The organism is Actinomadura sp. NAK00032, from assembly GCF_013364275.1.
Classification (GTDB): Bacteria; Actinomycetota; Actinomycetes; order Streptosporangiales; family Streptosporangiaceae; genus Spirillospora.
The window spans coordinates 3,444,461-3,501,463 of sequence record NZ_CP054932.1 but is presented as its reverse complement, the minus strand read 5'-3'; the positions used below and the strand labels follow the sequence as shown (position 1 = coordinate 3,501,463).

General features: G+C 74.2%; 49 protein-coding genes (2 of these 49 only partly in view). 23 read left to right on the top strand and 26 right to left on the bottom strand.

Going from position 1 to position 57,003, the window contains the following annotated elements; genetic code table 11:
* The 6 genes from ehuD to HUT06_RS16370 all read left to right on the top strand — a co-directional run.
* A protein-coding gene (ehuD, locus tag HUT06_RS16395) for an ectoine/hydroxyectoine ABC transporter permease subunit EhuD (protein ID WP_176196530.1) crosses the window boundary here: on the top strand, positions 1–392 show its 3' portion. Its footprint begins 262 nt before the window's first position; 392 of the gene's 654 nt are visible here — the last part of the coding sequence; its start codon lies off the left edge, out of view; its stop codon occupies positions 390–392.
* Positions 393–504: 112 nt separating this feature from the next.
* Positions 505–1,287 (top strand): ectoine/hydroxyectoine ABC transporter ATP-binding protein EhuA, encoded by a 783-nt coding sequence (gene ehuA, locus HUT06_RS16390; protein WP_302931882.1) that lies wholly within the window; start codon positions 505–507, stop codon positions 1,285–1,287.
* Between the two features lie 268 nt (positions 1,288–1,555).
* A complete protein-coding gene (locus HUT06_RS16385; RefSeq protein ID WP_176196528.1) occupies positions 1,556–2,728 on the top strand; it encodes a thiolase family protein in 1,173 nt (390 codons plus the stop codon).
* 3 nt (positions 2,729–2,731) lie between these two features.
* On the top strand, positions 2,732–3,112 hold the full coding sequence (locus tag HUT06_RS16380) for a Zn-ribbon domain-containing OB-fold protein (protein WP_176196527.1): 381 nt from the start codon (positions 2,732–2,734) through the stop codon (positions 3,110–3,112).
* A gap of 25 nt (positions 3,113–3,137) precedes the next feature.
* Entirely contained in the window at positions 3,138–4,274 is a 1,137-nt protein-coding gene (locus tag HUT06_RS16375; RefSeq protein ID WP_176196526.1) for a nitronate monooxygenase family protein, read from the top strand.
* Between the two features lie 133 nt (positions 4,275–4,407).
* Positions 4,408–7,257, top strand: a complete 2,850-nt coding sequence (locus tag HUT06_RS16370) for a hypothetical protein (protein WP_176196525.1) — start codon at positions 4,408–4,410, stop codon at positions 7,255–7,257.
* Positions 7,258–7,281: 24 nt separating this feature from the next.
* On the opposite strand, the gene HUT06_RS43830 is transcribed toward HUT06_RS16370, so the two are convergent.
* On the bottom strand, positions 7,282–8,781 hold the full coding sequence (locus HUT06_RS43830; protein WP_254715212.1) for a serine/threonine-protein kinase: 1,500 nt from the start codon (positions 8,779–8,781) through the stop codon (positions 7,282–7,284).
* A 121-nt stretch (positions 8,782–8,902) separates the two neighbouring features.
* On the opposite strand from HUT06_RS43830, the gene HUT06_RS16360 reads away from it, so the two are divergent.
* Positions 8,903–9,910: a methyltransferase gene (locus HUT06_RS16360; RefSeq protein WP_176196524.1), complete on the top strand. Its 1,008-nt coding sequence runs from the start codon at positions 8,903–8,905 to the stop codon at positions 9,908–9,910.
* Between the two features lie 2 nt (positions 9,911–9,912).
* Here HUT06_RS16360 and HUT06_RS16355 read toward each other — a convergent pair whose 3' ends face one another.
* Complete coding sequence (locus HUT06_RS16355) at positions 9,913–10,260, bottom strand: ClpX C4-type zinc finger protein (protein WP_176196523.1); 348 nt, start codon at positions 10,258–10,260, stop codon at positions 9,913–9,915.
* A 95-nt stretch (positions 10,261–10,355) separates the two neighbouring features.
* Here HUT06_RS16355 and HUT06_RS16350 point away from each other — a divergent pair, with 95 nt between their 5' ends.
* A complete protein-coding gene (locus HUT06_RS16350; protein ID WP_254715211.1) occupies positions 10,356–11,090 on the top strand; it encodes a YqjF family protein in 735 nt (244 codons plus the stop codon).
* Here HUT06_RS16350 and HUT06_RS16345 read toward each other — a convergent pair whose 3' ends face one another.
* Positions 11,091–12,101, bottom strand: coding sequence for a DUF3533 domain-containing protein (locus HUT06_RS16345; RefSeq protein ID WP_176196522.1), 1,011 nt, complete (start codon positions 12,099–12,101; stop codon positions 11,091–11,093). It abuts the gene before it with no gap.
* A 99-nt stretch (positions 12,102–12,200) separates the two neighbouring features.
* Between HUT06_RS16345 and HUT06_RS16340 the strand changes: the two genes are divergently transcribed.
* Positions 12,201–12,815 (top strand): TetR/AcrR family transcriptional regulator, encoded by a 615-nt coding sequence (locus tag HUT06_RS16340; protein ID WP_176196521.1) that lies wholly within the window; start codon positions 12,201–12,203, stop codon positions 12,813–12,815.
* Complete coding sequence (locus HUT06_RS16335) at positions 12,803–13,702, top strand: SDR family oxidoreductase (protein WP_176196520.1); 900 nt, start codon at positions 12,803–12,805, stop codon at positions 13,700–13,702. Before HUT06_RS16340 ends, HUT06_RS16335 begins: the two co-directional genes overlap by 13 nt.
* Positions 13,703–13,726: 24 nt before the next feature.
* Here HUT06_RS16335 and HUT06_RS16330 read toward each other — a convergent pair whose 3' ends face one another.
* From HUT06_RS16330 to HUT06_RS16300, 7 genes are all read right to left on the bottom strand, one after another.
* A complete protein-coding gene (locus HUT06_RS16330) occupies positions 13,727–14,689 on the bottom strand; it encodes a CapA family protein (protein WP_176196519.1) in 963 nt (320 codons plus the stop codon).
* Positions 14,690–14,752: 63 nt separating this feature from the next.
* The gene (locus HUT06_RS16325; RefSeq protein WP_176196518.1) at positions 14,753–15,787 is read right to left on the bottom strand and encodes an SGNH/GDSL hydrolase family protein; all 1,035 of its coding nucleotides are present in this window, start codon (positions 15,785–15,787) and stop codon (positions 14,753–14,755) included.
* A gap of 73 nt (positions 15,788–15,860) precedes the next feature.
* Positions 15,861–16,364 carry a GNAT family N-acetyltransferase gene (locus HUT06_RS16320; RefSeq protein WP_176196517.1) on the bottom strand — a complete coding sequence of 168 codons (504 nt, stop codon included), beginning with the start codon at positions 16,362–16,364 and terminating at the stop codon, positions 15,861–15,863.
* A gap of 40 nt (positions 16,365–16,404) precedes the next feature.
* Positions 16,405–18,135: an ABC transporter ATP-binding protein gene (locus tag HUT06_RS16315; RefSeq protein ID WP_176196516.1), complete on the bottom strand. Its 1,731-nt coding sequence runs from the start codon at positions 18,133–18,135 to the stop codon at positions 16,405–16,407.
* Positions 18,132–19,889: an ABC transporter ATP-binding protein gene (locus HUT06_RS16310; RefSeq protein WP_176196515.1), complete on the bottom strand. Its 1,758-nt coding sequence runs from the start codon at positions 19,887–19,889 to the stop codon at positions 18,132–18,134. Before HUT06_RS16310 ends, HUT06_RS16315 begins: the two co-directional genes overlap by 4 nt.
* Entirely contained in the window at positions 19,886–20,287 is a 402-nt protein-coding gene (locus HUT06_RS16305) for a cupin domain-containing protein (protein WP_176196514.1), read from the bottom strand. The genes HUT06_RS16310 and HUT06_RS16305 overlap by 4 nt, the downstream gene beginning before the upstream one ends.
* Positions 20,284–21,729, bottom strand: a complete 1,446-nt coding sequence (locus HUT06_RS16300; RefSeq protein ID WP_176196513.1) for an MFS transporter — start codon at positions 21,727–21,729, stop codon at positions 20,284–20,286. The genes HUT06_RS16305 and HUT06_RS16300 overlap by 4 nt, the downstream gene beginning before the upstream one ends.
* 216 nt (positions 21,730–21,945) lie before the next feature.
* Between HUT06_RS16300 and HUT06_RS16295 the strand changes: the two genes are divergently transcribed.
* Complete coding sequence (locus HUT06_RS16295) at positions 21,946–23,082, top strand: sensor histidine kinase (RefSeq protein ID WP_176196512.1); 1,137 nt, start codon at positions 21,946–21,948, stop codon at positions 23,080–23,082.
* On the top strand, positions 23,079–23,738 hold the full coding sequence (locus HUT06_RS16290) for a response regulator transcription factor (protein ID WP_176196511.1): 660 nt from the start codon (positions 23,079–23,081) through the stop codon (positions 23,736–23,738). The genes HUT06_RS16295 and HUT06_RS16290 overlap by 4 nt, the downstream gene beginning before the upstream one ends.
* Before the next feature lie 52 nt (positions 23,739–23,790).
* Here the strand turns inward: HUT06_RS16290 and HUT06_RS16285 are convergent, their stop codons facing one another.
* On the bottom strand, positions 23,791–24,903 hold the full coding sequence (locus tag HUT06_RS16285; RefSeq protein WP_176196510.1) for an ADP-ribosylglycohydrolase family protein: 1,113 nt from the start codon (positions 24,901–24,903) through the stop codon (positions 23,791–23,793).
* Positions 24,904–25,354: 451 nt separating this feature from the next.
* On the opposite strand from HUT06_RS16285, the gene HUT06_RS16280 reads away from it, so the two are divergent.
* The 5 genes from HUT06_RS16280 (at position 25,355) to HUT06_RS44585 (ending at position 28,925) form a co-directional block, all read left to right on the top strand.
* Positions 25,355–25,462, top strand: a complete 108-nt coding sequence (locus HUT06_RS16280) for a keywimysin-related RiPP (RefSeq protein WP_138636238.1) — start codon at positions 25,355–25,357, stop codon at positions 25,460–25,462.
* Between the two features lie 19 nt (positions 25,463–25,481).
* The gene (locus tag HUT06_RS16275) at positions 25,482–27,332 is read left to right on the top strand and encodes a lasso peptide isopeptide bond-forming cyclase (protein WP_176196509.1); all 1,851 of its coding nucleotides are present in this window, start codon (positions 25,482–25,484) and stop codon (positions 27,330–27,332) included.
* Positions 27,332–27,589: a lasso peptide biosynthesis PqqD family chaperone gene (locus tag HUT06_RS16270; RefSeq protein WP_176196508.1), complete on the top strand. Its 258-nt coding sequence runs from the start codon at positions 27,332–27,334 to the stop codon at positions 27,587–27,589. The genes HUT06_RS16275 and HUT06_RS16270 overlap by 1 nt, the downstream gene beginning before the upstream one ends.
* Entirely contained in the window at positions 27,586–28,026 is a 441-nt protein-coding gene (locus HUT06_RS16265) for a lasso peptide biosynthesis B2 protein (RefSeq protein ID WP_176196507.1), read from the top strand. The genes HUT06_RS16270 and HUT06_RS16265 overlap by 4 nt, the downstream gene beginning before the upstream one ends.
* A gap of 65 nt (positions 28,027–28,091) precedes the next feature.
* Positions 28,092–28,925, top strand: coding sequence for a GNAT family N-acetyltransferase (locus HUT06_RS44585; RefSeq protein WP_176196506.1), 834 nt, complete (start codon positions 28,092–28,094; stop codon positions 28,923–28,925).
* 89 nt (positions 28,926–29,014) lie between these two features.
* On the opposite strand, the gene uvrB is transcribed toward HUT06_RS44585, so the two are convergent.
* Positions 29,015–31,132: an excinuclease ABC subunit UvrB gene (gene uvrB / locus HUT06_RS16255; protein WP_176196505.1), complete on the bottom strand. Its 2,118-nt coding sequence runs from the start codon at positions 31,130–31,132 to the stop codon at positions 29,015–29,017.
* Positions 31,133–31,236: 104 nt separating this feature from the next.
* Complete coding sequence (locus HUT06_RS16250; RefSeq protein ID WP_176196504.1) at positions 31,237–32,388, bottom strand: sensor histidine kinase; 1,152 nt, start codon at positions 32,386–32,388, stop codon at positions 31,237–31,239.
* Positions 32,389–32,521: 133 nt separating this feature from the next.
* Here HUT06_RS16250 and HUT06_RS16245 point away from each other — a divergent pair, with 133 nt between their 5' ends.
* The 3 genes from HUT06_RS16245 to HUT06_RS16235 are packed head-to-tail and all read left to right on the top strand — an operon-like array spanning position 32,522 to position 35,142.
* Positions 32,522–33,535 carry a hypothetical protein gene (locus HUT06_RS16245; protein ID WP_176196503.1) on the top strand — a complete coding sequence of 338 codons (1,014 nt, stop codon included), beginning with the start codon at positions 32,522–32,524 and terminating at the stop codon, positions 33,533–33,535.
* 10 nt (positions 33,536–33,545) lie between these two features.
* The gene (locus HUT06_RS16240; protein ID WP_176196502.1) at positions 33,546–34,226 is read left to right on the top strand and encodes a hypothetical protein; all 681 of its coding nucleotides are present in this window, start codon (positions 33,546–33,548) and stop codon (positions 34,224–34,226) included.
* A 31-nt stretch (positions 34,227–34,257) separates the two neighbouring features.
* Positions 34,258–35,142, top strand: coding sequence for an inositol monophosphatase (locus HUT06_RS16235; protein ID WP_176196501.1), 885 nt, complete (start codon positions 34,258–34,260; stop codon positions 35,140–35,142).
* A gap of 29 nt (positions 35,143–35,171) precedes the next feature.
* Here the strand turns inward: HUT06_RS16235 and HUT06_RS16230 are convergent, their stop codons facing one another.
* Positions 35,172–36,404, bottom strand: a complete 1,233-nt coding sequence (locus HUT06_RS16230; protein WP_176196500.1) for an SLC13 family permease — start codon at positions 36,402–36,404, stop codon at positions 35,172–35,174.
* A 68-nt stretch (positions 36,405–36,472) separates the two neighbouring features.
* Here HUT06_RS16230 and HUT06_RS45235 point away from each other — a divergent pair, with 68 nt between their 5' ends.
* On the top strand, positions 36,473–42,310 hold the full coding sequence (locus HUT06_RS45235) for a TIR domain-containing protein (RefSeq protein WP_176196499.1): 5,838 nt from the start codon (positions 36,473–36,475) through the stop codon (positions 42,308–42,310).
* A gap of 37 nt (positions 42,311–42,347) precedes the next feature.
* Here HUT06_RS45235 and HUT06_RS16220 read toward each other — a convergent pair whose 3' ends face one another.
* The 9 genes from HUT06_RS16220 to polA form a co-directional block, all read right to left on the bottom strand.
* Positions 42,348–42,656 carry a hypothetical protein gene (locus HUT06_RS16220; protein WP_176196498.1) on the bottom strand — a complete coding sequence of 103 codons (309 nt, stop codon included), beginning with the start codon at positions 42,654–42,656 and terminating at the stop codon, positions 42,348–42,350.
* 8 nt (positions 42,657–42,664) lie between these two features.
* On the bottom strand, positions 42,665–43,267 hold the full coding sequence (locus HUT06_RS16215) for a hypothetical protein (protein WP_176196497.1): 603 nt from the start codon (positions 43,265–43,267) through the stop codon (positions 42,665–42,667).
* A gap of 42 nt (positions 43,268–43,309) precedes the next feature.
* Positions 43,310–43,720: an SSI family serine proteinase inhibitor gene (locus tag HUT06_RS16210; protein ID WP_176196496.1), complete on the bottom strand. Its 411-nt coding sequence runs from the start codon at positions 43,718–43,720 to the stop codon at positions 43,310–43,312.
* 404 nt (positions 43,721–44,124) lie between these two features.
* Positions 44,125–44,724 (bottom strand): dephospho-CoA kinase, encoded by a 600-nt coding sequence (gene coaE, locus HUT06_RS16205; RefSeq protein ID WP_176196495.1) that lies wholly within the window; start codon positions 44,722–44,724, stop codon positions 44,125–44,127.
* A 16-nt stretch (positions 44,725–44,740) separates the two neighbouring features.
* Positions 44,741–45,232 carry a GNAT family N-acetyltransferase gene (locus HUT06_RS16200; protein ID WP_176196494.1) on the bottom strand — a complete coding sequence of 164 codons (492 nt, stop codon included), beginning with the start codon at positions 45,230–45,232 and terminating at the stop codon, positions 44,741–44,743.
* Positions 45,233–45,269: 37 nt separating this feature from the next.
* Positions 45,270–47,228: an endonuclease/exonuclease/phosphatase family protein gene (locus tag HUT06_RS16195; RefSeq protein ID WP_176196493.1), complete on the bottom strand. Its 1,959-nt coding sequence runs from the start codon at positions 47,226–47,228 to the stop codon at positions 45,270–45,272.
* 258 nt (positions 47,229–47,486) lie between these two features.
* Positions 47,487–48,980 (bottom strand): 30S ribosomal protein S1, encoded by a 1,494-nt coding sequence (gene rpsA / locus HUT06_RS16190; RefSeq protein WP_176196492.1) that lies wholly within the window; start codon positions 48,978–48,980, stop codon positions 47,487–47,489.
* Between the two features lie 234 nt (positions 48,981–49,214).
* Positions 49,215–50,300: a polysaccharide deacetylase family protein gene (locus HUT06_RS16185; RefSeq protein WP_254715210.1), complete on the bottom strand. Its 1,086-nt coding sequence runs from the start codon at positions 50,298–50,300 to the stop codon at positions 49,215–49,217.
* Positions 50,301–50,763: 463 nt separating this feature from the next.
* Positions 50,764–53,454, bottom strand: coding sequence for a DNA polymerase I (gene polA / locus HUT06_RS16180; protein WP_176196490.1), 2,691 nt, complete (start codon positions 53,452–53,454; stop codon positions 50,764–50,766).
* Between the two features lie 138 nt (positions 53,455–53,592).
* Between polA and HUT06_RS16175 the strand changes: the two genes are divergently transcribed.
* Together HUT06_RS16175 and HUT06_RS16170 are read left to right on the top strand one after the other, a co-directional pair.
* Positions 53,593–53,949, top strand: coding sequence for a PaaI family thioesterase (locus tag HUT06_RS16175; RefSeq protein ID WP_254715764.1), 357 nt, complete (start codon positions 53,593–53,595; stop codon positions 53,947–53,949).
* Positions 53,950–54,230: 281 nt separating this feature from the next.
* The gene (locus tag HUT06_RS16170) at positions 54,231–54,800 is read left to right on the top strand and encodes a DUF4352 domain-containing protein (RefSeq protein WP_176196489.1); all 570 of its coding nucleotides are present in this window, start codon (positions 54,231–54,233) and stop codon (positions 54,798–54,800) included.
* Between the two features lie 101 nt (positions 54,801–54,901).
* Here HUT06_RS16170 and HUT06_RS16165 read toward each other — a convergent pair whose 3' ends face one another.
* The 3 genes in view from HUT06_RS16165 to HUT06_RS16155 are tightly spaced (at most 47 nt apart) and all read right to left on the bottom strand, a layout consistent with a single transcriptional unit that may run on beyond the window.
* The gene (locus HUT06_RS16165; RefSeq protein WP_176196488.1) at positions 54,902–55,702 is read right to left on the bottom strand and encodes an ABC transporter ATP-binding protein; all 801 of its coding nucleotides are present in this window, start codon (positions 55,700–55,702) and stop codon (positions 54,902–54,904) included.
* Complete coding sequence (locus tag HUT06_RS16160; protein ID WP_176201402.1) at positions 55,692–56,432, bottom strand: ABC transporter ATP-binding protein; 741 nt, start codon at positions 56,430–56,432, stop codon at positions 55,692–55,694. Before HUT06_RS16160 ends, HUT06_RS16165 begins: the two co-directional genes overlap by 11 nt.
* Positions 56,433–56,479: 47 nt before the next feature.
* Positions 56,480–57,003, bottom strand: partial view of a branched-chain amino acid ABC transporter permease gene (locus HUT06_RS16155; RefSeq protein ID WP_176196487.1) — the end only. Its footprint extends 631 nt past the window's final position; 524 of the gene's 1,155 nt are visible here — the last part of the coding sequence; its start codon lies off the right edge, out of view — the gene reads right to left on this strand; its stop codon occupies positions 56,480–56,482.

Sequence of the window (57,003 nt, the reverse complement as noted above, 5' to 3'; positions counted from 1 at the left end):
TGACCGCGGGCATCATCACGCTCGGGGTGCACTACTCGACCTACACCGCCGAGGTGTACCGGGCCGGGATCGCGGACGTGCCGAAGGGGCAGTGGGAGGCGTGCACCGCGCTGAACCTGCCGAAGTCGCGGGTGTGGCTGGACGTGATCCTGCCGCAGGCGATCCGCCGCGTGATCCCGACGCTCGGCAACTACCTGATCGCGATGTTCAAGGACTCGCCGATGCTGCTGGCCATCAACGTCGCGGAGCTGCTGTTCTCCGCGTACAAGGTCGGTTCGCAGAGCCTGCAGTTCCTGGAGCCGATCACGATGGTCGGCCTGTTGTTCGTCGTCGTCAGCGTCATATCCTCGATACTCGTCCGCCGCTTGGAGAGGCGTTATGCCACCACCTAACACACCGGAAGTGCCGAAGGACGCGGCGGCAGACACCGCGTCGGACGTCGTCCTGGAGAAGGGCGCCTCCACCGGGAAGGACGCCGGGCCCGCGGGCGGGCACGCCGCGGACCTGCCGCACGGCGCCGCGCCCGGGATCCGCTTCGAGAAGGTGGTCAAGCGGTTCGGCCCCAACGTCGTCCTGCGCGAGCTGGACTTCACCGTCGCGCCGGGCGAGCGCGTGACGCTGATCGGGCCGAGCGGTTCGGGCAAGACCACGATCCTGCGGCTGCTGATGACGTTGGAGACGCTCGACGAGGGCGTCATCTGGATCGGCGACGAGACGCTGTGGCACATGGAGCGGGGCGGCAAGCGCGTCCCGGCGAGCCAGAAGCACCTGCACGAGATGCGCAAGCAGGTCGGCATGGTGTTCCAGCAGTTCAACCTGTTCCCCAACATGAACGTGCTGCGCAACCTCACCGAGGGGCCGGTGCGGGTGCTGGGGGTGCCGAAGGACGAGGCGGTCGAGCGCGCCAAGGGCCTGCTGGACATGGTCGGGCTCGCCGACAAGGAGAACGCGCACCCCACCCAGCTCTCGGGCGGCCAGCAGCAGCGCGTGGCGATCGCGCGGGCGCTCGCCATGCAGCCGAAGGTGCTGCTGCTGGACGAGGTCACCTCCGCCCTGGACCCCGAGCTCGTCGTCGGCGTCCAGGACCTGCTGCGCGACATCGCCCGGCAGAGCGACCTCACGATGCTGTGCGTCACGCATGAGATGGCCTTCGCCAAGGACATCTCCAACCGGGTCCTGATGTTCGACCAGGGCCAGATCGTCGAGGAGGGCCCGCCGGAGCAGATCTTCGGCGAGCCGTCCGAGCAGCGCACCCGGGACTTCCTCCAGGCCGTCCTGGCGTCCTGAGCGGATCTCCCGGCCCGCCGCCCGCGTCCCCGTCGCCCCGGGGACGCGGGCGGTACTCGTGTCTCCCGGCGGTTCCCGGCCGTCGAGGGCGTGAGCGTCCGGACGCTGACCCGGCGGTTCGGCGAGCAGGCGGGGCCGACGCCGCGGCAGTGGCTCGCCCGCGCCGGCCTACCGGGGCGCGTTCCGCGCCCGCTCCTGATCACCCCGCCCCCTTCCATACCGAACGTCGTTCTGTACGGTGGCACTTACGGACGAGGAGAGCGAGGCGATGGGCACTTCGAGGGGCACTTCGATCGCCGGGCTCGGGATGACCGAGCTCGGCAGGGTGTACGGGCGCAGCCCGCGGCGGCTGGCCGCGGACGCGGTGCGGCTCGCCGCCGCCGACGCGGGCCTGGCGCTCGGCGACCTGGACGGGCTGCTGGTCAGCCACGGCATGGGCGGCTCCCCCGGCATCGAGCTGGCCGGCACCCTCGGGCTGCGCGACCTGCGGCTGCTGTCGCAGGTCAACGCGTTCGGCGCGACGGCCGGGGCGATGGTGTCCTACGCCGCGTCGGCCGTGCTCAGCGGCACCGCGACCACCGTGGCGTGCGTGTTCGCGGACGCGCCGCTCAAGCCGAAGCAGTCGGCCGGCTCGGCCTACAACCGCGACGCCCGCGAGTGGTACGGGTTCGGCGGGATGACGGCGGCGCTCGGGCTGCGCAGCGTCAACTCCTACTACGCGCTCGCCGCGCAGCGCCACATGGCCCGCTACGGGACGACCAGCGAGCAGCTCGGCGCGATCGCCGTGGCGACGCGGGAGTGGGCGTCCCGCAACCCGCTCGCCCAGATGCGCGACCCGATCACGCTGGCGGACCACCAGAACTCGCGGTGGGTGTCGGAGCCGCTGCACCTGCTGGACTGCTGCCTGGTCTCCAACGGCGCCATCGCGGTCATCGTGACGAGCGACGACCGGGCCCGCGACCTGGCCCGGCCGCCCGTGCACCTGTGGGGGTGGGGGCAGGGGCACCCCGGGCACCGCAAGGAGCGCGGCAGCGAGTTCGGCCTGACGACCGGCGCGGCCTCCTCCGGGGCGACCGCGATGAAGATGGCCGGGATCACCCCGTCCGACGTGGACGTGTGCGAACTGTACGACTGCTACACCTACACGGTCCTCGTGTCCCTGGAGGACTACGGGTTCTGCGCCAAGGGCGAGGGCGGCGCGTTCGCCGCGTCCGGCGCGCTCGGGCCGGGCGGGTCGCTGCCGACCAACACCGGCGGCGGGCAGCTGTCGGCGTACTACATGTGGGGCATGACGCCGCTGTCGGAGGCCGTGATCCAGGCGCGCGGGGACGGCGGGGAGCGGCAGGCCCCGTCCAGCGACGTGATCCTCGTCAGCGGGAACGGCGGCATCCTCGACCACCACTCCACGCTGATCGTCAGCCCGCACCGGAAGGGGGCCTAGCCGATGGAGATCGGCGTTCTGCGGCGGGACGGGCGCACCGACCCGTTCTTCGACGGCACCGCGTCCGACCGGCTCGTGATCAAACGCTGCGAGGCGTGCGACCGGTGGTTCGCGCCGGACGCCGCCGGCTGCCCCGAGTGCGGCGAGGAGGACCTCGGCTGGGCGCAGGCGAGCGGCGCCGCGACCCTGGTGACCTGGACCGTCCTGCCCAAGGACCCGCCCGCCTTCCTGGCGCTGGTCGAGCTGGCCGAGGGCCCGTGGCTGCACGCCCGGCTGGACGGCGCGGCGCGGGCGGACCTGCGCGAGGGGCTGCCCCTCGGCGTCGCGTTCGAGCACCCGGACGAGGGCGAGTCCTACATCCTGTTCCGGCCCTGGACCGAATGACATTCGGTCCGTTAGCGTCGGGGCCATGAACACCGAGGTCTGCACGCGATTCGGCATCGAGTTCCCGCTGTTCGCCTTCAGCCACTGCCGCGACGTCGTCGCCGCCGTCACCAACGCCGGCGGCTTCGGCGTCCTCGGGGCCGTCGCCTACACCCCCGACCGGCTGGAGGAGGAGCTGCGCTGGATCGACGACCACGTGCACGGCCGCCCCTACGGCGTGGACGTGCTGGTCCCCGGCAAGATCGACAAGGCGGCGGAGGGCGGCGGCGGCCTCGACGCCCTGCTCGCCGCGGTCCCGGACGAGCACTGGACGTTCCTCACCGGCCTGTTCCAGAAGTACGACGTGCCGCTGCCCGACTTCGACAAGGCCAGGCGCTCCAACACGCGCGGCGGCGCGCAGGTCACCGCGAAGGGCGCCACCGAGCTGATCGACGTGTCGCTCGCGCACCCCATCGGGCTCATCGCCAGCGCCCTCGGCACCCCTCCCCCGCTCATGGTCGACAAGGCGCGGGAGGCGGGCGTCCCCGTCGCCGCGCTGGTCGGGACATCCGAGCACGCCCGCCGCCAGGTCGCCGCGGGCGCCGACCTGATCATCGCGCAGGGCGGCGAGGCCGGCGGGCACACCGGCGAGATCTCCACGATGGTGCTCGTCCCCGAGGTCGTCGACACGGTCGCGCCGGTGCCTGTCCTCGCGGCGGGCGGCATCGCCACGGGCCGGCAGATGGCCGCCGCCCTGGCCCTCGGCGCGTCCGGCGTCTGGTGCGGCTCGGTGTGGCTCACCACGGAGGAGGCGGAGACGTCCCCGGCCGTCAAGGAGAAGATGCTCGCCGCCACGTCCCGCGACACGATCCGGTCGCGGTCGCGCACCGGCAAGCCCGCCCGGCAGCTGCGCTCCGCCTGGACCGAGGAGTGGGAGGGCCCCGCGAGCCCCGGCCCGCTCGGCATGCCGCTGCAGATGATCATCGCCGAGGGCGCGATGCGGCAGATCACCAAGGTGGCCGAGTCCGGAAACCCCGGCGCCCGCGCGCTCGCCAACTACTTCGTCGGCCAGTGCGTCGGCCTGATGAACACCGTCAGGCCCGCCCGCCAGGTCGTCTACGACATGGTCCAGGACTTCGCGGACGCCGTGGAGCGCCTCAACCGCATCACGGGCGAGGACTGACGCATCACGGACGAGGACCGATCGACCGAAACCGGACGTGACGTCATGGGGTGATTCGGTCATCACGCCATGGCGTCACGCTGGTCACGGCCCTACGCTTCCCACCGACACAAGATCCCTGGGAAGGCGAGCCGTGGGCAACCCCCGACCCACCGAGTCCGGACGCGGCCTGTTCGCGCTGTTCGACTGGATGTCCGGGCGGCTGCCCTGGCGGCTGGACTCGCGCCCGTACCCGGTCATCGTCCTGGAGCCGGCCGGCGACCCGGACGCGCCCGGCCGGCACCTCGACGAGCTGAAGCGGTTCGCCGCCGAGACCGGCCTGCCCGCGATCTCCCCCGAACTCCCGGGCGGCGGCGCGGAGGCCGCGGCGATCGCGTTGGTCGACGCGGTCTCCCAGCCGCTGACCTGGACCCACACCCGGTCGCCGTTCGGCCGGCTGCGCTTCCCCCGCTCCGACCTCGTCCGGACGATCCAGGCCGCCGCCGCCGAACCCGGCCCGGACGGGTCCGCCGCCCCGCCCCCGTACCGGCGCTCCCCCGTCGCCGCCGTCGACCGCTGGAACGAGCACGCCCGGCTGTTCCGCTGGCAGAACGGGCCGCTGCGCGCCCCCGGCTGGTGGACGACCGTCGGCGGCTCCCTCGTCGCCATGATCGCCGTGCTGGCCGGCGGCATCGCCGAGCAGACGCCGAGCCTCATCCTGCTCACCGCGGCGGCCTGCCTCGCCGCCGTCCTGCTGGTCATCGCGGGGATCTCGACCCGGCGGATCTGGCTGCCCGTCCTGTCCGCGTTCGGGTTCGGCGGCCGGTACCGCTGGTTCGCCCGGACGTCGTTCTTCGCCGTCCTCGGCGACGGCGAGGACGGCGGCGACGACCTCGGCTTCGAGGGCCGCCTGCACCGGGTGTGCGAGCGGCTCACCAAGCCCGACGCGGCCCGGTTCCTGCTCCAGATCAAGACGTTCGCGCTGCTGGAGGACCTGCGCGACCAGCACCGGCGGTCCGCGCCCGACCTGCGCGGCTTCAAGCGCCCGTCCCCGCCCGTGGTGTTCCTGGCCGGGGCCCGGCGGCACAACGGCGGGCTCGCCGTGCTGTCGGCGATCAGCGACATCCGGGCGCGGCGCAGCGAGTTCCACCCGCTGATCGTCATCGCCTCCGTCGACGCCGCCACCCGCGACGAACTCGGCGGCCCCGCCCCCGGCGGCGACCCCCGCGAGCGGTACGAGCGGTGGCGCTCCTCGCTCGGCACCGCGCAGGGCCCGAGCGAGTCGGTGCCGCTGCCCTACCTGCTGCGGATCCCGGTCACCGGCGACCCCGCCGCCGAGCGCCCCGACGAGTTCACCGTGCGGCGCCGCCCCCGCTGGACGTGGCTGTGGTCGTGGCGCAGCCTCGCCGCCGCCGTGCTGGCGCTCGCGCTCGTCCTGGTCTACGCGCAGACCAGCCTGCGCTCCACCTACTGCAGCGTCGGGTTCCCCGTCGACTGGAACGGCGACACCCGCATCCAGACCAACGGCGACGGCAGCCGCGAATGCGTCGGCGTCTCCACGCACGGCGTCCGGTTCGAGCGCGGCCGCGACAGCATCGGGCTGGACGGGGAGCGGCGCCGCCCGTCCCCCCGCAACACCGGCTCCCGGCTCACCCTCGCCGACCTCCAGCGGCGCGTCGAGGACGAGAACCAGGCCGTCCTCGACTCCCGCAAGCCCTACGTCACCATCGTCTACGCCGGCATCTTCACCGCCAGCCCCGGGCAGAGCGACCTGACCGTGAGCAGCATCCGCGAACTCGCCGGCGCACACCTCGCCCAGATGCGCAACAACCGCTCCGGCCAGCCCGGCGAGGTCGGCAACCCCCTCAAGGTGCGGCTGCTGCCCGCCAACACCGGGCAGAACATGCTGTTCTCCGCCGAGACCGCCGACCGCATCCTCGACATCGCCCACCGCGACCCCACCCTCGTCGGCGTCGCCGGGTTCGGGCGCAACACCGACCACTCCCGCGCGGCCATCGAACGGCTGATCGCCGCCGGGCTGCCCGTCGTCAACACCGTCAACTCCTCCGACCGCCTCCCGGCGCTGCCGCACTACTACGGGCTCGCCTCGACCGACTTCGACGAGGCCGCCGCGACCCGCGCCGCCGTCCGCGCCGAGCTGCGCGGCAGGCCGATCTCCCGGCTGATGCTCGTCCACCGCGCGCCCGGCCCGTCCAGGGACGCCTACAGCCGCGAGATCGCCGACGACGTCGCCCGCGCGCTCGCGCCCCGCACCGTCGACCGCGTCGTCTATACCGACACCGACGACATCGCCGACAAGGTGAAGCGGAACTGCGAGAGCGCCGCCGCCCCGTTCGTCTACTTCGCCGGACGCTCCGAGGACCTCCCCGGCCTGATGAACGGGCTCGTCCAGGGCGGCTGCACCCGGCGCCACCTCGTCCTGATGGCCGGCGACGACGTGACCAAGACCCGGTTCGGCACCGGCCCGCACGAGGTCCCGATACCGGCGAACACCGTCGTCTACCACACCGCCTTCGTCCACCTGCCGTTCCTGATCGCCGGGGACGCCGACCAGACCAACGGGTTCTTCCTGCTCGCCCGCAACCTGCTCGGCATCGGCGGCCCCCGCGTCCGCCCCGACGAACCGCTGCTGGTGGACGGGCAGATGGCCCTGACCTACGACGCCGTCGTGGCCCTCGGCCAGGCTGCGCAGAACGCCTTCGCGGGCCTCGGCCTCACCGCCGCCGGATCCGCGCCGGTGGCGGGCAGCCGCTCGGTGACGTCCGGCGCCGTCCTGCTGGAGCTGCGCCACCTGTACGTCCGCAACGCCGCGACCGGCGACATCGACTTCCGCGGCGACCGGCACGAGGTGAACGGCCCCGGCGACCGCGGCCTCACCATGATCAAGGTCACGCTGCGGGACGGCACCCCGGTCGCCGCCCCCATCTGCGGCCGCCTGAACGGCGGCGTCCCGGCCCCGGGCCTGAAGCCCTGCCCCCGCTGAGGACCGCCGGCGGTCTCTTCCAGTTCAGACCCGTCTGGCGTGAAGGACGATGTGGGCGGTGGTCCAGGCCAGTCCCATGAGGGCGAGCGCGGCCACGAGCATCCACGTGTCGACGAAGTCGACGGTGAGCGGGGCCAGGTTGATCGACTTGCCCATGGCCCCGAAGGCGAGCACCGGCCACAGCACCGCGGCCAGGCCTTCAAGGACGACGACCGGTCCGAGCAGCGCCCCGAGCGGCCTGCGAGACGGCGTTCCGGCGGCCGGCGGCCCGTTCACCGCCGTGAAGGCGAGCATGAGCGCCGCCGCTCCCGCCAGCCAGGCGAAGGCCGTGCCGTACCCGACCTCGGCGGTCCCGGAGAACAGCACGTACTGCGACGCGATGGGGAGCCGCCCCACCGGCGCCGCGAGCAGGGCCGCGAGGTCGACGACGACCACGCAGGCCAGGGCGGGCACGGGCCGGTGCGGAAGGGTCCACAGCCACGCCGAGAGGGCGATCAGGACCACCAGCAGCCCCATCAGCCAGTACGGGCCCTCCTCCAGCACGACCTTCCCTCCCATCCCGTCACCGATCTCGAACGGCAGCAGGAGGGTGCCGGCGACCGCCGTCCAGGCGCAGGCGAGAGCGCCCCGGACGGCGACCGGGCGGGCGCGGTCGCGCGCGGGCCCCGGAGCGGACGGGCGGGCCGGAGCGGGAGGCGGTTCGCCGCCGTCGGCCGCGGCGGCGAGCAACTCGCGGGCGTGCGCCGGAGACGGCCGGGCGGCGGGGTCTTTGCGGAGCAGGCCGGTCAGGAGGAGCGCGAGCGGCCCGCCGCACGCGGGCGGGGGCGGCTCCCGGGTGGCGATGGCGATGAACAGGGCCCCGTGGGTGGGGGCGGTGAACGGCGGACGGCCCTCCACCGCCGCGTACAGCGTCGCGCCCAACGACCACAGGTCGGAGGCGGGAGTGGTGGTCTCGCCGCGCACCTGCTCGGGGGACATGTAGGCGGGCGTCCCCAGCACCGCGCCCGAACGGGTGAGCGTGGCGTCGCCCTCCACCGCGGCGATGCCGAAGTCGGTCAGGACGACTCGCTCCCCCTCCAGGAGCACGTTGGCCGGTTTGACGTCGCGGTGCACGACGCCCTGCGCGTGCGCGGCCGACAGCGCGTCCAGCATCGCGAGGCCGATTCCGGCCACCTGCCGCGCCGACAACCGCCCTCGTTCGGCCAGCAGCCGCTCCAGCGACCGCCCCTGGATCAGCTCCATCACGATCCACGGGCGGCCGTCCTCGCCCATGACCCGGTCGTAGACGGTGACGATGGCCGGGTGCCGCAGCCGGGCGGCGGCCCGCGCCTCGCGCTCCATCCGCGCGTACCAGACCGCGCGCTCCTGCTCGGTGACCTGCTCGGGAACCCGCAGTTCCTTGATGGCGACCTCGCGGTCGAGATCGGCGTCATGGGCCCGCCACACCGCGCCCATCCCGCCCTGCCCGATCCGGCCGAGGTTGCGGTACCGGCCCGCCAGCACCCCTTCACGGTCCCAGCTCACGGTCGGAATGTACCGCGCCCTCCCCGCCGGGATCTCGTCGAACGCGCGCCGCCGTGGACGGCGTGGGCGGGGCGGTGCCAGGGTTGCCGATGCGGGACCGGACGACCGTCGAGGAGGCGCCATGGCCGCGGACGAGGAGCGGTGGGGCGGGCGGTTGTGGGCCGCCGCCGATCTGGTGACTCCGATGGCGATCCGGGTGGCGGCGACGCTGCGGCTGGCCGATCACATCGCCGCCGGGCGGCGCACTCCGGCGGCGCTCGCCGCGGCGGTGGACGCCGAGCCGGACGCGCTCGGCCGGGTGATGAGGCATCTGGTGACCGCCGGCGTGCTGGCTCCCGAGGGTGACGGCGCCTACGGCCTGACGGAGCTGGGCGAGCGCCTGCGGGACGACCACCCCGAGCGCATGCGGGCCCTGCTCGATCTGGAGGGTTCCATCGGGCGCGCCGAACTGTGCTTCGTCGAACTGCTGCACACCGTCCGCACCGGTGAGCCCGCTTTCCCCCGAAGGTTCGGCCGCGGGTACTGGGAAGACCTGTCCGCCGACGCCGGGCGGGCGGCGTCGTTCGACGCGCTGATGGGCGACCGGCTCGCGGCGGAGGGGCCCGCCATAGCGGCGGCCTACCCGTGGGGCGACCTGGGCCGCGTGGTCGACGTGGGCGGCGGCAACGGCAGCCTGCTGATCGCCCTCCTGCGCGCCCATCCGGAGCTGCGCGGGACCGTGGTCGACCTGGCCGGGCCGGTCGCGCGGGCCGAGGAGGCCATCGCCGAGGCCGGTCTGGGCGACCGGGCCGACGCGCGGGCCGGGAGCTTCTTCGACGCGCTGCCCGCCGGGGCGGGCGGGTACGTGCTCTCCGGCGTCCTGCACGACTGGGACGACGGTGAGGCCCGCCGCATCCTGCGGCGGTGCGCCGACGCCGCCGCGGGCACCGGGAGGGTGCTCGTCGTGGACCACGTCGCCGACTCCCGGGGCGGCGCGCCGGACACCGAGGGCGACCTGCGGATGCTCTGCTACGTCCGGGGCCGGGAGCGCACGCTGGCCGAACTCGCCGAGCTGGCCGCGTCGGCCGGGCTGCGCGCCGGGCCGGTCACGCCGGGCGGCTCGCGGTCCATCGTCGAGCTGCGGCCCTGATCTCAGTCCTCGCCGGAGAAGCGCTCCCAGGCGGACTGGCGGGTGATACCGAGGGCCTCGCCGATCCTGGTCCAGGTGACGCCGCGCCGGCGCAGCTCCTGGACCCATTCGCGCAGGTCGGTCTCGACCTGCGTGATCGCGGCGGCGACGCGGGGAATGTGGTCGAGCATCTGGTCGTCGTCCAGCGACTCCCACGGCGGCAGGCGCAGCTCAGCGGGCTTGTCCTTGTACTCCTTGATGATCGCGTCCGCGAGGGCCACGCATTCGTTGCAGATGTGGACGCCCGGCCCGGCGACCATGCGGCCGACCTCGCTGTGCGGCTTGTTGCAGAAGGTGCATCGGATCGTCATGGCGGCTCCCGTTCGTCAGGGTTGCCCTGACAGGGTAAGCCGTCAGGGGCACCCTGACAAGGGTCCGGAAGGAGGGGCTGTGGGACGATGGCGCCGTGTCCGTGGTACCTGAGCCCGTCGCGGCCGATGCGCCGGGAGTGATCTCCCGGCCGCTGCTCACCCAGTGGTGGCTCGACCTGGCGTTCGTCCACTGGGCCGTGGAGCCGCGGCGGGTCGCGCCGCTGCTGCCGGAGGGCGTCGAGCCCGACACGCTGGACGGGGCCACGTATGTCGGTCTCGTCGCGTTCTGGATGGACCGGGTCGGGTGGCTCGGGCTGCCCGGCGTCCCGTACCTGGGGACGTTCCCGGAGACCAACGTGCGGCTGTACTCGGTGGACGCGCAGGGGCGCCGGGGCGTGGTGTTCCGCTCGCTGGACGCCTCGCGGCTGCTGCCCGTGGCGATCGCGCGGACGGGGTTCCGGATGCCGTACCAGTGGTCGCGCATGTCCGTCCGGGCCCGCAAGGACGTCATCAGCTACACCAGCTCGCGGCGGTGGCCCGGGCCGCGCGGCGCCTACAGCCGGATCGACGTGCGGATCGGCGAGCGGGTGGAGGAGCCGTCCGAACTGGAGCATTTCCTCACCGCGCGCTGGGGCATGCACAACGACGTCCTCGGGCGGGTGCGGTTCCTGCCGAACGTCCACCCGCGGTGGCCGCTGCACCGGGCGGCACTGCTGCGCTGCGAGCAGGACCTCGTGGCGGCCGCGGGGCTGCCGGGGCCGCTGGGCGAGCCGGTCAGCGTGCTCTACTCGCCGGGCGTGCCGGTGCGGTTCGGCCTGCCGGGCGGCTGATCAGTCGACCGGAGGGCCGGGGAAGCGCATCACCGGGTTGCTGCGCCCGGCCAGCAGCAGGAAGAGGACCATCCCCGCGACGGCCCAGACCGCCAGCACGACCAGGGGCCTGGTCAGATCGTTGCCGTCGAAGTAGACGGCGTTCCGGACGGCCTCCGTTCCCGCCCAGTTGGGCAGCCAGGGGCCGACCTCCCGCCAGAATCCCGGCAGCATCTGCAGCGGCCACGGCCCCCCGGCGGACGGGTTGCCGAGCACGACGAACACCAGGATCGCCAGCGCCGTCCCGATGATGCCGAGCAGGCTCTCGGCGGCCGCCGTCGCGACCGCGACGGCGAACACGCACAGGGCGCCGACGCCCGTGAGCAGCCAGGGGTGGCCGGGCAGGTAGCCGTAGCCGGTCTCCACGATCAGGGTCCCGGCGGCGCCGACGGCCGCCGAGTACACCGCGAAGGCCAGCAGGCGGGCGACGGCGTCGCGCGGCGTCAGGGCCGCCATCCCCCGGTAGAGGCCGACGATCGCGGCGACCAGGTAGCCGCTGACGATCCACGCGATCACCAGGTAGAACGGGACGAGCCCCTCGGAGTCCCCCGCGTCGGCGGGCACCACGTCCCGCACCGCGAGGGTCTGCCCGCCGGACGCCGCGACCTGCGCGAACGCGCCGCGCAGCAGGCCGCTGGTGGCCGGGCCGAAGGCGGTGGTGACGAGCAGCCGGCCCTGCTGCGGCACGTAGGCGCCGTAGACGTCGCGGTGCCGGATCGCCCGCTGCGCGGCCCCGGCGGTCGGGTAGGCGCGCACGTCGAACTGGTCGCCCTGGCGGTCCAGCGCGGCGCCGACGCGGGCGGCGGCGTCCGGCGGGCCGACCACGGCGACCGGCACCCGGTGCGGGTGCGGCGCGTGGAGCCCGCCCACGTAGGACGCGATGAACGCCGCGCCGAGCAGGAAGACGGCCACCATGAACAGCCCGGTGACCGGATAGGACACACCGCGTTCGGGCTGAGGCGAGCCGTTCATTGCACATGGCTACCCCATCGTCACGATACGTAACTGCACTTGTGCCCGCGGAGCTGTGATGCTTTTATAAATGCACGTTCATTTATTCATGGAGGCGCGATGGCGGGGCGGCCGAGGGGCGTCGACGACGCGGCGATTCTGCGGGCGGCGGTCGAGGTGATCGGACGGGTCGGGCCGGCCGGGCTCACCCTCGCCGCGGTGGCCGGCGAGGTGGGCCTCGTGCCGGGCACGCTCGTCCAGCGGTTCGGGTCCAAGCGCGGGCTGCTGGTGGCGCTGGCCGCGACCGCCGTCCAGGAGCCCGAGGCGCTGTACGCGCGGGCGAGGCCGGGGCACGTGTCGGCGCTGGCGGCGCTCGGCGCCTTCGCGGTCGGGTCGATGTCCGAGATGTCCACACCGGAGCGGTTCGCGAACCATCTGGCCTTCCTGTGCGTGGACCTCACCGATCCGGAGCTGCACGAGCACGCCCTGGCCGTCCACCGGGCGCAGGGCCGGGTGATCGAGCTGCTGCTCGACGAGGCGGCGGCCGGCGGCGAACTCCGCGCCGGCACCGACACCCGGGCCCTCGCCCGGACGGTCCGGGCCGTCGTCACGGGAACCGGCCTGAGCTGGGCCCTCGACCGCGAGGGGACGCTCCCGGACCGGCTCCGGCAGGAGATCCGCGCCGTCCTCGCACCGCACATCGGCAAGGGCGAGGAGGAACTGTGGGAGAACTGACCGGGCAGGTCGCCCTCGTCGCCGGCGGGACGCGCGGCGGCGGACGCGGCATCGCCGTCGAGCTCGGGGCCGCCGGCGCGACCGTCTACGTGACCGGGCGCAGCAGCGCGGCGGGCCGCTCCGGTCTCGACCGGCCGGAGACGATCGAGGAGACCGCCGCGCGGGTCACCGCGGCCGGCGGCACCGGCGTCCCGGTGCGCGTCGACCACGGCGAGCCGGACGAGGTGCGCGCGCTGGCCGACCGGATCGCGGCGGAGCGGGACGGGCGGCTCGACGTGCTCGTCAACTGCGTGTGGGGCGGCGACCCGCTCACCGACTGGGAGCACCCGCTGTGGGAGCAGGACCTCGGCACCGGGCTCCGGCTGCTGCGGCAGGCCGTCGAAACCCACGTGATCACCAGCCGGTTCGCGCTGCCGCTGCTGGTCGCGCGGCGGCGCGGCCTGGTGGTGGAGGTGACCGACGGCAACACCGCCCGGTACCGCGGCTCGTTCTTCTACGACCTGGCGAAGTCGGCGGTGATCCGGCTGGCGTTCGCGCAGGCCGCCGAGCTGCGGCCGCACGGGGTCGCGGCCGTCGCCGTCACGCCCGGGTTCCTGCGGTCCGAGGCCGTCCTCGACCACTTCGGCGTCACCGAGGACACCTGGCGGGACGCCGTCGCGCGGGACCCGCACTTCGCGTACTCGGAGTCCCCCGCCTATCTCGGACGGGCGGTCGCCGCCCTGGCCGCCGACCCGAACATCATGGACAAGTCGGGCCGGGCGCTGGCCACCTGGGGCCTCTACCGGGAGTACGGCTTCACCGACGCCGACGGCACGCGGCCGGACTTCGCCGCCCACTGGGCCGAAGCGCTGGTGGACGAGTACAGGCCGCTCGGCGACCCGCTGTAGCGCGCCGGCCTCTGGCGCGACCCGCTATGGCGCGACGACGAGGCGGCCGTCCCGCACGGCGACGTCCGTCCCGAAGGCGCGGCAGGCGACGGTGTAGCGCTCGGTGATCCAGGCGTGGTCGGCGCCCTCCGCGCACTCCGTGCGGGCGAAGCCGAGCCGGAGCGGCACCGCCTCGATCCGGGACGGCCGCCCCTCGTCCACGGTGACCAGGAACAGCAGGCCCAGGTCGTTGCGGAGCATCGGATCGACGATGTAGTCGTCGATGAGATCGCCCATGTCGAACACGACCGGCGGGGCCGCGCCGTGGAACACGTGCGCCGAACTGCCCGCGACGAGCGACGCGCCGGCCTCCACGAGGCTCCGGGCCGCCCGGCGGACGTAGGGCAGCGGTTCGGAGGTCATGTTCGGGCCCCAGTGCGGCATCACGAGCACGGCACCGGCGTCGTCCCGCAGTTCGCGGATCCGCCGCGCCAGGTCGTCCGGAACGCCCTGCCGCAGATCGGCGAAGGCGACACCGGGACGGCCGGGCCCCGCGGCGAAGTCGGCCGGGTGGTCGGTGACGCCCACCACCGCGAGGCGCGTCCCGCGCGCCTCCAGCACGGCGGGCGCCCGCGCCGCCGCGAGATCCTCACCGGCCCCGACCGTCCGGATCCCGGCCCGGCCGAGGACGCCGACCGTGTCCGCCAGCGCGTCGGCGCCGTAGTCGAGGGCGTGGTTGTTGGCGAGCGTCACGCAGTCGACGCCCAGCTCGGCGAGGACGTCGACCGCGGTCGGCGGCGCCCGGAAGTGGAAGGGCTTGCCCGGCGCGTCCCAGGGCCGTCCGCGGTCGGAGACGCAGCACTCCAGGTTCAGCAGCGCCAGGTCGGCCTCCGCGAACGCCTCGCGCACGCCACCGGAGAACAGGCCGTGCGGGCCGGACTCGGCGATCCGCGCTCCCACGCCGCGCCCGAGCATGGTGTCCCCGGCGAGCGCCACCGTGATGGCCATCGGGTCCCCCCTCGACGGGACGTCCCCTCCCAGCCTACGAGCGGTGGAGCGCGTCCTCCCCCGCTAGGACAGCGGGCGGCCCGGGCCCTTCTTGATCTGCTCGATGAACAGCTGCGCGAGGGCGTGCTGGCCGGCGACCGTCGGGTGGTAGCTGCGCGGCTCGGCCTCCAGGGCGGGCAGCTTCAGCGCCAGGCCGTTCATGTACGCGTTCCGGCTGCCGACCTCGTGCCCGGCGAACGCGTTGTAGGCGTCGACGAACTCGACGCTGCCGCGGGCGTGCGTGGCGGCCTTGCGCGCGTCGGCCTCCGCGACCGACTGCCGGATCAGCTGCCCCAGCTCGTAGGCGCGGGCGTTCAGCCAGCGCTGGTCCGACACCGTGATGTTGTCCGCGTCCACGCCGCTGACCTCGGAGAACGCCTTCGGGTACCCCATCACGACCACCCGCGCGTACGGGGCCCGCTCGGTGATGTCGGCGAGCAGGGACGGCAGGCTCTGGCGCAGCTCGGCCAGCTTCCCGGCGATCTCCTCGCCCTGCCGGGTGCAGCTCTTGCTCCACGGCAGCTTCACCACGCAGCCGGCGAGCACCTTGGAGAACCCGACGTCGTTGCCGCCGATGCTGAGGGTGATCAGGCTGGTGTCGCGTCCGATGCGGCCGATCTGCGGGGGCTCGCCGTGCCGCCCCTTCAGGACGTCCCGCGTCGTGGCGCCCGAGCAGGCCCAGAACGAGGTGCCCTTCGCGAACCGGAACGCCTGGCTGACCTCGTGGTAGTACGCCTTGGACGTCCGGTGGCAGCGGGCGAGCGGGTTGTGGTCGGCCGCGGTCGCCTCCGCGCCGACGCCCGCCGAGTAGGAGTCCCCGAGCGCGGCGTAGGAGCCCCGCGTGGCCGCCTCCAGCGGCGTCGGGGCCCGCTCGGCGGCGACCGGGTCGGCGCGCTGCTGCGGGACGGGCGTCCGGCATCCGGCGCCGAGCACCTCGCAGCGCGCCGCGGGCAGCGCCACCACCGGGACGACGGCCAGTGCCAGCAGGACGGCGAGGAGGACGAGCGCGGCACGGCGCTCGCCGAGACGGTCCCGCAGCCGTGCGACCGGGCTGATCAAGCGTCCTCCTTCACGTCCCTCAGGCAGACGTCCGCGCGCCGCCCCGGGTTCCCGCCTTTACATTGTAGATCTGCTACTGCGCGCAGGGCGCCCACATGGCGACGCGCGGCCCGAGGTCGTGCAGGCCCGCCTCGATCTCGGCGGCCCAATAGGACCTGATCCCCGGGCCCCAGCGCTCGGCGGGCAGCTCCGCGAAGCCGTGCCGCGCGTACCAGGGGCCGTTCCACGGGACGTCCCGGTACGTCAGCAGGCTGACGCCGGGCGACCCGGACGCCGCCGCCCCCGCCATGACCTCCGCCAGCAGCGCGGCGCCGATCCCCCGCCCGGTCAGGTCGCCGCGCACCGAGATCTGCTCCAGGTGCGCGGCGCCGTCGAGCTCCTCGACCGCCGCGAAGCCGACCGCCGGGTCGCCCGCCACCACGATGCGGGCGCCGGCGTCACCGATCAGCTCCTCGATCACGGTCGGGCCGGGCGGGAACACGATCCCGATCTCCTCGAACATCGGATTGCCCGAGTTCTCGATGTTCGCCAGCCCCGGCAGGTCCGCGGGCCGCGCCGGCCGTACCTCGTACCCCATGCCGCGATCGTAGGCCGCGCCCCCGGGTGCGGCCTCCCATTTAGCGGCCGTCCGCCGGGCGCGCCGCCGCCGGGGCGAGGGACAGGTCCCAGAACTCGGCGTAGCGGCCGCCGCGCTCCAGCAGCTCCTCGTGGGTCCCCTCCTCGACGATCCGGCCGCCGTCCAGGAACGCGATGCGGTCGGCGCGGCGGACGGTCCGCATCCGGTGCGCCACCATCACCACGGTCCGGCCCGCCATCAGGCGCTCGATGCCCGCGTGGACGGCCGCCTCGTTCACCGGGTCCAGCGCGGAGGTCACCTCGTCCAGCAGGACGATGGGCGCGTCCTTCAGCAGCGCCCGCGCGATCGAGACCCGCTGCCGCTCGCCGCCCGACAGCAGCGCGCCGCCCTCGCCGACGTTCGCGGCCCATCCCCCGGGCAGCCGCTCGACCACCTCGTCCAGCCGGGCCGCGGTCGCCGCCGCCCGCACCTGCGCGTCGCCCGCGCCGGGACGGCCGAGGCGCACGTTCTCCTCGATCGTGCCGTCGAAGAGGTAGACGTCCTGGAAGACGACGGCGATCCGCTCCATCAGCGCGTCGGTGCTGATCTCCCGCACGTCCACCCCTCCGACGCGGACCGAGCCCGCGTCCACGTCGTAGAAGCGGGCGAGAAGCTGCAGCAGGGTGCTCTTGCCCGCGCCGGACGGGCCGACGACGGCGAGCCGCCGCCCCTCCGGCACCGCCAGCGACAGCTCCCGGATCACCGTGCGGGCGTCCCGCCGGAAGGTGACGGACGCGAACTCCAGGTCGCCGCGCACCGGCAGGACCGGTTCGGGCGGCTCCGGCAGCGGCTCGGTGCGCAGCACCTCCTCCAGCCTCGCCAGCTGGGAGCGCGCGGCCCGCATCCGGCCGGCGAACTCCGACAGCGCCAGCAGCGGGTCGGCGCAGCGGGCGGCCAGCACCAGGACCGCCAGCAGCTCCGCCGCGCCGATGTCCCCGCCGAGCGCGAGGTGGGCGCCGAGGACCAGCAACCCGGTGAACACCGCCTGCACCGCGAGCGTCAGGCCGAGGGCGCCGGGCAGCGCCGACAGCGTCGTCCGGCGGGACGCGCGCCGCAGCTCGGCCAGGGCGTCGTCGAGCAGCCGGAAGCGCTCGGCGGTCCGGCCCCCGGCGCGCAGCACCGGCTGGGCCTGGAGGTACTCGATGACGCGCCCGGTCGCCTCGTGGGCGCGCTCGTGGCGGTCCTCGTCGGCGGCGGCCGTCGAGCGCCCCGCCCACACCTGGATCACCGCGACGACCGGGACGGCGGCGAGCGCCGCCAGCCCCAGCTGCCAGTTGAAGGCGAACATCACGGCGACGATCGTCAGCGGGGTCGTGCAGGCGGAGATGTACGGCGCCAGCAGGTGGGCGATCACGCTCATCGCCTGCAGCACGCCGGGCCCGGCCAGGACCGACACCTCCCCGACGCGGCCCGGCCCGTACCAGCCGACGGGCAGCCGGGCCAGGTGGTCGCCGAGCCGGTGGTACATGCCGTCCAGCAGCGTGGTCGCGGCGCGGAAACCGGACAGGTCGCTGACGTAGCGCAGCACCGCGTACGCGGCGACCGCCGCGCCGAACGCGATCAGCCAGGGGCGGGCGTCCTCGGGCGTACTGCCGAACAGCTCCCGCAGGACGGGGACCAGCAGCGCGCAGGCCAGCCCCTCCACCACGGCGGTCACCGCCATCAGCGCCACCGTGCGGCGCACCGGCGGGGCGTACTCGGGGCCCAGCACGCGCAGCAGCAGTCGGATCATCGGGGCATGCCTCCCTGCGGCACGGTGTCGGTCCCGTCGGCGGCGGCCGACCGGTGGGCGTCCCAGAGCGCGGCGAACCGCCCGCCCCGGGCGAGCAGGTCGGCGGGCCGGCCGCGCTCGGCGATCGCGCCGTCCTCCAGGACCACGACGGTGTCGGCGTCGGCGATCGTCTCCATGCGGTGGGCGATGACCAGCACCGTCCGGTCGCCCTCCAGCGCGGCGAGGGCGCGGCGGACGGCCCGCTCGGTCCGCGGGTCGGCGAACGCGGTCGCCTCGTCCAGCACCAGGACGGGCGTGTCGGCGAGCAGCGCGCGGGCGAGCGCGATCCGCTGCGCCTCGCCGCCCGACAGCCGGGCCTCGTCGCCGATCACGGTGTCGTAGCCGCGCGGCAACTCCAGGATCCGGTCGTGGACGTCGGCGAGCCGCGCGGCGCGGACCACGTCGCCGCGCCCGGCCCCCGGGACGGCGAGCGCGATGTTGTCGGCGACCGAGGCGCGCAGCAGCCGGACGTCCTGGAACACGAAGGAGACCGTCCGGTACAGCTCGCGGGCCCCGATCTCGCGCAGGTCCGCGCCGCCGAGCAGGACGGCGCCCTCGCCGGGGTCGAAGAACCTCGGCAGGAGCTGGACGAGCGTCGACTTCCCGCTCCCCGACGGCCCGACGAGGGCGGTGACCGTCCCCGGTTCGAGGACCAGGTCGATGCCGCGCAGCACCTCGCGGCCGGCGTCGTACCCGAACCGGACGCCGCGCAGCTCCACCCGGTGGCCGCGCGGCGCGGCCGGGCGGGCCGGCTCCGGCAGCGCCGGCACGTCGAGGACGTCCCGGATCCGGCCGACCGCGCGGCGGGCGGCCTGCATGTCGTCGAAGCCGTGGCCGAGGGCCCGCACCGGAGCGGTCAGCCCCAGCCCGAGCAGCGGGAACGGCAGCAGGTCCGCGGCGGGCATGCCGCCCTCGGTGATCAGGACCGCGCCGCCGGTCAGCACCACCAGCAGCACGAACGGCGGCGACAGCACCGTCTGCATCGCGGCGGCGATCCCGGCGAGGCCGCGCACCATCCGGAAGAAGGAGGCGGTGAAGGCGTCCACGGCGGAGAAGAACGCGCGGTGCGCGCGCTCGCCGCCGCCGAACGTCTTCACCACCGCGATGCCCTGGACGAACTCGACGACGGAGTCGGAGATCCGCCCCATCGCGGCGTCGAACTCCGCCTGCTCGCGCAGCCGGGCGGGGGTCATCATCAGCGGCACCGTCGCGACCGCCAGCGCGACCGGGATCAGCGTGATCAGCGTGAGCCGCCAGTCGACGGTGAACAGGTAGGCCAGCGACACCGCCGGGACCACGAACGCGGACACCAGCTCGCCGGGGGTGTGGGCGATGAACGGGTGGACGGCGCTCACGTCCTCCCCCGCGACCTTCGCCAGCTCGCCCGTCCGGCGGGCCGACAGCCAGCCGATCGGCACGAGCCCGAGCCGGGCGGCCAGCCGGCGGCGGAAGTCCAGCTGCACCCGGTCGTCGAGGAGGTGCCCGAGCGCCGACGCCGTGCCGGTGGCCAGCAGCCGGACGAGCAGCCCGGCCGCGCCCGCGACGACGGCGGCCCAGACGTGGCCGCGGTCGAGCGGTCCGGGCGACAGCAGGGCGCGGCCGAGCTCCACGACCGCCAGCAGCGGCGCCAGCCCCGCGACGGCGCCCGCCACCTGGAGGACCACGACGGCGGCGAAGCTCCACCGGTAGGGGCGCAGCAGCCCCGCCGCGCTCAACGCTCCCCCGCCGCGCCGGCCCGCTTCTCCAGGCGGCGGCCGCGCGGCAGCGTCGCGACCATGATCGTGCTGGGGGTGTCCAGCTCGATGCGGTGCCAGCGGCCGCGCGGGACGACGGCGGCGGTCCCGGCCGTCAGCCGGATCTCCTCCTCCCGCCGCTCCGGCCGCTCGGGGCGCAGGTAGAGGCGGATCTTCCCGATGAGGCACGACACGACCTCGTCGGCCTCGGGGTGGACCTCCCAGTGGTCGGCGCGGACGTCCGCGGCGGTCTTGGCGTGGAACGTCCGCAGCTCCCAGCCGTCCAGGTCGGACGGTCCCGCGGTGCTCCCGGTGCGGACGGTGCCGCCCCGCTGGAGGCGGACGGGCGCCTCGAAGAGGTCGATCGGCGCGATGGTCATGCGGAGGGTCCTTCCTGCGGCGGCGGGCTCGTCCTGGGCAGGACGGTGAGGGCGATGAGGACGGCGGCGGCCAGCAGGGCGGCGCCGAGGACCAGGCCGAGCGCGTACCCGTCGTTGAGGGCCGCGGGTGTGGCGGCACCGCCGGCGCGGTCGCTCGCCGCGGTGCCGAGGGCGGCCAGGCCGAGCGACGCGCCGATCTGGCGGGAGCTGTTGAGCAGCGCGGAGGCGACCCCCGTCTCGGCCGGGGCGACGCCGCCGGTGGCGATGGAGACGAGCGGCCCCAGGCACAGCCCGAAGCCGGTGCTGGCGACGACCGCGGGGCCGAGGACGTCGGCGCCGTAGGAGCCGTCCGGGCTGATGAGGCCGAACCAGGCGAACCCGGCCGCGGCCAGCGCCGCGCCGGCCGCCAGGAGGCGGCGGGGCGCGAGGCGGTAGCCGAGCTTCACGGCGAGCACGGAGCCCGCGATCACCCCGAGGGCGAACGGCAGGAACATGACGCCGGTCAGCGCCGCGCCGTGCCCGAGGACCCGCTGGAGGTACAGCGACATGAAGTAGAACGCCGAGGCCATGGCGGCCCCGGTCAGCAGGTTGAAGGCGTTGGCGCCGGCGACCGAGCGGTTGGCGAACAGGCCGAGCCGCACCAGCGGGTCGCGGCCGGTGCCCCGCTCGACCAGCACGAACGCGGTCAGCAGCACGGCCGCGGACAGCAGGCTCGCCATCGTGGGGGCGGACGTCCAGGCGTGCTGGTCCGCGCGGACGACCCCGAACACCAGCAGGGTCAGCCCGCCCGTGGCGAGGACGGCGCCGAGCACGTCCGGGCGGCCCCCGCGCGCCCGGGGCGGGGCGGCGGCGACGCCCCGCCAGGCCATGGCCAGCGCGACCGCGGCCATCGGCACGTTCACGAACATCACCGCGCGCCAGCTCGCGTACTCGGTGAGGAGACCGCCGATGAGGACGCCGAGGGCGCCGCCGGCGGCGTTCACCGCGCTCCAGATCCCGAAGGCCCGCACGCGGGCCCGGCCCGCGGGGAAGGCGTCGGCCAGCAGCGCCAGCGCGGCCGGGGCCAGCGCGGCGGCGCCGACGCCCTGCGCGGCGCGGGCCGCCACCAGGTGGCCGGGCGCCTGCGCGAAGCCGCCGAGCAGGGAGGCGAGGCCGAACAGGCCGAGCCCGGCCAGCAGGACGCGCTTGCGGCCGTACCGGTCGGCGGCCTTCCCGCCGAGCAGCAGCAGCCCGCCGAAGGTGAGCGCGTAGGCGTGGATCACCCAGGTCAGCCCGGCGGGGCCGAAACCGAGCCCGGCGGCGATCTCCGGGAGCCCGACGTTCACGACCGACAGGTCCAGCGACACCATGAACTGCACGACGGCGACCGCCGCGAGGACGAGACCGGCCCGTGCCTCCGGCGCGGCGGCCGGTGCCGTCCGCGCCGATTCCTTGATCGTCATCGCGGCCCGCCTCGGGCCGCGCGGGGATGCCTTCGTTGACTCGTGCGCATGCCGGACATCGTCGTTTCCGGGGCGGTCCGCGGTCGTCCTGCCGGGGAAGACTCCTTCGTCCGGCACCCGGGGAGCAGGAACCGCCGGCCTACTTCCCCGGGAGTAGCCCGGTTCTGCGACGTGCGGCGGAGGCGCTGCGCCGGAAGAGCGCCTTAATCTACGCAGATGAGGTTCTTGGACGGGTGGCGGCCGCTCGCCCAGGACGGCCTGCTCGCCGCGGCGGTGGCCGTCCTGCCGGTGGTCTTCGTCGCGGCCGCGCCGGACGCGGGGCCCGCGGACATCGCGCTCGCCCTCGCCGGCTGCCTGGCGCTCGTCGCGTGGCGGCGGGCGCCCCTGGCGGCGCTGCTGGTCAGCACGGTCTGCATGCTCGCGGTCACGGTGCACGTCCAGCCGGGCCCCTCGCCCGTGTTCCCGGTGCTGGTGTCGGTCTTCGCGGCGGTGCGGGCCGGCCACCGGGCGGCCCCGGCGCTCGCGGGCGCGGCCTTCCTCGGCGCCGGCCTCGCGGTCAGCCTGCCCGGCGGCGGCGGCCTGATCGACGACCTGGAGGACACCTCGCTGCTGCTCGGCTGGTTCGTCGCGGCCGGCGTGGTCGCGACGGTCACCCGGCACCGGCAGGCGTACCTGGAGGAGGTCGAGCAGCGCGCCGCCGAGGCCGAGCGGACCCGCGACGAGGCGGCGCTGCGCCGGGCCGGCGAGGAGCGGCTGCGGATCGCCCGGGAGCTGCACGACTCCCTCACCCACAGCATCTCGATCATCAAGGTGCAGGCCGGGGTGGCCGTGCACGTCGCGCGGCGGCGCGGCGAGGACGTCCCGCCCGCGCTGGTGGCGATCCAGGAGGCCAGCGGCGACGCGATGCGCGAGCTGCGCGCCACCCTGGAGGTGCTGCGCGACAAGGGCGCCGCCGACGCCGCCGCCAGCGGCCTCGACCGGCTGGACGACCTGGTGGAGCGCGCCCGCTCCACCGGGCTCCCGGCCACCGTGACGATCTCCGGCACCCGCCGCGACCTGCCGGACGAGGTGGACCGGGCCGCGTACCGGATCGTCCAGGAGGCGCTCACCAACGTCTCCCGGCACGCCGGCGCCGCGGCCGCCGCCGTGCGCATCGACTACGCCGACGGCGGCCTGGTGGTGCGCGTCGACGACGACGGCAAGGCCGACCCGCAGGCGCCGCCCGTCCCCGGCACCGGCCTGCTCGGCATGCGCGAGCGGGTCGCCGCGCTCGGCGGCCGGCTGCGCGCCGAGCCCCGTCCCGGGGGCGGCTTCACCGTCTGCGCCGAGCTCCCGCTGGGAGAGCCGGCGTGATCCGCGTGCTGCTCGTGGACGACCAGGCGCTCATCCGCGGCGGCTTCCGGGCCCTGCTGGAGATCGAGGACGACATCGAGGTGGTCGCCGAGGCCGCCGACGGCGAGCGGGGCGTCGCGCTCGCCGCCGAGCACCGGCCCGACGTCGCCCTCGTCGACGTCCAGATGCCGGTGATGGACGGCATCGAGGCGACCCGGCTGATCGCCGCCGACGAGCGGCTGGCCGGCGTGCACGTCGTGATCCTCACCAACTACGGCCTCGACGAGTACGTCTTCAACGCGCTGCGCGCCGGCGCCTGCGGCTTCATGGTGAAGGACACCGAGCCCGCCGACCTGGTGCAGGGCGTCCGGGTCGCGGCCCGCGGCGACGCGCTGCTGTCCCCCGCGATCACCCGCCGGCTGATCGGCGAGTACGTCGCGCGCCGCCCCGGGCCCGAGCCCGGCGCGCTCGGCGTGCTGACCAACCGGGAGCGGGAGGTCACCGCGCTGGTGGCGCGCGGGCTGTCCAACGACGAGATCGCCGGGCACATGGTGATCAGCCCGACCACCGCGAAGACGCACGTCAGCCGGGCGATGATCAAACTGGGCGCGCGGGACCGCGCGCAGCTCGTCGTATTCGCCTACGAGTCCGGGCTCGTCGCCCCGCGCACCGCCTGACCCTTGCCTGGCCTTGCCCGGCCCGGCCTGGCCCGGCCTGGCCCGGTCGGCGTCAGGCGTAGAAGCGCATGTGCCAGTCCATCGGGGGCTCGCCGTAGGCGTCGGCGGGCGGCCGGGGGCCGAACTCGACCGCCGTGCCGTGGGCCAGCTCGGCGATGACCGCCGCCGCCTCGACGCCGGCGCGCCAGTGCTCGGGGACGGCCCGCGCCCCGTACCGGGCGCCGAGGAGGCCGCCGCAGACGGCGCCGGTGGCGTCGCTGTCGCCGGAGTGGTTGACGGCGAGCAGCAGCCCGCGCGGGACGATCTCCAGCGGGTACCCGCCCGCCGCCTCCGCCGCCAGCGCCGCGTAGACGGCGATGGCCAGGGCCTCGGGCGCGGTGAAGCCGCGTCCGAGGCCCTCCAGCCGCGCGGCGGACGGCGGACCGCCCCGCACCAGGCCGACCGCCTGCTCCAGCGCGGCCGTCGTCTCCTCGTGGCCGGGGTGCTCGCGCAGCTCCGCCATGGCGTGCTCCACGGCGTCGGTGAGGGACGCGCCGTGGACGAGTGAGGAGACGGCGACGGCGAAGGCCCCGGCGGGAAGGTGGCCCGAGGGGTGGCCGTGGGTGAGGGCCGCCGTGCCCTGCCCCCGCGTGAAGATGGCCGCCCGGTTCGGGTAGCCGAAGCCCGCGGACGCGGCGCGGATCGTCCCGCCGCAGCCCTTGGAGTCGTTGACCGGCTCGTCCACCCGGCCGAGCGGCCACCCCGGCTTGCCGCGCTCCGCGGCCTCGCGGAGCGCGGCGAGGGTCGTGCGGCCCGCGCCGCGGCGCGCCGTCACCGCCGGATCCCGCAGGGCCGGGCCGCTCATGTGCGGGTCCTGCGCGGGGAGCGGCTCGCCCTGGGCCGCCAGCCACGCGAGGTAGTTGGACTGGACGAGGCCGAAGTAGGCGCCGCCGATGCCTCTCGCGCGGGCCCGGATGGACGCCTGGACGCCCGCCTGCGCGGTCAGCAGGCCCAGCTGCGTCGCCTCCCCGATCTCGCCCCGCCCCGCGAACCCGGTGACGCCCGCCGGGCCGTGCGCGGCGCGGATATCGGCGAGCGCCATGCCCTCGACCGGGCGTCCGAGCGCGTCGCCGATCGCGCCGCCGAGAAGGCAGCCGAGCATCCGATCACCGGTCTTGTCCGTCATGCCGGTCACGCTACCGGTGCGGCGCACGCGGCCACCGCATGGCGGGCGCGGCGATTCCCGCGTCCGCGGGACGGCCGTTCCCGGCCGCCGGCCGCCGCCGCCGGACGCGGAGATTGGCCTTCCCTCGCGCGGCGCGCAAATGCGCACCGGCGATGCCATCTTCCTGGCGCGCGGTAGACCTTGTGATGTACCGGAAAGCCATCGAAGAATGTCGGTCCGGCTAGCCCGCACGCGTTATCGGACGGTCAGATGCACGTGCAGCGCGCTCGACTTATCCGACTTTGGCCCGATTCTCCGGACACGTTCGCCACGTCGGCGTCAGCGCAGGTGAAGGAATTGCCCAAGTGGCGCGGCGCGCATTAGCGGTGCCATACTCCGCTCGTTTCGCCTTTCGCGAGGGCGGAATTGGGAGCTCCTCCAGGAAATGCACGGCCCAGCACAAGGAGAGAAGATGAAGCCGTACGAAACGCCCGTCCTGGTGGCGGCCGGCTCGTTCCGCAAGGTGACCGGCCTGCTCGGCCGGCACGGCAACGACCGCGTCGTGCTCAGCAAGAACTGACGACGGCGCCTTGACGCACATGCCTGAACCGAACGGCATGCCGGGTCGCGGCGAGGCGTTCTTCGTGGTCCTGCCGGACCACGCGGCCGCCCTCGCCGTGGCCTCGGCCATTCCCCACGACCGGACGCTGCGGTACGCCTCCGGACGGCCCTGGATCATCGGGAACTGGACCGCCGCCGCGGTCACCGCGGCGGAGGCCGGCGCCACCCGGATCGCCGTCCTCGGCACCCCGGCCCCCGGCGACCGGCTCCGCCGGGAGGCGGGGCGGCTCACCGGCCTCACCGGGCTGGACGGGCTCGCCCGCACACTGCCCGGGAGCTTCCACCTCGTGGCCGCGCTGGACGGCCGCACCCGCGTGCAGGGCGACGCGGCCGGGCTGCGGCTGGTGTTCCACGCCGAGGTCGCAGGCGTGACGGTCGCCGCCGACCGCGCCGACGTCCTCGCCGCGCTGGCGGGCGCGGACCTCGACGAACGGCAGGTCGCGGCGCGGCTGCTGTGGCCGCTCCCGCACCCGCTGCCGCACACGCCGATGTGGCGCGGCCTCACCGCCGTGGAGCCGGGCTCGCAACTGAACCTGGAGCCGGACGGCGGCGCCCGGGTGCGCCGCTGGTGGACGCCGCCCGAGGCGGAGCGCTCCCTGGCCGCGGGCGCCGCCGGCCTCGCGGACGCGCTCACCGCGGCCGTCGACGCGCGCACGGCGGGCGGCGGGACGGTGAGCTGCGACCTGTCCGGCGGCCTCGACTCCACCTCGGTGTGCTTCCTCGCCGCGCGCGGCGAGGCGCGGGTCGTCGCGGGCACCTGGCCCGGCCGGGACCCGGCCGACGAGGACCTGGAGTGGGCGCGCCGCGCCGCCGCCCGCCTGCCCGGCGTCGAGCACGCGGTGTGGCCCGCCGAGGAGTCGCCGCTGGTGTACGCGGGGCTCCTGGAGATCGACGACGCCCTCGACGAGCCGTCCATCGGGATGATGGACCGGGCGCGGGTCCTCAGCCACGTCCCCCGGCTGCTGGCGAAGGGCAGCCGGCTGCACCTGACCGGCATCGGCGGCGACCACGTCGCCTGGTGCTCCGAGGCCCACTACCACGGGCTGCTGCGCCGCCGGCCGCGGCTCGCCCTGCCGCGGCTGCGCGGCTTCCGGGCGCTGTTCGACTGGCCGCTCGGCCCGCTGGCGGCGGCGCTGGCCGACGCCCGCCCGTACCGCCGCTGGCTCGCGGACGCGGCCGCCGGGCTGCGCCGCCCGCCCGCCCCGCCCGTGACCGGCGCGCTCGGCTGGGACGACCCGCCCCGGCTGTTCGGCTGGGTCACCCCGGACGCCGAGCGCATGGCGGCGGACGTGCTGCGGGACGCCGCCCGCGCCGCCGAGCCGCTCGCGCCCGACCGGGGCCGGCACGCCGACCTGCACGCCATCCGGGCCTGCGCCCGCATCGTCCGGCAGTGGGAGCGGATGAGCGCCCGCGCCGGGCTGCCGACGGCGTCCCCGTTCCTGGACGACCGGGTGGTCGAGGTCTGCCTCGGCGTCCGCCCGGAGGAGCGCGTCACCCCGTGGCGGTACAAGCCGCTGCTGGTAGCGGCGATGCGCGGGACCGTCCCGGACGCCTGCCTCACCCGGTCGACCAAGGCGGAGGCGTCCATGGACGCCGCCGACGGGCTGCGCGTGCACCGCGCCGACCTGATGGCGCTGTGGGAGGACTCGCGGCTCGCCCGGCTCGGGCTCGTCGACGCGGCCCGGCTGCGCGACCTGGCGTCCCGCCCGGCCACCCCCGCGCTCCGCGAGGCGATCCTCTACTCCACCGTCGGCTGCGAGGTGTGGCTGCGGACCCTGGACGGCGGCCGCCGCGCGGCGGCCTCCGCCCCCTCAGTGAAGGAGACCTGATGACCCTGCGGCTGCGCCCCGGCGTGTCCACCGCCGACACCGGGTACGGGACGGTGCTGCTCGACGAGGGCAGCGGGGACTACTGGCAGCTCAACCCGACCGCGGCGCGGGTGCTGCGGCTGCTGGCGGAGGGGCGCGGCGCCGCGGGGGCCGCCGCGGCCCTCGCCGAGGAGTTCGATGTCGACCCGGCGCGGGCGCTGGCGGACGTGGCGGCGCTGGTCGAGCGGCTGCGCGAGGCCCGGCTGGTGGCGCCGTGACGGTCCCGGCCGCGCTGCACCGCCCCACCGGGGTGCCGCCGGCGCGGCGCGCCGCGGCCCGGGTCGCGGTCCTGCTGGCCCGGCTGCTGGCACTGCTGCCGCCCGGCCGCCTCCGGGCGGTGCTCGGCGTCCTGCGCCGGGGCGCCCGGCCGGTGAGCCGCGACCACGCGCTGGCGGCGCGGGACGCGGTGCGCGCCGTGAGCCTCGCCTGCCTCGGCCCGCGCGGCTGCCTGCCGCGCTCGCTGGCGACCGTCCTGCTCTGCCGGATGGGCGGCGGATGGCCCACCTGGTGCGCCGGCGTCCGGACGCTGCCGCCGTTCGGCGCGCACGCCTGGGTGGAGGCGGAGGGGGCGCCCGTCGGGGAGGACGTCCCGGCCGGCTACCTCGCCCCGCTGATCACCGTCCCGCCGCCGGGCGCGGAACGCCGCGCCCGGTGAGCCCGGTGTTTCGGCGCCTCGGAAAATGGGGTGCGGGCAGGGGCCGGGAGTGCCCATGCTCGACCATGGGATGGACGCTGAGCGACGATCACGAGGAGTTCACCGGCCGGGCGGGAGGCTTCCTGCGGGGCGACCCCGTCCGCAACACCGTGACGCTGACCCTGACCGAGTCCATGCGGCACCGCGACCTCTACCCGCACGCGCTGTTCGGGTGGTGGACGGAGGGCGCGGACGTCGCGGCCACGTGCCTGTGGACGACGGACCGCTATCCGCCGCTCCTGAGCGCGATGCCGGAGCGGGCCGCGCGGGAGCTGGCCGACGTGCTGGCGCAGCGCGACCCGGTGGTCGGGGCCGTCAACGGCACGCCGGAGGCGGCGGCGGCGTTCGCGGCCGCGTGGACGCGCCGCACCGGGGCGCCGGGGCGGGTCACGATGCGGCAGCGGCTCCACCGGCTGGACCGGCTCGAACCGCCCGACCCGGCGCCCGGCGGCGCTCCCCGCACCGGCGGCGACGCCGACCGCGGTCTGGTGGCGGACTGGTCCGCGGCCTTCCACCGGGACGCCGGCGGGCACGGCGACCCGAACCCGGCGGTGCTGCTGGGCAGGCTCGCCGACGGCCTCATCACGCTGTGGGAGGACGGCGGGCGGCCGGTGGCGATGGCGGGCCGCACGGCGGCGGCCGGGGGCGTCGCCCGGATCGCGCCCGTCTACACGCCCGCCGGGCACCGCCGCCGCGGCTACGGCGCGGCCGTCACCGCGGCCGCGACCCGGGCGGCGCTGGACGCGGGGGCCGGGGACGTCGTGCTGTTCACCGACCTCGCCAACCCGACGAGCAACGGCGTCTACCGCCGCATCGGCTACCGCCCCGTCGAGGACCGCGTCATCCTCTCCTTCACCTGACCCGGCGGCCGGCCCCGGCCCGCGCGCCCATGCCCCGCCCGCCGGTCGCCACTCCGGCGGGCCGGGCGGGCCGGGCGGGCCGGGGCCGGCTACTTGACGCCGGCCTCGCGCATGTCGCGGAGTTCGCGTTTGAGCTCCTTGATCTCGTCGCGGAGGCGGGCGGCGAGCTCGAACTGCAGGTCGGTGGCGGCCTGGTGCATCTGGTCGGTCATCTGCTCGATGAGCGCCTCCAGCTCCTCGCGGGGGCGCTCGCCGACCAGGTCGGCGGCGTGCCGGCCGACCTCCTTCGTGCGGGAGGCGAGGCCGGGGACGGGCGCCTTGCCGCGGGACTGCTGGCGCCCGCCGCCGCCGATGAGGGTCTCGGTGTCGGCGTCCTCGCGGGCCAGGGAGTCGAGGATGTCGGCGATGCGCTTGCGGAGCGCCGTCGGCTCGATGCCGTGCTCGGTGTTGTAGGCCTGCTGCTTGGCGCGGCGCCGGTTGGTCTCGTCGATCGCCCGCTCCATCGACGGGGTGACCGTGTCGGCGTACATGTGCACCTGGCCGGACACGTTGCGCGCCGCGCGGCCGATCGTCTGGATGAGGGACGTCTCCGAGCGCAGGAAGCCCTCCTTGTCGGCGTCCAGGATCGCGACGAGCGACACCTCGGGCAGGTCGAGGCCCTCGCGGAGCAGGTTGATGCCGACCAGGACGTCGAACTCGCCGGCGCGCAGCTCGCGGAGCAGCTCGATGCGGCGCAGCGTGTCGACCTCGCTGTGCAGGTAGCGGACCTGGATGCCGAGCTCCAGGAGGTAGTCGGTGAGGTCCTCGGCCATCTTCTTGGTGAGGGTGGTGACGAGGACGCGCTCGTCGCGCTCGGTGCGCTCGCGGATCTCGTGGACGAGGTCGTCGATCTGGCCCTTGGTGGGCTTGACGACGATCTCGGGGTCGATGAGCCCCGTCGGGCGGATGACCTGCTCGACGACGTCGCCCTTGACCCGGTTCATCTCGTAGGTGCCGGGCGTCGCCGACAGGTAGACGGTCTGGCCGATGCGGTCGAGGAACTCCTCCCACTTCAGCGGCCGGTTGTCCATCGCGGACGGCAGCCGGAACCCGTGCTCGACCAGCATCCGCTTGCGGGACGCGTCGCCCTCGTACATGGCGCCGATCTGCGGGACGGTCTGGTGGGACTCGTCGACGACGAGGAGGAAGTCCTCGGGGAAGTAGTCGAGGAGGGTGTTGGGGGCGGTGCCGGCGCCGCGGCCGTCGATGTGCCGGGAGTAGTTCTCGATGCCCGAGCAGGTGCCGACCTGGCGCATCATCTCGATGTCGTAGGCGGTGCGCATGCGCAGCCGCTGCGCCTCCAGCATCTTGCCCTGCCGCTCCATGACGGCGAGGGTCTCCTCCAGCTCGGCCTCGATGTCGCGGATGGCGCGCTCCATGCGCTCGGGGCCGGCGACGTAGTGCGAGGCGGGGAAGACGTACAGCTCGTCGTCCTCGGTGATCAGCTCGCCGGTGAGCGGGTGCAGGGTGGCGAGCTTCTCGATCTCGTCGCCGAACATCTCGATGCGGACCGCGAGCTCCTCGTACTGCGGGATGATCTCGATGGTGTCGCCGCGGACCCGGAACGTGCCGCGGGTGAAGGCGAGGTCGTTGCGGGTGTACTGCATGCCGACGAGCTGCCGGAGCAGGTCGTCGCGGTCGATCTCCTGGCCGACGTGCAGCCGGACCATCCGGTCGACGTACTCCTGCGGGGTGCCGAGGCCGTAGATGCACGACACCGACGCGACGACGACGGTGTCGCGGCGGGTGAGCAGCGAGTTGGTCGCCGAGTGCCGCAGCCGGTCGACCTCGTCGTTGATCGAGGAGTCCTTCTCGATGTAGGTGTCGGTCTGCGGGATGTACGCCTCGGGCTGGTAGTAGTCGTAGTACGAGACGAAGTACTCGACGGCGTTGTTCGGCAGCATCTCGCGCAGCTCGTTGGCGAACTGGGCGGCGAGGGTCTTGTTCGGCTGCATGACGAGGACGGGCCGCTGCAGCTTCTCCACCAGCCACGCGATCGTGGCGGTCTTGCCGGTGCCGGTGGCGCCGAGCAGCACCGCGTCCTTGTCGCCGCCCTGGACGCGGGTGGTCAGCTCGGCGATCGCCTGCGGCTGGTCGCCCGACGGCGTCATCTCGGTGACGACCTCGAACGGCGCCACGCGGCGCCGCAGATCGGTGACTGGGCGCATCGGCGACTCCCCCTGCTCGGCGTACTCCCTGCTTCCCCACAACTGTATTCAGGGCCTCCGACATTCCGCGTCCGCGCGGGGCGGGAGACGGCCCCCCGGGCGGGTCAGGAGGCGGGCAGCGGGATCCGCGCCTGGACGGCGTAGCCGCCGCCGTGGGGCCCGGCCTCGAAGCTGCCGCCGAGCGCGGTGACCCGCTCGCGCAGCCCGACCAGGCCGTTGCCGCCGCTCGGCAGCCGGTGCTCGGGCCCGGCGGTGGGCGGGGCGTTGACGATCTCCACCTCGATCGCCTCGGGCAGCAGCCCCAGGTCGACGCGGGTGTCGGCGGCCCCGGCGTGCTTGTGGACGTTGGTGAGGGCCTCCTGGACGAGGCGGTACACCGTCCGCCCGACGGCGATCGGCATCGGCCGCTCCTCGCCGCGGACCGCCAGGTCGACGCGGAGCCCGGCGGCGCCGGACTGGCCGACCAGCTCGCGGACGTGGGCGAGCGTCACCGCCTCCTGCGGGAGGGCCTCCTCGCCCTGCCGCAGGACGCCGACGACGTGGCGGAGCTCCTCCAGGGCCTGCCGCCCCATGTCGCCGATCACGGCCGCGGTCTCGGCGGCCCGGACGGGGTCGCGGCTGGCGATCGCCTTGAGGGCGCCGGCGTGCACGACGATGACGCTGATGCGGTTGGCGACCACGTCGTGCATCTCCCGCGCGATGCGGGTGCGCTCCTCGCCCCGCGCGCGCTCTGCGAGGAGGTGCTGTTCGCGTTCGAGCCTGGCGGTACGTTCCTGGAGCGACGCCAGCAGCTGCTTGCGCGCCCCCATGTAGAGGCCGAGCAGGACGGGGACGGCGATGAACGCGATGCCGAAGACGGCCTGCGCGATGAAGTTCTCGGTTTTCGCCGTCGGGCCCGGGAACGCCAGCCCGGCGATGTAGCCGACGACGGCGATCGTCAGGACCGTCCGGCGCGACGACGTGTACGCGGCGAGCGAGTACAGGATGACCAGGCCGGCGAAGGCGCCCGCCCCGGTGACCGTCGAGAAGACGACCGCGAACAGGGCGAGGCCGACGGGATGGGAGCGCCGCACGACCAGCGACAGGCCGAGGACGACGCTGCACGCCGACACCGCGGACGGCGGCAGCCAGAACCGCTGGTCGGCGAACCACAGGAACACGCTGTCGCCGCAGGCCAGGGTCACGGCGAGGAAGATGTCGAGCGCGCGGGAGCGCCGGGTCGGCCACGACCCCGTCCACCAGCCCCGCACGCGCATGCGATGAGTCTATGGCGACCGGAAGGACACCCGGTCGCGCGAGTCACCGAACCCCTAACCTGCGGAGCTTTTCCGTGCTCCGGGCGCTGTGGTTACGATGACGGCGCCGACTAGGACGGGGTGCGACCGGAACATGACCCGATTCGCCAACTGGCTCGGGAAGAACGCCGACGCGGTGATCGCGCTGGTGCTGGCGATCGTGGTCGCGGTGCTGGGGCTCGGCGTGAACCTGCCGAACGAGGACGAGATCACCAACAGCGGGATCCTCGCGGTGATCGGCCTGCTGGCGACGTCGATGCTGCGGGACCGGGGGCGGCGCATCCCCGTCGAGCTGGAGGTCCGCGACACGCTGCGGTCGTCGTCGGTGACCCTCGGTGAGCTGAGCGACAAGCTGACCCATATCCAGGGGTTCGAGGGCGTCCTGTCCGACACCCGGCGCGCGCTGGACGAGAGCACGGTCGTCCGGGTGATCAGCGGGGCGCAGGTGGCGCAGGTCCTGGCGGAGGCCCGCCGCGACACCGACCGCTGGTTCTTCAAGGGCGGCACCGGCACCTACATCCGCGCGCGGACGCTGCCCGAGTGCGTGGCGGCGGCGCGCCGCGAGCGGCGCACGCTGCTGTTCCGGATGGAGATCCTCGACCCCACCAACGTGGAGGTCTGCGAGGCGTACGCGCGGCACCGCCGCTCGGTGTCGGACGGCCCCGACGCGACGGGCGAGCCGTGGACGCTGGAGCGCACCCGCAAGGAGGCGTACGCGACGATCCTGGCGGCGTGCTGGCACAAGCAGCGGTTCGCCATGCTCGACATCGACATCGGCCTGGCGCAGACCATGACGACGCTGCGCTACGACCTGGCCGCGTCCCGCCTGGTGGTGACCCGCGACGATCCGCGCGGTGAGGCGCTGGTGGTCGACAACGCGAAGTTCTACTACAGCTGGGTGAGCGCGGAGCTGCAGACCAGCCTGGACCAGGCGCGCCGCGTCCCGGTGGAGCAGGCGAGGCTGGCGCCGCTGGACGAGGAGCCGACCGTCGAGGAGGTCCGCAAGCTCTTCGAGGTGACCGGCATCGAACTCGCGCACGGCTACACCGACCGGGACGTCATCGACATCATCCGCAAGGCGCTGCGGCCGAAGGACCCCTACGAGTGAGGCCGCGGCGGTGAGGTACGAGGAGATCAGCGCGCAGATCCGCGCCGGGACCGCGGCGCGGACGCTGCCGGCGTGGGCGGGCGGCGTCCTGGCGGAGATCCTCGACGGCCTGGCCGCGGGCGCGCCGCCGGTCCGGGCGGTGCGGCATCCGCTGGGCTTCCTGTGCCTGCCGGTGGAGCGCAGCGGCGACCTCGGCGTGTGCCTGCACATCTGGACGCCCGAGGTGCGGCCGGCCCCGTTCACGACGTCGCCGGTGCACTGCCACAGCTGGGAGCTGCTGAGCTTCGTCCTGTACGGGACGGTGCGCAACGTGCGGGTGGACGTGGAGGAGGCCGCCGGACGGGCGCCGCAGCAGGTGTTCGAGGTCCTGAGCCGCGGCGACGTGGACGAGCTCAGGGCGACGGGGCGCGCCGTGCACTGCCTCCCCGGCCGCTCCACCGCGCACCGGACGGGCGAGTCGTACACCCTGCCGGCGGGGGTGTTCCACAGCACGCTCATCGAGGGGGGCAGCGACGCGGCCACGGTCGCCCTGGGCCGGCACACGCCGGGCGGCGGCGACCTGTCCCTCGGCCCCTTCGGCACGCCCACGCACCGCGTGCACAGGTCGCGCTCCGACCAGGCCGACACCGAGCGCGCCCTGCGCCGCTCCGCGCGCAGGATCGCCGCCGCCCACTGCTCGGCGCGCCGGTAGGCCGCCGCCGGACCCCGACTGGAGAGGCCCGATGAGATCCACGACCCCGCCCGAGGCCCTTCCGGTCGATCTCTCCGCGGCCCGCCGGGTGGCGGTGGAGGCCGCCGAGGCCGCGGGCGCCCTGCTGAGCGCCGGCATGGCCGGTCCCCTGGACGTCCGGCCGAAGGGCACCGGCGGGGACGTGGTGACCGCGCTGGACACGGCGGCCGAGGAGCTGATCGTCGGCCGGCTGCGGGCCGCGTATCCGCGGCACCGCATCATCGCGGAGGAGGCCGGCGTCCTCGACGGGGCGCCCGGCGAGGAGATGGTCTGGCTCGTCGACCCCCTCGACGGCACCAACAACGTGGCGATCGGCATGCCCGTGTACGCGGTGGGGCTGGCGTTGTGCGCGCGCGCCGAGCCGGTCTTGGGGGTCGTCCACGACCCCGTCTCGGGCCGGACGTGGTCTGCGGTGAGGGGACGGGGCACCCTGGGCCCGGACAGCGCACAGCTGAGGCTGCCCGACCGCCCGCGCCCCGGACGCGAGGAGAACCCCGTCCTGGCGTGGACGCAAGGTCACCAGGTCACGTCGGACGATCCCGCGGCGTTCGCCCTGCGCGCGGCCGTGGAGAAGCGGTGCGCGCGCATGCTGCAGCTGTGGGCGCCGCTGGTGGCCTGGACGATGCTCGCCCGCGGCGACATCGACGGCATCGTGGGCTACCTGCCCGAGATCGTGGACCTGCCCGCCGGGGCGATCCTGGCCGCGGAGGCCGGCGCGGAGCTGCGCCGCCTGGACGGCCTCCCCTACGAGCTGGGCATCGACCGCCCGGCGTCCGAGCTGAGCTTCGTGGCCGCGCGCCCGGACCTCCTGGACCGCCTCCTGGAGACCACCACGCGCATAGCCCGTCCCGACGGCCGCTTCCACACCGCCTTCTAGGCCCACCGTCACCCAGGTCGGGCGCGGCCTCAGCGGGTCAGCAGCAGCGCCCCGACCGACGCCGCGCATCCCAGCACGGCCAGCACAGCTCCGGTCCAGACGAACTTGCGGATGGGGACGCGGACGTCCCACCGGCGGCACCACTCGAACCACAGCAGCGTGGCGAGCGAACCCCACGGGGTGATGACGGGCCCCACGTTCGTCCCGACGAGCAGGGAGAGCAGCTGGTCCTTGTTGGACGCCGGTACGGCCGACTCCCCCGCCACATACGCGGGCAGGTTGTTGAGGACGTTCGACAGCCCGGCACCGGAGAACGCCGCCCGGAAGGCGCCCAGGGCGTCACCGTCATGGCCGACGAAGGCGCGCATGGCGTCGTCCAGCCCGAACCGCTCCAGCGTGGGGACGACCAGGAACAGCCCGGTGACGAACACCATCAGCTGCCACGGGATGAGGGACGGGCGCAGCGCCGACCGGTCGCGGACGGCGAAGGCGGCGACAGCCACGGCGGCGGCCACGGTCGCGGCGACGCCCAGCTGGATCCCGGTGTGCACGCCCGCGAGGATCGCGGCGATGAACAGCAGGCACGCGGCCCCGGTGGCGGAGAACAGCACCCGGTCGCGGACGGGCGCGGGTGCGGGCGGGTCGTAGGAGTCCTCACCGCGCATGCGGCGGCGCCAGTAGAACGCCCACAGCAGCGCCATGGTGACGGCGAGGACCGCGAGCTGCGGCGCCCACATGCGCGCCGCGAACGCGCGGGTCTCCAGCGCCACCCGGTCGGCGGCGAGCAGGTTCGTCAGGTTCGACACCGGCAGCAGCAGGCTCGCGGTGTTGGCCAGCCACACCGTCGTCATCGCCAGTGGAAGGGTCGCGATCCGCGCGCGCGCCGCCAGCGCCAGCATCACCGGGGTCAGCAGTACGGCGGTCGTGTCCAGGTTCAGGAAGATCGTGGTGAGGGACGCGAACGCCACGCACAGCAGGAACAGCGCGGCATAGTTGCCCCGCCCGGCCTTCGCCATCCGCTGGGCGATCGCGTCGAAGACCCCGGCCTCCTTGGTCAGCTCCGCCAGGACGATGACGCTGAACAGGAACAGCAGCAGCGGCGCGATCCGTCCGATGCTGGCCCGCGCCGTGCCGGCGGGCAGCAGGCCGGTGGCGACGAACACCAGCCCCGCCGCGAGGACGCCGACGCGGATCCAGTCCAGGACGCCCAGGGAGCCGGCGGCGCGGCGCAGGGTCTCCATCGGGGGCTGCACGGCCGCCATGATCCCATAGGCGCGCGGACCGCGGCACGGACCCTGATTTCGTCCGGCCGCCGCGCGATACTGGCGGCATGACACCCCCCGGCGGCCACCCCAGGCAGGAGCGTCCGACCGACTTCTTCATCAGCTACTCCCCCGCGGACGAGCGGTGGGCGGCCTGGATCGCCTGGCAGCTGGAGGCCGCCGGGCACCGGACGATGATGCAGGCGTGGGACTTCGTGCCCGGGACGAACTTCATCGACTACATGGACCGCGGCCTGTCGGAGGCCAAGGCCGTGGTGGCGGTGCTGTCGCGCAACTACCTGCGGTCCCGGTACGGGCGGCTGGAGTGGATGGCGGCGCTGCGGGCCGACCCGGACGACCCGGCCCGCAAGCTCGTCACGGTCCGGATCGAGGACTGCCCGATCGACGGGCTGCTGTCCACGATCACCTACGTGGACCTGGTCGGCGTCGACGACCCCGACGCGGCGCGCGGGCTGCTGATGCGGCGCATCCGGGAGGCCCTCGCCGGGCACGCGCGGCCCCTGGACGGCCCCGGCTTCCCCGGCGGCGGCCCGCCCGCACCGAACGGCGGCGGCGTCCTGCCGGGCCGCCTGGAGGAGGCTGAGGGCCCGCAGGAGCCGGCCGGGGACCGCCCGGCCCGACGGGCGCCTGCGGCGGCCCCGGCGTTCCCGGCCGCGGGCGGCGGGCCCGAGCCCCGCGAGCGGCTCAGCGTGCTGCACGTGTCGGGGCCCCGGTTCGGCCGGACGCTCGCCGACCCCGGCGAGCCGACGACCGCCGCCGAGCTGCAGGACCGCGTCTGGAGCGACGTGACCCGGCTCGCCGACTCCGGCGTGCCGCGCCCCGACCTGCTCGTCGTCACCGGCAACCTCACCCACTCGGGCAGCCGCCGGGAGTTCGCCGAGGCGCTGTCGTTCCTGACCAGCCTGCGGGCGCTGCTCGGCCTGGAGGCGCAGCGCGTCGTGATCGTGCCCGGCACCCACGACGTCACCCGCGCCGCGTGCCAGGCGTACTTCTCCAGCTGCGAGGCCGACGACATCGAGCCGCAGCCGCCGTACTGGCCGAAATGGCGCCACTACGCGGGCCTGTTCAAGGAGTTCTACCAGGGCATCGACGCGCTGATCTTCGACAGCGCGCAGCCGTGGACGCTGTTCCCCGTCCCGGACCTGCGGGTCGTGGTCGCCGGCCTCAACTCGACCCTGCCGCAGACCCACCGCGAGGAGGACCGCTACGGCCGGGTCGGCCAGGCGCAGGCCGCCTGGTTCAACGAGCGCCTGCGGCATTTCGAGGGCGAGGGGTGGCTGCGCCTGGGCGCGGTGGAGCACACGCCCGTCGCCGGTGAGCCCGGGGCGCTGCGCGACCCCGACACGGTGGAGACGCTGCTCGGCGGCCACGTGAACGTGTTCTTCCAGGGGACGGAGTCGGAACTCGGCGCCGTCCCGCTGCTCGGCGGCGGCGCCCCGTCCGTCCCGGCGCTCGGCCCCGGACGGCACCAGACCGTCGTCCTGACCCGCGACGGCATGGAGCGGTGGATCCCCGAACGCGCCGCCCAGCGCGGCCCCGAACGGCTCGAACGGTCGTGGCAGAGCGTCGCGGGGACGTTCCCGCCGCCGCGCGCGGAGGCACCGCCGGAGCCTCCCGCCCCCGAACTCGGCCCGGTGGGCAACGGCGCCGCCGAGCCCGTCCACGACCCCACGGCGCTGCTGCTCGACCGGCTGACGGAGGCGTGCGAGACGCGGTTCGAGCGCGCCACCATCCGGCGGATCACCCCGCCCGCGCGCGAGGAGGGCCGTACCGACCCGCCCCACCTGCTGCTCACCCACATGGAGGACGGGTTCGTCCGGCAGTACCGCATCGGCGCCCACGTCGGGCAGGTGACCGAGGCCGACGTGGACGCGTTCGTCCGGCACGTGCACGCCGACGGCGCCGACCACGGCTCGGAACTGGTGTACCTGGGGCCCGCCCCCTCCCGGTCGCTGCGCGAGGACGCGCTGCGGCGCGGCATCCGGGTGCGCAGCCTCACCGAGTTCCAGGGCCTGCTCGACCTGTCGGAGTACGTGGCGGCGCAGACGCGGCGGCTGTCCGGCGACGGGCTGTACCCGCCGTCGCTGTACGTCCCGCAGCGCTTCCGCGAGCTCGACCGCTTCCAGACGCCCGGTGAGGGCACGCGCCCGGCCGGGGACGTCCGCGACGACATCGTCGGCGAGATGCTGCGGCTGCTCGCCGCCGACCACGGCCGCTTCCTGCTGCTGCTGGGCGACTTCGGGCGCGGCAAGACGTTCGCGCTGCGGGAGCTGGCCCGCCGCATCCCCGAGGACCTGCCGCACGTCATCCCGATCCTCATCGAGCTGCGCGCCCTGGACAAGGCCCACTCCGTGGACGGCCTGGTCGCCGCGCACCTCGCCAACCACGGCGAGGAGCTGATCGACCTCAAGGCGTTCCACTACATGCTCCGGCAGGGCCGCATCGTGCTGCTGTTCGACGGGTTCGACGAGCTGGTGACGCGGATGACCTACGACCGGGCCGCCGACCACCTCGACACGCTGCTCCAGGCCGCCCGGGACAAGGCCAAGATCGTGGTGGCGAGCCGTACCCAGCACTTCAAGTCGCAGGCCCAGGTGCTGACGGCCCTCGGCGAGAAGGTCGGCGTGCTGCCGCACCGGCGCGTCCTCGGCCTGGAGGAGTTCGCGCCCCCGCAGGTCCGCTCCTACCTGGTCAACCGGTACGGGGACGAGGGCGTCGCCGAGGCGCGGCTGACCCTGCTCACGGGCATCGAGGAGCTGCTCGCCCTCACCGCCAACCCGCGGATGCTGTCGTTCATCGCCGACCTCCCCGAGGACCGGCTGCGCGCGGTCGCGCAGGCCCGCCGCGCGGTCTCCCCCGCCGACCTCTACGACGAGATCCTGTCGTCCTGGCTGGCCTACGAGGCCGACCGGGTCGGCGGCGCCGGCGGCCCGTCCGGGCTGAAGACCGACGACATGTGGCGCGCCGTCGGCACGCTCGCGCTGCGGCTGTGGGAGGGCGACGAGCAGTTCCTGAGCCTCGCCGAGCTGGCCGACGTCGCCGACGCCCTCACCGGCCTGGCCGGCGGGCGGATGTCGCCGCACCAGGTGACGCACGCCGTCGGCGCCGGCAGCCTGCTCGTGCGCACCGACGACGGCCTGTTCGGGTTCATCCACGCCTCGGTGATGGAGTGGCTCGTCGCCCGGCACATCGCCGCCGAGTTCGCCGCCGGCGCCGCGGGCGCCGCGCCCGCCGCCCTCGGCCGCCGCGCCATGACCCAGCTCACCGTCGACTTCCTGTGCGACCTCGCCGACCCCCGCGCCTGCCAGGAGTGGGCGGCCGGCGTCCTCGCCGACCCCGGCGCCGGCGACACCGCCCGCGCCAACGCCATCCGCGTCACGACGCGGCTGCGCACCCCGGCGCGCACCGACCTGCGGGGCGCGCGCCTGCAGGGCGAGGACCTGTCCTACCGCGACCTGCAGGAGGTCGACCTCACCGGCGCCGACCTCACCGACGCGCAGCTCGTCGGCGCGAACCTGTCCCGGGCGGTGCTGCGGGACGCCACGCTGGCCGGGGCCCGCCTCGACGAGGCCCGGCTGACCGGCGCCGACCTGCGCGGCGCCGACCTGTCCCGGGCCCGGCTCGCCCGCGCCGACCTGCGCGACGCCGCCGTCGACGGGAGCCGCTGGACCCGCGCCGCCCTCGTCGACGCCGTCCTGCCCGACCGGATCGCCGCCGCGCCCGAGCTGCGCGAGGCCGCGATCGCCCCCGGCCGCCCCATCGACATCCAGATCGCACCGCCCGCCGTCGGCGTCCCCTACGGGTTCCACTTCGCCACCAGCCGCCTCCCGCAGCCGCTCGCCTACAGCCCCGGCGGGTCCGTCGTGGCCGTCGGCAGCGAGGACGGCGGCGTCCTCATCTGCGACGCCGTCACCGGCACCCCCCTGCGCACGCTCCAGGGCCACACCGACCGCGCCTACGCGGTCGTGTTCGACTCCGGCGGCAACCTCCTGGCGACCGGCTCGGCGGACGGCACCGTCCGCATCTGGGACCTCGCCACCGGGCACACCGCGCACACCCTCCCCGTCCACCCCGAGGGCGTGTGGCCGGTCGTCCTCGGCGGGCGGGCCCCGTCGGGCGCCGACCTGCTCGCGGCGGGCGACGCCGGCGGCACCGTCCGCGTCTGGGACACCGCCACCGGCGCCCTGCTCCACGAGCTGGCCGGGCACACCGCGCCCGTCTACACCGCCGTGTTCGACCCCGCCGGGTCCCTGATGGTCACCGGCGACGCGGGCGGCACGCTGCGCGTCTGGGACCTCGCCGCCGGCACCCTGCGCCGCGAGCTGACCGGCCACAGCGGCGCGGTGTTCCGCGCCGCGTTCCACCCCGACGGCTCCCTCCTCGCCGCGGGCGACGAGGCCGGCGTCGTCCGGCTCTGGGACATCCGCACCGGCGAGATCGGCCAGGAGCTCCTCGGCCACACCGGCCGCGTCTACGCCATCGCCTTCCACCCCGATGGCGACCTCCTCGTCACCGGCGACACCGACGGGTCCGTCCGCCTCTGGTCGGGCGGGCGGCAGCGCGCCGTCCTGTCCGGCCACGGGGGCGGCATCTACCAGGCGGCGTTCAGCCCCGACGGCGGCCGCCTCGCCACCGCCGACAGCGCCGGCTCCGTCCGCCTGTGGGACCCCGCGACCGGCCGGCAGCGCCTCGAACTCGCCGGGCACCGCGGCGCCGTGTGGCCGTTCGCGTTCCGCCCCGACGGCGCCCAGCTCGCCACCAGCAGCAACGACGGCACCGCCCGGCTGTGGGACGCCGAGACCGGGCAGTGCCGCGTCGTGCTGCGCGGCCACGGCCGCCGCGTCACCGGCGTCGCGTTCAGCCCGGACGGCGGCCTGCTCGCCTCCAGCGGCAACGACGGCCTCGTCCGCCTCTGGGACCCGCGCTCCGGCCGGATGGTCCGCGAGCTGCGCGGCGTCGCCGACAACCTGACCTCCGCCGCGTTCAGCACCCGCGACTCCCAGCTCGCCACCGCGACCAACGACGGCGGCGTCCACCTGTGGCAGGCCGGGACGGGCACCTTCGAGCGGGAGCTGAACGTCGAGACCGACCACGTGTGGGCGCAGGCGTTCGCGCCCGCCGGGGACGTCCTCGCCACCGCCAACGACGACGACACCGTCCGCCTCTGGTACTGGACGACCGGCCGCGAGACCGTCACCCTCGCCGACCACCGGGGCCGCGTCCGCTCCATCGACTTCCACCCGGGCGGGGCGCTCCTCGCCACCGGCTGCGACGACGGCGCCGTCCGGCTGTGGCACCCCCGCACGGGCGAACTCACCGCCGCCCTGCGCGGCCACACCGACCGCGTCTACCGGGTGGCGTTCGCGCCGTCCGGCGACACCCTCGCCAGCGCGAGCAACGACGGCACCGCCCGGCTCTGGGACTCCTCCACCGGCGAGAACCTCCACACCCTCACCGGCCACACCGGACGCCTGTGGACGGCGGCCTTCCACCCGTCCGGGACGATGCTCGCCACCGCGGGCGACGACATGGTGGTGCGCCTCTGGGACCCCGCCACCGGACGCCCCCTGCACACCCTCACCGGCCACACCCGCCGCGTCTGGTCGGCGGCGTTCAGCCCCGACGGCGCCCTGCTCGCCACCGCCGGCGACGACGGCGCCATCATCCTGTGGGACGTCACCGACCGCGACGCCCCCGCGCGCCGCGCGACCCTCCTCGGCCTGGCCGAGGGCTGGGCCGCCCTGGCCCCCGACGGCCGCTACAAGTGGGAGGGCAACGCCACCGCCGAATTCTGGTACGCCGTGGGCATGTGCCGCTTCGAACCGGGCGAACTGGACCCCTACCTCCCAGAAGTCCACCGCCTCCCCCTCGACGCCCCCTTCTGACCACGCTCGCCCCCGGACGAGGCCACCGCGGCAAGGCCTAGTCGCGGTGCTCCCGCGCGTCCTGCCACACCAGCCGGGGGACGGTCCGGTCGAAGGGATCCCGTTTGGGGATGCCCGGCGGAAGGACGGGAGAGAGCACGTCGAACACACGTCGCACGGCGGCTTCGTCGTATGCGGCGAAGCCGTCCGTCGCCTGGAGCCAGGCGCCCCCGTGCGGGAGGGGGACCACCCGGGCGAAGGCGCCGGAGCCCGCCAGCCGCTCGATGCCGCCCAGCCGGCCGACCAGCTCGCCAGGGCAGACGGTCACCCACGAGTAGCCGCGCAGGAGGTCTCGTCCCTCCCGCACCGAACGGATCAAGCGGCCCCGCCGCAGCGCGCTGTCAAGCGCCGTCTTCCGTGTTTGCCGTCGTCGGCCAGGTGACCGAACGACGGATCCGCCGCGCTCGCCGCTTCCAGCAGGACATCGCACCATCGTGCGGCGGCATCGGGCCGCCGGATATCGCATTCGTCTCCGCGGATCGTGGAGACTGCGCGGAACTGGACCCGTTCGGGTTCGTCCTCGTCAGCGGTCACATGGAGAAACAGCCCGTGTGCGCCATCGGAGACCGGAATCCCCTTGGCGCCCAGCTCGAGTATCTGGAACTTGACCTCCAGCGGGCGCCCGGCCAGCGCCCGCAGCACCTCGTCGTGGGCTTCGGGCGAGTACGGGCGTGCCCGTATGCGGCCCGAATACGGGCGCGCCACCACCCGGTAGGAGGCCCATCTGCCGTCCGGCGGCCCGAGCACTGCGGATTGGTCGGAGTAATAGGCGTCCGACAGCGGAGACTCCTGCCGTCTCAGAAGGTCCCACGATTCGGGAGCCAGCCGTCCGGCGTGCGAGATCCAGGCGGCTGCGAGTTCGGCGAACCGTCCATCCTCTTGAATCTCCATATCGAGGAGGGCTTCGAAGTACGGCAATGTCCTCTCTCCGCGTCGACGACCTCACCAGGTGACGGCGCCTCAGAAGTCCAGGACGTGGCCGTGGCCGATGCGGGCGCAGCCGTCGTTGGTGAAGGTCTCGGAGTACGGCTTGATCGGCACGCCCTGCCAGTACCCGGTCGCGGTCGCGACGACCGGCTTCCAGATGTCCGGGCAGGCCCATCCGGAGCGCCAGGGCACCTGCCGGACGTCCCCGTTCGCCGCGGCGAGCTCGGCGCAGGCGGTCTTCGCGTTGGAGTGGGTGCCGCCGACCGGGTCGCACTCCAGCGTCGCGGTCCGGAGCGGACCGGAGCCGAGCTGCGAGGCGACCTGCAGCGTGATCACCGTCAGCGGAGCGGGGGGCGCCCCGTCGGCGGCGCTCGCCGCCGGAGCCGCCGCCATGCCGCCCGCGACCAGGCCGGCCCCCAGGATCAGACGAAACACACCGCGCATCCTGACACCTCCTTGAGGAGAAGTAATTCAGGCCATTACACCATCAATGCCAAACCTTCTTCACGTCCGATATCGGCCATGGCCCCACACCAAAGGGAGCGGGCCGCGATCCAGCACCCAAATGCGGCCGCTTCCTGCAAGAACATACGATTCACAATTAATATGCAGGCCGAAACGTCGCAGCCAAAACACCCGCCATCGCGGCTCAATTTCCACCCGTGAGTGGCAACACCTGGTGATCATCTGCCGTACCGGAAAGGCATATGCCCGGAATATCAGCAGTCCAAATGGCGTGGGGTATTCGCTCCGCCCTTATCGATGCCGGCCGGCCACTGGTCGGGAGTGGAATCCCGTCGATGCGGGTGCCGCTCCGGCTCGGGGGGCCGTCCGGACGGGCGGGAGGGTCAGGGGGCGGTGCGGTGGGTGAGGGACTTCCAGAGGGCGTCCACCTGGGCCTTCAGGTCGTCCAGGGTGCCGGAATTGTCGATGATGTGGGTGGCGACGGCGCGGCGGTCGGCGCGGGACGCCTGGTGGGCCATGCGGGCGCGGGCGTCCTCTTCGGTCATGCCACGGCGGGACGTCAGGCGGTCGAGCTGCGTCTCCTCGGGGGCGTCCACGACCACAACCTCGTCGTACATGGAGGCCAGGCCGTTCTCCGCCAGCAGGGGGACGTCGTAGACGACGACCGCGTCGGCCGGGGCGGCGTCCATCAACTCCTGCATGCGCTCCCCGACGAGGGGATGGACGATCGCGTTCAGCGCGGCGAGCCGGCCGGGGTCGGCGAAGACGATCTTGCCGACCTTCTCGCGGTCCAGGGCGCCGGACGGCAGCAGCACGTCCTCCCCGAACTCCGCCACGACGGCGGCGAGGCCCGGGGTGCCGGGCTCCACGACCTCCCGGGCGATCTTGTCGGCGTCGATGACCACCGCGCCGTGCCCGTCCAGCAGCGCGGACACCTCGCTCTTGCCCGAGCCGATCCCGCCGGTGAGTCCCACTTTCAGCACGGCCTCACCCTAGTGGCTAGCCGGTTTCGGCGGGAACGAGGGGTTTGCGCATGTGCACCAGGGTGAGGTGCGCGGCGACCCGCTCGCGGTGCGTCTCGCTGTAGCCGAGCCGCCGGTACAGGCGCAGGTTGGACTCGCTGAGGTGGCCGGTGAACAGCACGCAGGCGTCCACCCGGCCGGCGACCTCGGCCTCCAGGTCCGCCAGGAGGCGGCGCCCGATGCCGCGGCCCTGCAGGTCCGGGACGACGACGAGCCGCCCCACCAGGCACGTGTGGTCGCTGAACTGGGCGCGGACCGCGCCGACGACGCGGCCGCCGAGCACCGCCTTCAGCACCACCGCGTCCCCCGCGAGGGCCTTGCGCAGCTGCTCGACCGACTCGACCAGCGGGGGCAGGAACGGGTCGCCGTACAGCTGCGCCTCCGCGACGTACGCGGCGCGCTGGACGGTCATCAGCTCCCCGGCGTCGTCCGGGCCCGCCCGCTCGATCACGACCGCCGACTCGCTCATGGGGAGACCCTAGCCGCGCGGGGGCGCCGGGGGCGGGTCACCGGCCGATCCGGACGGTCACCGCGACCGGGTAGTGGTCGGAGGCGTCGGACTTCGGCACCTCGTAGTCGGTGACGAGGACGCCGTCCGACCCGAAGATCCAGTCGTGGGTGGAGCCGTCCGGCCGGGTCGGGTAGGGGTCGCCGCCGAGCGCGGCGCTGCGCAGGTCGGTGCCGTCGGTCATCGCGGCCAGCTCCGGGCTGCCCGCGTCGGTCTGGAAGTCGCCGCCGATGAGCGTGCGGGGCGCCCCGCCCCAGGCCCGCAGCAGCGCCGCGACCTCCCGGGACCGCTCGTCGGCCTGGTCGTCGCCGCCCTCCAGGTGCGTCGACCACACGTCCATCGTGGCCTTGCCGACGGCGAGCCGCGCCCACACGTACCCGCGGATCTGCGACCAGTCGCCGCGCGGCATCCGCCCGCTCCCGGACTTGCGCACCGGCAGCGACGTCAGGATCGCGTTGCCGAACTGCCCGTCGGCGGCCGGGCCCCAGATCAGCTTCATGCCGAGCCGCCGCGACAGCCACACGCCGACGTCGGTGGTGCCGGACGTCAGCGCCCCGCGCCCGGCCTCCTGCAGCAGGACGACCTGCGCCCGCTGCCCCTCGATGACGCGGGCGATGCCCTCGGGGTCGAGCCGCCCGGACTGGTCGACCGCGTCGTGGACGTTGTAGCTGAGCACCCGCACCTGGCCGTTGGCGGCCGCCGCCGGGGCCCTGCCGTCCGGCGCCGCGACGGTGAACACCGCGGTGCCGATGAGCAGCAGCAGCGCCGCGGCGCCGGCGGTGAGCGCGCGCAGCGGGGCGCGGGCCGGCAGCGGACCGCCGCGCGCCGCCGCGAACGCCGCGAGCGCGCCGAGCAGGATCCCGGCGAGGCCGGGCAGCAGGTTGTTCGGGAACGGCAGCGGCGACACCGCGCTCACCTGGTACGGGATCAGGACCACGGCGATCAGCAGGCCGCCGAGGGCCGCGCCGGCGTCGATCCGCCACACGGGGCCGCCGGTCCCGGCGCGGCGCAGCGGCGCGCGGACCGCCACCGCCAGCAGCCACGCCGCCAGCACCTGCCCGACGACCACGACGGGGACGACCTCGATCCCGGCGACCGCGTACGTCCCGGCGACGGCGCCGGCGCCGACTCCGAGGAGCGTCCCGCCGAGCACGCACACGCCGCCCGGCACCGCCCGCACGGCGAGGCCGGAGGCGAGGAACGCGAGCGCGAGGCCCTGCCCGGCGACGATCGTGACGTGCGCGGCGGTCAGCGACAGCCAGCCGGACGACGCGACGAACGCGGGGCTGGCGAGCACGAGGACCTGCAGCGCGAGGAACGGCCCGAACGCCGCGGCGCCCAGCGCGTCCCGCCAGGACACCCCGGGCGGGGCGATCGGCCCGGACGCCAGCTCGCGGTAGAGCGCGGCGGCGCCGACGCCGACGAACGCCAGGCACGCCAGCCAGGGGCCGATCCCGTCCCGCCACACCGGGTCCCAGGTGGCGAAGCACATCCGCACGGCGCCGTCGATGGCGAGGCCGGCGACGGTCGCGGTGGCGAACCCGACCCCGGACAGGCCGCGGGCGCCCTCGAACAGCGCCGCGACGGCCACCATCCCGATCGCGGTGCCGGCGAGCGCCAGCCAGGTCCGCGGTTCGATGGCCTGGGCGAGCAGGCGCACCGCCAGCAGCCCGCCGACGCCGGTGAGCAGCAGCCCGCGCGGGCCGGCGGCGCGGCGCACCAGCGGCGCGGCGAACCCGGCGAGGAACAGCACCAGCACGCCGGCGCCGGCGACGGCGTTGCCGGCCCGGTCGGCGAAGTGGTCGAGCTGCGGCAGCGCGAACCGCAGGGTCTGGGCGAGGACCGCGACCGTGACCGCGATCAGCGCGAGCCGTGCGGGGCCCTGCGGGACGATCGTGGGGCCGCCCGCGGCGGGGCCGCCGGTCCTGGTGCGGGCGTCGGCGTCTGTCCTGGCCAATTGAACGAGTGCTCCCGGGGACGAGCGGACCTTCGGTGCAGGGGCTAGGCGTCGGGGACGCGGACCCCACCCGCCATCGTGACGCAACCGAAGCACGGCCGGAGGCCGATCCAGAAGATCGTTCTCCGGCCGTGTTCGTGTTGTTCACCGGCCGCCCGTCCGGGCCGCGGGGCGGCACGGGACGGACGGCGCGCGAGCGGTCAGCGCGTCGTCACCGATCTCCCCTTCCCCGGGCGCGCCCGGGGAAGGGGACGCGGCTCACTGGCCGCCGGAGAGCTTCTCCCGCAGCGCGGCGAGCGCCTCGTCGGTGGCGAGGGCGCCACCGCCGGACTCGCTCTCGCCGCCGCCGGAGTAGGAGGTCTCGCCGCCGCCGCCGGTGCCGCCGCCGCCCGCGGGCGCCGTGTCGGCCTCGGCCTCGGCCCGGCGGGCCTCCTCGATCTGCTTGCGGTGGGCGTCGAAGCGGGTGCGGGCCTCGGCGTACTGCCGCTCCCAGGTCTCCCGCTGCTCGTCGAAGCCCTCCAGCCACTCGCCGGTGTCGGCGTCGAAGCCCTCGGGGTACTTGTAGTTCCCCTGCTCGTCGTACTCGGCCGGCATGCCGTACAGCGTGGGGTCGAAGTCCTCTTCCTCCATGCTGGCGGCACCCTCGTTCGCCTGCTTCAGCGAGAGGCTGATGCGGCGCCGGTCGAGGTCGATGTCGATGATCTTCACGAAGATCTCGTCGCCGACCTGGACGACCTGCTCGGGGATCTCCACGTGGCGCTCGGCCAGCTCGGAGATGTGCACCAGGCCCTCGATGCCCTCCTCGACCCGGACGAACGCGCCGAACGGCACCAGCTTGGTGACGCGGCCCGGCACGACCTGGCCGATCTGGTGGGTGCGGGCGAACTGCTGCCACGGGTCTTCCTGGGTCGCCTTGAGCGACAGGGAGACGCGCTCGCGCTCCATGTCGACGTCCAGGACCTCGACCGTGACCTCCTGGCCGACCTCGACGACCTCGGACGGGTGGTCGATGTGCTTCCAGGACAGCTCGGAGACGTGCACCAGGCCGTCGACACCGCCGAGGTCGACGAACGCGCCGAAGTTGACGATCGACGACACGACGCCCTTGCGGACCTGGCCCTTCTGCAGGGTGTTGAGGAAGGTCTGGCGGACCTCGCTCTGCGTCTGCTCCAGCCAGGCGCGGCGGGACAGGACCACGTTGTTGCGGTTCTTGTCCAGCTCGATGATCTTGGCCTCGAGCTCGCGGCCGACATAGGGCTGCAGGTCGCGGACGCGGCGCATCTCGACCAGCGACGCGGGCAGGAAGCCGCGCAGGCCGATGTCGAGGATGAGACCGCCCTTGACGACCTCGATGACCGTGCCGGTGACGATGCCGTCCTCGTCCTTGATCTTCTCGATCGTGCCCCAGGCGCGCTCGTACTGGGCGCGCTTCTTGGACAGGATCAGCCGGCCCTCCTTGTCCTCCTTCTGGAGGACGAGGGCCTCGACGTGGTCGCCGACGGTGACGACCTCGTTGGGGTCGACGTCGTGCTTGATGGACAGCTCACGCGAGGGGATGACGCCCTCGGTCTTGTAGCCGATGTCGAGGAGGACCTCGTCACGATCGACCTTGACGACAGTGCCCTCGACAATGTCGCCGTCGTTGAAGTACTTGATGGTCTCATCGATCGCCGCGAGGAAGGCTTCCTCGGACCCGATGTCATTGACCGCTACCTGCGGGGTGGTCGAGGTGGCCTCGGTGCTGCTCGTCATGTGTCGGCTGGCTCCGGTACGGACATGGAAGTCGTATGGGTTGTGCGCGGAGGGCCGTTATCCGCCCTGCCGAAGACCGGAATGGGACGCGGACACCGCGTCAGTGAACCGAACCGTTGTCGCCGACCTGACCGAGCGCGAGCCTGCTCCGTCCGAAGCGCGCGCAGGCCCACAGCGCAGCGATCAGGATATGGGACCAATCTCGCGTGGTCAATCCGCCCGGGGCGGCGATGATCAGTACGTCCGCGCACGGGCCCGGTACTCCTTGGCGATCCGGTCCTCGGCGGCCTTCGGAAACGTCACGGTGTTCGGGTCGCCGTCAGAGGTGTACCGCTCGTCGGGGTGCTTGTCCAGGTACTCCAGCCACGCCGTCGAGCAGTACTTCGTGCAGTCGTTCTCCTTGATCTTGCCCTCGGACCGCACCCGGTCGATCTGCCACCGGTCGAAGTCGTCGTCGAAGGGCGACACCGACGGCCGCCACCCGGCGAGGAACATGCCCTGGAAGGCGTACCTGCCGCCCTCCTTCTCAGCCCAGGCCTCCTTCTTCGGGACGGCTCCGAACGGGTAGGCGAACGTCGTCGTGTGCGCGCCGGTGAGCTTGAGGATCTCGTCCTCCATGCCACCGATCTCCTTGCGCACCCCCTTCTCCGACATCCCGGACAGGTTCGGGTGGGACACGGTGTGGTTGCCGAGCTCGAAACCGTGCTGCCGCAGCCACTTCAGCCCGGCGGCCGCCTGCACGTCGTCCATGCCGAACAGGTCCTTGTTCAGGTAGAACGTCGCCACGGGACGGAACCCCGGGTTCTCCCGCGCCACCTGCTCGATGATCGCGACCGCCGTGTCCGGTTTGGGGTTGCCCTGCGCGTCGAGCCCGAAGTGCCCCGGCGTGCTGTCGTCGAACGTCAGCACCACCGGGTGCTTGCCCGCCGGCACGTTGAACCGCCCGCCGACGAACTCGGCCGCCGTGATCGGGTAGTAGCCGCCCTTCGCCAACCGCGTCAGCTCGTCGTACAGCTCCTTGGTCGACCGGTCCAGCGACAGCTCGGGCTTCGGCAGGATCCGGTGGTACATGATCACCGGCACCTGCCCCAACTCGTTCGCCTTCGCCGCCACCGCCCCCGGAGCCGCCGCCGGGATGGGCGCGGACACCGCTACCGACGGGGACGCCGAACCCCCGGGAGAGGGCGCCACACTGGCATTGGCGGCCTTCGCCGTGGGCGTCACCGAGGACTTCGCCCCGGCCCGCTCGGCGGTCTCCCCCTTGTCCCGTCCGCGCGTCCCGGGCAGCGTCAGCCCGAGCACGACGGCGCAGATGATCACAACCCCAGCGATCTTGTGAAGGAGCGGCACGATACCCCCGCCGGTGCGACCGAACAGGACCAGGGGGACAGCGTACGACCCCCCGGACATCTAGGACACCCACTGGCGTACCCGCATGATCCCTACAGACCCTCAGCCCCCACCCACACTTCCCCCAAGACACGCCGGAACGCCCGTAACCCCATCACCAAAGACGGCCGCGACCGCACCGCGAGGTTCGAGCACAGCGAGCCGCCAGGCGAGCCGCCCGAGACCACAGCAACCCACTACAGCGACGACCCCGGCCGCCACCTCAGCCCCGCGACGACCGAAACCGTCGCGATTGCGTCCGAAGGCAGGTTGCGAGCGAAGCGAGAAACCTGATCGCGCAGCGAGCCGCAAGGCGAGCCGAAGCGATGCAGCAATCGCACGTTTTGTCCGCCGAAGGAAGGCGCTCTAGCGCCTGACGCCAAGGACAAAACAATTAATGCGCCGCGTCCTGCCAGGTTCGGCCGGTGCCCATGGAGATGCTGAGCGGGGCGCGCAGCTCGTAGGCGCCGGCCATCTCGGTGCTGACGAGGGCCTTGAGGGTGTCGAGCTCTCCGGCGGCGACTTCGAAGACGAGTTCGTCGTGGACCTGGAGGAGCATGCGGGAGGTGAGGCCGGCGTCGCGCAGGGCGCGGTCGACGTTGAGGCTCGCGACCTTGATGATGTCGGCGGCGGAGCCCTGGATCGGCGCGTTGAGGGCCATGCGCTCGGCCATCTCGCGGCGCTGGCGGTTGTCGGAGTTGAGGTCGGGCAGGTAGCGGCGGCGGCCGAGGATGGTCTCGGTGTAGCCGTCCTGGCGGGCCTTGGCGACGATGTCGCGCAGGTAGTCGCGGACGCCGCCGAACTGCTCGAAGTACTCTTCCATGAGGCCGCGGGCCTCGTCGGGGGAGATCCGCAGCTGCTGGGAGAGGCCGTAGGCGGACAGGCCGTAGGCGAGCCCGTAGTTCATGGCCTTGATGCGGGCGCGCAGCTCGGAGTCGATCTGCTCGGGCGGGAGGCCGAAGACGCGGGACGCGGTGATGGTGTGGAAGTCGGCGCCGGAGCCGAACGCCTCCAGCAGTGCCTCGTCCTCGGACAGGTGCGCCATGATGCGCAGCTCGATCTGGGAGTAGTCGGCGGTGAGGAGGGACTCGTAGCCCTCGCCGACGACGAACGCCTCGCGGATCTGGCGGCCTTCGGCGGTGCGGATCGGGATGTTCTGCAGGTTCGGGTCGGTGGACGACAGCCGGCCCGTCGCGGCGATCATCTGGTTGTAGGTGGTGTGGATGCGCCCGGCGTCGTCGAGCATCGGGATGAGGGAGTCGACGATGCTCTTGAGCTTGGCGACCTCGCGCCAGCGCAGGATGTGCTCCAGGACGGGGTGGCCGTCCTTCTCCAGCAGGGTGGTGAGGGCCTCGGAGTCGGTGGTGTAGCCGGTCTTGGTGCGCTTGGTCTTCGGCAGGTTCAGCTCGTCGAACAGCACCTGCTGGACCTGCTTGGGCGAGCCGAGGTTGAAGTCGTGGCCGACGGCGTCGTGGGCGAGCTGCTCCTGCTCCTTGACCTGCCCGCCGAGGGACGCCGACAGGTGCGCGAGGTGGTCGGCGTCGACGGCGATGCCCGCGCGCTCCATGTCGGCCAGGACGCCCACGAGGGGCAGCTCCACCTCGTGGAGGAGCCGGGTGGCGCCGCGCTTGTCGAGGTCCTTGTCGAGGATGTCGGCCAGCTCGGTGACGGCGCGCGCACGGACCGCGAGGGCCTCGGCCGCCTCCTCCTCACCGGAGCCGTCCAGGGTGAGCTGCCCCGAGTCCTCGGTCTCGCTGCGCAGCTCGCGGTGCAGGTAGCGCAGGACGAGGTCGGCGAGGTCGAACGTCCGCTGGCCGGGGAGCGCCAGGTAGGCGGCGAGCGCGGTGTCGCTGGTGACGCCGGCGAGGGACAGGCCGCGCGCGGCGAGCGCCAGCATCGGGCCCTTGGCCTCGTGGACGGCCTTGGGCCGGGCCGGGTCGGCGAGGTACCCGGCGAGGGCGCGCTCGTCGTCCTCGATCAGCTCGGCCGGGTCGAGGTGGACGGCCGGCCCCTTCTTGGACGCCAGCGCCAGCGCGGTGATCTCGCCGGTGCCGCGGCCCCAGGTGCCGGTGACGGCGATGCCGAGGCGGTCGCCGGCGTTGGCCTCCAGCCAGGCGCCGAGCGCGCCGGGCTCCAGGGCGTCCAGGTCGACCTCGAAGCCCTCCTCGGCCTCGGGCTCGGCCGCCGACAGCGACGCGTACAGGCGCTCGCGCAGGACGCGGAACTGCAGCGAGTCGAACAGGGTGTGGATCTCCTCGCGGTCCCACTGGCCCATGGACAGCTGCGGCGGCATCAGCTCCAGGCCGACCCCGGTGTCGAGCTTGTTGAGCTGCTGGTTGCGCAGCACCCCGGCGAGGTGCTCGCGCAGGTTGTCGCCGGCCTTGCCCTTGATCTCCTCGACGCGGGCGACGAGGGTGTCGAGGTCGCCGTACTTGGTCAGCCACTTCGCGGCGGTCTTCGGGCCGACGCCGGGGACGCCGGGCAGGTTGTCGCTGCTCTCCCCCACCAGGGCGGCCAGCTCCCGGTAGCGCTCGGGCGGGACGCCGTACTTGGCCTCGACGGCGGCCGGGTCCATCCGGGCGAGCTCGGACACGCCGCGGACCGGGTACAGGATCGTGACGTGCTCGTCGACGAGCTGGAACGCGTCCCGGTCGCCGGTGACGACCAGGGTCTCCATGCCCGCCTCGGTGGCCTGGACCGACAGCGTGGCGATGATGTCGTCGGCCTCGAAGCCGGCGACCGACATCCGCGGGATGCGCAGCGCGTCCAGCACCTCGAAGATCAGGCTGACCTGGCTGCGGAACTCGTCGGGGGTCTTCTGCCGGCCCGCCTTGTACTCCACGTACTGCTCGTGCCGGAACGTCGGCTCCGACCGGTCGAACGCCACCGCGATGTGCGTGGGCTGCTCGTCCCGCAGGACGTTGATGAGCATCGAGGTGAAGCCGTACACGGCGTTGGTCGGCTGCCCGTCGGTGGTGGAGAAGTTCTCCACGGGCAACGCGAAGAACGCCCGGTAGGCCAGGGAATGCCCGTCGAGCAGGAGGAGCCGGTCACGCTTGTCAGGGGTCGCTGGTGTCGTCGCCACACCAGGACTCTAGTCTGCGCGTACGACAGTTTTGTGGAGGCGTTAGTGACTGACACCGGCGGGATGTCCCCGGAGCGGGCGGCCGCGGAGATCAACTCCGGCGAGAGGTTCGACGGGCACGGCGACCTGGCCAAGGCCATGGGCGTCGAGTACCTGGAGGTCTCGGCGGAGCGCGTCGTGGGCCGGATGCCGGTCAAGGGCAACACCCAGCCGTACGGGCTCCTGCACGGCGGGGCCTCCTGCGTGCTCGCCGAGACGCTCGGCTCGACGGGGTCGGCGGTCCACGCCGGCCCGGGGCGCGTCGCCGTCGGCATCGAGATCAACGCCACCCACCACCGGTCCGCGACCGAGGGGTACGTGACGGGCGTCGCGACCCGCACGCACGGCGGCCGCACCCTCGCGACCTACGACATCGTCATCACCGACGACCAGAACCGGCGGGTCTGCACGGCGCGGCTCACGTGCATGCTGCGCGACGCGCCGCCGGGGGCCTGATCCACCGCGCGATCCGCGCCGCGATCCGCGCTTTCTTTGCGGGCCCCGCCCCGGGGTCGGTAGCGTGATCGGAACGGCCCGGGGTCACCGAGTAGACAACGTACGCGCCCGGGGAAGGTTCGTACGGCCCCAAAGGTGACCCCGGGTCAACGCATGTCCGGGCCCCTGCCGGACGGCGCCTTCCAGGACGACACCGGCGTGGGTTCGTGACCGGTTGCGGTTGCGTTGCGAAACGGGATCACCGGTTCATTCCCGTCCCCGCCCGCCCGTACGTTCCGACCATGCGCCACCACCGCTCGCGCACCCGCCCGGCCGCCGCCACCGCCCTCACCGGGGCGCTCGCGCTCGCCGCCGCCCTCGCGCTCACCGGCTGCTCCGGCTCCGGAGACGGCGACCCGCTCCCCACCTACAAGATCCCCGCCGAGACCGCCCGGGAGGGCGAGTCGGTGCCCGCCGGCAAGACCGCCCGCAGTGCCGACATGAGCTTCACCGTGATCGGCTACAGCGCCGCCATGACCGACGTCATGGGCACCCACGCCGCCATGGACGCCAAGGGCGCCTTCACACGCCTGCGGGTCCTCGCCGTCAACACCGGCCGCGACATCCAGGTCTTCGACACCTGGAAGCAGCGGCTCGTCACCGCCGACGGGAAAACCCACTCCCCCGACGTCAACGCCACCATGATCAAACGGCAGCCCGAGCGGCTGTCGGTCGGGGCGGCCATGCGCGTCGAGTTCGACCTCTGGTTCGACATCCCGCGCGGCGCGAAGCCCAAGGCGATCCGGCTCTACGGCTCCCCGCCGGTCGGCGCCGTCAGCGACCCCTCCCCCGCCGAGATCACGCTCCCCTGAACACCGCACTCCCCTGAACACGGCGCTCCCCTGGATACGGCGGCGCCCGCCGGGCCCGGAAGAGACCGGGCCCGGCGGGCGCGCGACGCGGCGGAGGCCCGCTAGCCCGGCTCCTCGCCGCTCCCGTCGTTCTCGCCGCTCCCCGCGGCCTCGCCGTTCCCGGCGGGCTCGGCCTTGACCGCGTCCGCCGAGATCGCCTCGCCCGCGCCGAGGTAGGCGGCCCGGACCTGCGGGTCGTCCAGCAGCTCGGCGGCCGGCGCCGACTTCACCACCCGGCCCGTCTCCAGGACGTACGCGCGATGCGCGATCTGCAGCGCCTGCTGGGCGTTCTGCTCCACCAGCAGCACCGTCGTGCCGCGCCGGTTGATCTCCTCGATGATCGAGAAGATCTGCTGCACCAGCATCGGCGCGAGGCCCATGGACGGCTCGTCCAGCAGCAGCACCTTCGGCTTGGCCATCAGCGCCCGCCCGATCGCGAGCATCTGCTGCTCGCCGCCGGACATCGTGCCGCCCGCCTGCGTCCTGCGCTCGGCGAGCCGCGGGAACAGCTCGTAGGCCTCGGCCAGCTCCTTGGACGAGTCGTCCCTGCGGGCGTAGGCGCCCATCAGGAGGTTCTCCTCCACGGTCATCCCGGGGAAGATCCCGCGTCCCTCCGGCGCCTGCCCGATCCCGGCCGACACCCGCTTGTGCCCGGGCATCCGGCTGATGTCCCGGCCGTCGAAGCGGATCGCCCCGGACGTCAGGTTCCGCAGCCCGGAGACCGTCTTCAGGGTGGTCGTCTTCCCGGCGCCGTTCGCGCCGATCAGCGTGACGATCTCGCCCTCGTCGACGGACGCCGAGATGCCCTTGAGCGCCGCGATCTTTCCGTAGTGGACGTGGATGTCCTCGATCTCAAGAAGCATCGGCCGGAGCCCCCAGATACGCCTCGATCACCCGCGGGTCGTTCTGCACGTCGGCCGGCAGGCCGTCGGCGATCTTCTGCCCGAAGTCCAGCACCGCGACCCGGTCGCTGATCCCCATCACCAGGCTCATGTCGTGCTCGATGAGCATGACCGTCACCCCGGTGTCGCGGATCTTGCGGATCAGGTCCTGCAGCGCGACCTTCTCCGCCGGGTTCATGCCCGCCGCCGGCTCGTCCAGCAGCAGCAGCTTCGGGTTCGTGCCCAGCGCCCGCGCGATCTCCAGCCGGCGCTGGTCGCCGTACGGCAGGTTCTTCGCGGCCTCCTCGGCCCGGTGCGTGATCCCCACCAGCTCCAGCAGCTCGCGGGCCCGCTCGCGGCCCTGCCGCTCCTCGCGGTGGAACCACGGCAGCCCGAGCGCCGCGCCGGCGAGCCCCGTCCGGTGGTGGGCGTCCGTGCCCACCAGGACGTTCTCCAGCGCGGTCATGTTGTGGAACAGCCGCACGTTCTGGAACGTCCGGGCGACGCCGAGCTTCGTCACGACGTAGCGCTTCTTGCCGTCGATCCGCTTGCCGTCGAACACCACCGAGCCCTCGGTGGGCCGGTAGACGCCGGTGGTCACGTTGAACACCGTCGTCTTGCCCGCGCCGTTCGGGCCGATCAGCGCGAAGATCTCGCCCTCGCGGATGGTGATCTCCACCTTGTTCAGCGCCACGACGCCGCCGAACCGCATCACGACGTCGCGCAGCTCCAGAACCGGCCTGCGCTCGTCCGTCCCGCTCACTTGCCCACCTCCGGAGCCTCGGACTGACCGGGCCCGGCGATCTCGGCGCCCATGCTGCCCATGCCGCCGGTGCCCTCCGCCAGTTCGGCCTTGCGCCGCCGCGACGGCCACAGCCCCTCCGGCCGGAAGATCATCATCAGCACCAGCGCGCCGCCGAAGATCAGCATGCGGTACTCGTCCAGGAACCGGAACCGCTCGGGCAGCCACGCCACCACGAACGCGCCCAGGATCGCGCCCGGGATGTTGCCCGAGCCGCCCAGCACGACCGCCGCCAGGATCAGCGCCGACACGATGAACTCGAAGTTCGCCGGCAGGATCGACGTCTGCTTCGCGGCGAACACCACGCCGCCGCTGCCGCCGATGGCCGCGCCGATCGCGAACGCCGCCAGCTTGAACTTGAACGTCGGGACGCCCATCAGCTCCGCCGCGTCCTCGTCCTCGCGGATCGACGCCCACGCCCGGCCGACGCGCGAGGCGTCCAGCCGCCGGACGAAGATGATCGCGATGACGATGAACGCCA

Bases quoted from the DNA above. Each gene is read 5' to 3' on its own strand.
- HUT06_RS16385 (WP_176196528.1), top strand. From the start codon at position 1,556: ATGGGCACTTCGAGGGGCACTTCGATCGCCGGGCTCGGGATGACCGAG.
- HUT06_RS16380 (WP_176196527.1), top strand. From the start codon at position 2,732: ATGGAGATCGGCGTTCTGCGGCGGGACGGGCGCACCGACCCGTTCTTC.
- HUT06_RS16375 (WP_176196526.1), top strand. From the start codon at position 3,138: ATGAACACCGAGGTCTGCACGCGATTCGGCATCGAGTTCCCGCTGTTC.
- HUT06_RS16360 (WP_176196524.1), top strand. From the start codon at position 8,903: ATGGCCGCGGACGAGGAGCGGTGGGGCGGGCGGTTGTGGGCCGCCGCC.
- HUT06_RS16355 (WP_176196523.1), bottom strand. From the start codon at position 10,260: ATGACGATCCGATGCACCTTCTGCAACAAGCCGCACAGCGAGGTCGGC.
- HUT06_RS16345 (WP_176196522.1), bottom strand. From the start codon at position 12,101: ATGAACGGCTCGCCTCAGCCCGAACGCGGTGTGTCCTATCCGGTCACC.
- HUT06_RS16340 (WP_176196521.1), top strand. From the start codon at position 12,201: ATGGCGGGGCGGCCGAGGGGCGTCGACGACGCGGCGATTCTGCGGGCG.
- HUT06_RS16330 (WP_176196519.1), bottom strand. From the start codon at position 14,689: ATGGCCATCACGGTGGCGCTCGCCGGGGACACCATGCTCGGGCGCGGC.
- HUT06_RS16320 (WP_176196517.1), bottom strand. From the start codon at position 16,364: ATGGGGTACGAGGTACGGCCGGCGCGGCCCGCGGACCTGCCGGGGCTG.
- HUT06_RS16315 (WP_176196516.1), bottom strand. From the start codon at position 18,135: ATGATCCGACTGCTGCTGCGCGTGCTGGGCCCCGAGTACGCCCCGCCG.
- HUT06_RS16305 (WP_176196514.1), bottom strand. From the start codon at position 20,287: ATGACCATCGCGCCGATCGACCTCTTCGAGGCGCCCGTCCGCCTCCAG.
- HUT06_RS16300 (WP_176196513.1), bottom strand. From the start codon at position 21,729: ATGACGATCAAGGAATCGGCGCGGACGGCACCGGCCGCCGCGCCGGAG.
- HUT06_RS16295 (WP_176196512.1), top strand. From the start codon at position 21,946: ATGAGGTTCTTGGACGGGTGGCGGCCGCTCGCCCAGGACGGCCTGCTC.
- HUT06_RS16285 (WP_176196510.1), bottom strand. From the start codon at position 24,903: ATGACGGACAAGACCGGTGATCGGATGCTCGGCTGCCTTCTCGGCGGC.
- HUT06_RS16280 (WP_138636238.1), top strand. From the start codon at position 25,355: ATGAAGCCGTACGAAACGCCCGTCCTGGTGGCGGCCGGCTCGTTCCGC.
- HUT06_RS16275 (WP_176196509.1), top strand. From the start codon at position 25,482: ATGCCTGAACCGAACGGCATGCCGGGTCGCGGCGAGGCGTTCTTCGTG.
- HUT06_RS16270 (WP_176196508.1), top strand. From the start codon at position 27,332: ATGACCCTGCGGCTGCGCCCCGGCGTGTCCACCGCCGACACCGGGTAC.
- HUT06_RS44585 (WP_176196506.1), top strand. From the start codon at position 28,092: ATGGGATGGACGCTGAGCGACGATCACGAGGAGTTCACCGGCCGGGCG.
- uvrB (WP_176196505.1), bottom strand. From the start codon at position 31,132: ATGCGCCCAGTCACCGATCTGCGGCGCCGCGTGGCGCCGTTCGAGGTC.
- HUT06_RS16250 (WP_176196504.1), bottom strand. From the start codon at position 32,388: ATGCGCGTGCGGGGCTGGTGGACGGGGTCGTGGCCGACCCGGCGCTCC.
- HUT06_RS16245 (WP_176196503.1), top strand. From the start codon at position 32,522: ATGACCCGATTCGCCAACTGGCTCGGGAAGAACGCCGACGCGGTGATC.
- HUT06_RS16235 (WP_176196501.1), top strand. From the start codon at position 34,258: ATGAGATCCACGACCCCGCCCGAGGCCCTTCCGGTCGATCTCTCCGCG.
- HUT06_RS16230 (WP_176196500.1), bottom strand. From the start codon at position 36,404: ATGGCGGCCGTGCAGCCCCCGATGGAGACCCTGCGCCGCGCCGCCGGC.
- HUT06_RS45235 (WP_176196499.1), top strand. From the start codon at position 36,473: ATGACACCCCCCGGCGGCCACCCCAGGCAGGAGCGTCCGACCGACTTC.
- HUT06_RS16210 (WP_176196496.1), bottom strand. From the start codon at position 43,720: ATGCGCGGTGTGTTTCGTCTGATCCTGGGGGCCGGCCTGGTCGCGGGC.
- HUT06_RS16200 (WP_176196494.1), bottom strand. From the start codon at position 45,232: ATGAGCGAGTCGGCGGTCGTGATCGAGCGGGCGGGCCCGGACGACGCC.
- rpsA (WP_176196492.1), bottom strand. From the start codon at position 48,980: ATGACGAGCAGCACCGAGGCCACCTCGACCACCCCGCAGGTAGCGGTC.
- HUT06_RS16175 (WP_254715764.1), top strand. From the start codon at position 53,593: ATGGGCGTCGAGTACCTGGAGGTCTCGGCGGAGCGCGTCGTGGGCCGG.
- HUT06_RS16170 (WP_176196489.1), top strand. From the start codon at position 54,231: ATGCGCCACCACCGCTCGCGCACCCGCCCGGCCGCCGCCACCGCCCTC.
- HUT06_RS16165 (WP_176196488.1), bottom strand. From the start codon at position 55,702: ATGCTTCTTGAGATCGAGGACATCCACGTCCACTACGGAAAGATCGCG.
- HUT06_RS16160 (WP_176201402.1), bottom strand. From the start codon at position 56,432: ATGCGGTTCGGCGGCGTCGTGGCGCTGAACAAGGTGGAGATCACCATC.